Here is a 54861-nt window from a genome sequence, read left to right as displayed (position 1 = left end):
GGCGTCCCGGACATGAGGAGGGGCCCGCAGCCGTCACGGCTGCGGGCCCCTCCTCATGTCCGGGACGCCGGGCTACTCCTCGACCAGCAGCTTCTCGCGGAGCTGGGCCAGCGTCCGGGCCAGCAGCCGGGAGACGTGCATCTGCGAGATGCCGACCTCCTGGGCGATCTGCGACTGGGTCATGTTGCCGAAGAAGCGCAGCAGCAGGATGCGCTTCTCCCGCGGGGGCAGGTCCTCCAGCAGCGGCTTGAGGGATTCGCGGTACTCCACGCCCTCCAGCGCCTCGTCCTCCGCACCGAGGGTGTCGGCCACGGCGGGCGACTCGTCGTCCGTGTCCGGCACGTCGAGGGAGAGGGTGGAGTACGCGTTGGCGGACTCCAGCCCCTCCAGCACCTCCTCCTCGGAGATCGCCAGCTTCTGGGCCAGCTCGTGCACGGTGGGGGAGCGCCCGTGCTGCTGGGACAGCTCGGCCGTCGCCGTGGTCAGCGCCAGCCGCAGCTCCTGGAGCCGCCGGGGCACCCGGACCGCCCAGCCCTTGTCGCGGAAGTGCCGCTTGATCTCGCCCACGACGGTCGGCGTCGCGTAGGTGGAGAACTCGACGCCGCGCTCCGGGTCGAACCGGTCCACCGACTTGATCAACCCGATGGTCGCGACCTGCGTCAGATCGTCCAGCGGCTCCCCGCGGTTGCGGAACCGTCGTGCGAGGTGCTCCACCAGCGGCAGGTGCATCCGGACGAGCTGGTTGCGCAGTTCCGCGTACTCCGGGCTGCCGTCGGGCAGCTTGCGCAGCGTGACGAACATCGCCCGCGCCGCGCTCCGGTCCTGGGGGTCGTGCCGGACGTGTGGGACGTGCTGAACGTGTGGGACGTGCTGGCCCTCCCCGGCGCCAGGTCCGCTCACGTCCCGCTCACCGGTCCGCTCGTGCTCGCTCATGTATCCCGCCCTCCCCCAGCTCCCGCTGGGAGGTGCCCCCGGTCCGCTGCCCCGGCCGGACGGCGACTCGCGCTCGTCCGTGCCCCCGGGGGCGCCCGGCTGTGCCTGCTCCAACGCGTCGACCGTGTCCGGCGCCGCCGGCCCGGCCGGTTCCCGGAGCCCGTCGTCCGGGTGCGGCCTGGCCTGCTGCTCGGGGATGCCGCCCGGCGTGTGCGGGGCGGGCCGGCCGCCCGTCCCGTCGGCGGGCGGCCCCGGTGTGTCGTGTCCCTCGTCCCGCACCGGTCCGTCCCCGTTCCTCACGCCGGACCGGGTCCCGCGCCGCGTTGTTTGTAGAGACTGATCGACACGGTCTTGTCATCGGCCACGGACGAGTCGACCTTGCCCGCGAGGGCGGACAACACCGTCCAGGCGAAGGTGTCGCGCTCCGGCGCACGGCCGTCCGTGGTCGGGGCCGAGACGGTGACTTCCAGGGAGTCGTCCACGAGCCGGAACACACAGCTGAGGACGGAGCCGGGCACGGCCTGCTGGAGCAGGATCGCGCACGCTTCGTCGACGGCGATACGGAGGTCCTCGATCTCGTCGAGGGTGAAGTCCAAACGCGCCGCGAGACCGGCCGTCGCCGTCCGCAGCACCGACAGGTAGGCACCCGCAGCCGGCAGCCGGACTTCCACGAAGTCCTGGGTCCCGGGCTCTCCTGCGATCTGGGACACCCTCACCTCCAAGGTGGTACAAGCTCTTCGGGGCTCCGGGGGAGCGCCCCCCGGGTAACGCGCAACATGGTGCAGCGGTGACGCTATCGCGCTCACGGCGCGGGTGTCCCGGGGACCCCGCCCCTTGACCTCACTCATCGTAAGCACATGGGCACGCACGGTGGGTAGGGGGTGGTGGATACCGATGCGATGACGGTCCCGGCCTCCCTCGCCCTCTCGGCGCGCCGGGGTGACGTACCCACACGCCCGGCGGTCGAACCGTCACCGCGCCCCGTGCGCTCGTCCGGGGCACGGCGGCGACCCGTCACCCGTCCGTGGGGTCCGTGCACACCGTGCGGTCAGACGAGTACGCAGTCGACGAAACACCAGCGCCACTCCTCCCCGGGCTCGAACGTCCGCATGATCGGATGCCCGGTCTCCTCGTGGTGCCCGGTGGCGTGGCGCAGGGGCGACGAATCGCAGCAGCCGACATGGCCGCAGTCGAGGCACATGCGCAACTGCACCGGGTTCGTCCCGGCGGCCAGACAGCCCAGACACGTCTCGCTCAGGGGCTTCGGCTCCGGCTCGGGCAGCGCCGAAACGTGCGTGCACTCCTTCATGATGGCCAGGTTACTGATCCGTGCCGGGCCGCGGGGGCCCTGCGGTTCCGCCCGACCGCCCGGCAGTACGGCGGACGGGCCCGGACGGACGGGTCCGGGGCGTCGCCGCGGGTGCCCGGGACGACGAGAGGGAGTCGCGATGGACGCGCTGTCGGTGGTCGGACTGGTCGCGGCGAGCGCCGCCGTCGCGGGGCTGGCCCGCCGGACCCCGGTGCCCGCCCCCCTGCTGCTGGTGACGGTCGGTCTGATCGCCGCCTACGTGCCCGGCGTCCCGGCGTTCACCCTCGATCCGCACATCGTGCTGCCGCTGTTGCTGCCGCCGCTGTTGCAACTGGCCGCCCTGGAGAGTTCGTACCTCGACCTGCGGGCCAACCTGCGTCCGGTGGCGCTGTTGTCCGTCGGGTACGTGCTCTTCGCGACGCTCGCCGTGGGCTGGCTCGCCCATCTGCTCATCCCCGGGCTGCCGCTGACGGCGGCCCTGGTGCTGGGAGCGGTCATCGCGCCGCCGGACGCCGTGGCCGCGACCGCCGTCGCCCGTCGGGTGGGGCTGCCGCCCCGGATCACCACCATCCTCCAGGGCGAGTCCCTGGTGAACGACGCCACCGCCATCACCGCCTTCAAGGTCGCGCTGGCCGCCGCGGTGGGCGAGGGGATGAGCTGGGCCGGCGGCATCCGGGAGTTCCTGGTGGCGGCCGTCGGCGGGGTCGGCGTCGGGCTGATCCTGATGATCCCGCTGCACTGGCTGCGCACCCATCTGAAGGAGGCGCTGCTCCAGAACACCCTGTCGCTGCTCATCCCGTTCCTCGCCTACGCGGCGGCCGAACAGGTCGGGGCGTCCGGCGTGCTGGCCGTGGTCGTCGTCGCCCTCTACCTCGGTCACCGGGCCTGGCAGGTCGACTTCGAGACCCGGCTCCAGGAGGCCGCGGTGTGGCGGATGGTGTCGTTCATCCTGGAATCCGTCGTCTTCGCGCTGATCGGGCTGCAACTGCCCGTGGTGCTGCGGGGGCTGGGTTCGGTGGGCGGCCTCGACGCCGCCTGGTACGCGCTGGCGCTGTTCTTCCTGGTCGTCGTGGTGAGGTTCGTGTGGTGCTACCCGGCGACCTACCTCCCGCTGTGGCTGTCGCCCCGGATCAGGGAACGCGAGTCCGACACGGACTGGCGACGTCCGCTGGTCGTGAGCTGGGCCGGGATGCGCGGCGTGGTGTCGCTGGCCATCGCCTTCTCCATCCCCCTGGTCACCCACGCGGGCGAACCCTTCCCCGCCCGCAACCTGATCCTCTTCCTGACCTTCACCACCGTGATCGGCACGCTCGTCGTCCAGGGGCTGACCCTGCCCGGACTGATCCGGCTCCTCGGGCTCCCCGGGCCCGACACCCAGGCCCGCACCCTCGCCGAGGCGCAGGCCCAGAACGCCGCCTCCCGCGCTGCCGACCAACGGTTGGAAGAACTCCTCAACAACCCGCGCAACGCCCTGCCCGAGCCCCTCGTGGACCGTCTGCGCCTGGTCCTGGAGCGCCGCCGCAACGCCGTCTGGGAACGGCTCGGCGCCCCCAATCCGGTGACCGGCGAGTCCGTCGACGACACCTACCGCCGACTGACCCGCGAGATGATCGCCGCGGAGCGGGACGTGTTCGTCCGGCTGCGCGACGCCCGGGTGATCGACGACGAGTTGATGCGGACGCTGCTGCGCCGGCTGGACCTGGAGGAGGCGGCCGTCTACCGGGAGGAGGACGTGGACTGAGCCCGCCCGGTCACCCCTGCCCGTCCGTTTCGGGACCGGGGCGTCCGGTGACCACGGCGACGAGTCGGGTCCCCGCCGGGAAGGCGCCCTCCTCGGTGAGCTTCAGCAGCGCCCACAGCAGCTTCGCGACGTAGAGGCGCTCCACCGCGAGCCCGTGCCGCCGGGCGAAGTCATCGGCGAACTCCCGCAGGGGCGCGGGCACCCGGGCGTACCCGCCCCAGTGGAAGCGGTCGTCCAGCGACCAGGTGCCGCGCCGCTCCCCGAAGGCCGCCCGCTGGAGTCCGGCCGTCGCCTCGGCGAGGAACCCGCCGCCCACGACGGGCACCCCGAGCGCCCGCTGCTCGGGGTCGAGCCCCGCAGCCAGCCCGGCGAGCGTCCCGCCGGTGCCGCAGGCCACCGCCACGACGTCCGCCCGCCCCCGGAGCTCACGACCGAGCGGTACGCAGCCCTGCACGGCGAGTGGATTGCTGCCGCCCTCCGGGACGACGTACGCGTCCTCGGGGGCGAGGGGCAGGGCGGCCAGCAGCGCGGCCAGCACCTCCGGCTCGGCGGCACGCCGGTAGGTCGCCCGGTCGACGAACCGCAGCCGCATGCCGTCGGCCGCGCAGCGGGCGAGCGAGGGGTTCAGCGGGCGGTCGGCCAGTTCGTCGCCGCGCACCACCCCGAGGGTGCGCAGCCCGAGGAGCCGCCCCGCGGCGGCGGTGGCCCGCAGGTGGTTGGAGTAGGCGCCCCCGAAGGTGACGACCGTGCGCTGACCCGCCGCGGCCAGGTTCGGCGTGAGCTTGCGCCACTTGTTGCCGACCACGTCCGGGTGGATCAGGTCGTCCCGCTTCAGCGCGAGCCGCACGCCGTGGGCGTCGAAGCGGTCGTCCCGCACGTCGAGCAGGGGGGACGGCAGCCGCGCCCCCACCCCTGCGGGTGCTGCGACCGCTCCGCCTTCCCCGACCCGTCCCGTCACCCGTCCATTCTCGCCGGACGGCCGGGAACCCCGACGCGGGGGCGGGCCCTGGCCGGGACCGGAGCCGGTCGAGGCGCGGCGGCGGGGGCCGGGGCGGTCCGCGATCGGCCTCGGCCCCGCACTGCGCCGGTGGGGCGGGGGTCAGTGGCGCAGTACGCCGTCCCCGTGCACCGCGATGTGGCTCTCCAGCTCCTGGACGGCGCGCTGGGTCGCCTCCGGCGAGCCGTTGCCCTGGCGCTCCGCGTAGTACGCCGCGCCGAGCCGCTTCAGCAGGTCGGCCCCGGCCCGCTGCGCCTGCACCTCGTCCAGCTTCTGCTTGCCCTGGGTGAGACCCTGCTGGACCTGCTCCTTGGCACGGTCGAGGAATCCCGCCATCGTGAACCACTTCCGTTCGTCGCGCCGCCTTCCGGCGGCTCGGTGTCGTGTTCGGTACGCGCATCCGGTGAACGCGCGGCGGGATCTTGGAGTTCCCCCCACCGCTTCCACGTCATCCGAACGGCGGTGCGGCGCACCGGAACGCCCCGGTGTGTAGAAACGGTTCGCCACAAATCGACGTCTGACCCGAACGGCGGCTTCCAATCCCGCTCTTTTGTGTGATGGCACCGGCACGCTCCGTACTGTCAGGCTCCTCCCCGCAGGTCAGTGCACGTACCGGGAGGGCAAGTACAGATGTCGGTAGGCGAAGAGGTCCGCGACGAACAGCCGCAGCGCAGTCTCGGCACCGCAGCAGCGCGGAACCTGGCCACCACGACCAAGTCGGCACCGCAGATGCAGGAGATCAGCGCGCGCTGGCTGCTGCGGAAGCTGCCGTGGGTCCCCGTGCAGGGGGGCGCGTACCGGGTCAACCGGCGGCTGACCTACGCGGTCGGAGACGGCCGGGTGACGTTCGTGAAGACCGGGGACAGCGTCCGCGTCATCCCCGCGGAACTCGGCGAGCTGCCCCTCCTGCGGGACTACGGGGACGAGGGCATCCTCGGCGAACTGGCCGACGGCTGCGAGCAGCGGCACTACGCACCGGGCGAGGTGCTCGCCGGGTCCGGGAACCCGTCCGACGGGGTCTTCCTGCTCGCGCACGGCCGGATCGAGAAGCTCGGCACCGGACCGTACGGCGACGAGGCGGTCCTCGAAGTCCTCGCGGACGGCGCGCACTTCGGTGAGCAGGCGCTCGTCGACCCGGACGCCGTCTGGGAGTTCACCGCCCGGGCCGCCACCGCCTGCACGGTCCTGGTGCTGCCCCGCACGGCGTTCGAACGGGTGGCCGACCGCAGCGACTCCCTGCGGGCGCACCTCGAAGCCCGCCGGGCGATCCCCGGGCAGCGCGCCAACACCTACGGCGAGCGGGAGATCGACCTGTCCGCCGGGCACGTCGGCGAGGCCCGGCTGCCGGGCGCCTTCGTCGACTACGAGGCGTCCCCGCGCGAGTACGAGCTGAGCGTGGCGCAGACCGTCCTGCGCGTCCACACCCGGGTCGCCGACCTCTACAACCAGCCCATGGACCAGACCGAACAGCAGCTCAGGCTCACGATCGAGGCGCTCAAGGAACGCCAGGAGCACGAGTTGATCAACAACCGGGACTTCGGTCTGCTCCACAACTGCGAGTACGAGCAGCGCATCCAACCGCACGACGGGGCACCGGGCCCCGACGACCTGGACGAACTCCTCAGTCGCCGGCGCGGATCGCAGCTCTTCCTCGCCCATCCGCAGGCCATCGCCGCGTTCGGGCGCGCGTGCAACCGGCGCGGACTGGTCCCCGGGTCCATCGACGTCGAGGGCACCCGCATCCAGACCTGGCGCGGGGTGCCCCTCTACCCCTGCACCAAGATCCCGATCACCGACGCCCGGACGACCTCCATCATCTGCATGCGCACCGGCGAGGCCGAACAAGGCGTCGTCGGCCTGCGCCAGTCGGGCATCCCGGACGAGGTCGAGCCGAGCCTGTCCGTGCGCTTCATGGGCATCAGCGAGCAGGCGATCACCTCGTACCTGGTGACGACGTACTACTCGGCCGCGGTGCTCGTCCCGGACGCCCTCGGCATCCTGGAGAACGTCGAGATCGGCCGCTGGCCGTGACGCCCACCGGCCCGGACCCCACGGCGGGCGCGGACGTCCTGGTCACGCCCCCCGCGCCGCCCCCCGTCGCCACGGCGGCCCCGGAGCGGGCGGCCCCGGAGCGGGCGGGCCCGGAGCGGGCGGGCCCGGACCCCGAGGCGGCGGCCCTGCTCGACGGGGCGCGCACCCGTGTCGACCCGGAGCTGCGCCGCTGCGTCGGCACGCTCCCCGGTCAGCTGCGCCGGATCGCCCGCTACCACTTCGGTTGGGAGGACGCGGAGGGTACCCCGACCGACGGCAACGCGGGCAAGGCCGTCCGGCCCGCCCTGGTGCTGGCGGCGGCGCGGGCGCTCGGCGGCCGGCCCGAGGACGCCGTGCGGGCGGCGGCGGCCGTCGAACTGGCGCACAACTTCACCCTGCTGCACGACGACGTGATGGACCGCGACGCCACCCGGCGCCACCGGCCCACCGTCTGGGCCGAGTTCGGCGACGCCGACGCGATCCTCACGGGGGACGCCCTCGCGGCGCTCGCCCAACGGGAGCTCGTCGAGGACGCCCACCCGGCGGCCCCCCGGGCGGCGGCCCGGCTCGCCGCGTGCGTCATCGAACTGTGCGCGGGCCAGCAGTCCGACACCGCCATGGAACGGCGGGCGCCCGACGAGGTGACCCTGGACGAGTGCCTGGCCACGGCGGAGGCCAAGACCGGGGCGCTCCTCGGCTGTGCGTGCGCCCTCGGCGCGCTGTACGCCGGCGCGGGGGAGGAGCAGGTGGCCGCGCTCGACGCCTTCGGGCGGCAGGCGGGGCTCGCCTTCCAACTGATCGACGACGTGATCGGCATCTGGGGCGACCCCCGGCACACCGGGAAGCCCGCCGGCGCGGACCTCCTCGCCCGCAAGAAGTCCCTGCCGGTGGTCGCCGCGCTCGGTTCGGGCACCGCGGCGGGTGCCGAACTGGCGGCGCTCTACCGGGTCCCCGCCCGGTCCGCCGACCCCGGCGACCTCGAACGCACGGTGCTCGCCGTGGAGGCCGCCGGGGGGCGGGACTGGGCGCAGCACCAGGCGGCGGACCGGATGGGCCGGGCGGTGCAGCTGCTGGCGCGGGCCTTGCCGGGGCCGGAGGCGGCCGGGGAGCTGTTGTCGCTGGCCGAGTTCGTCACCCGCCGTTCCGCGTAGCCGCGGGGGCGGACCGCGGGGGCCGTTCGGCGCCCGCGGTCCGCCCCCGGCCGCCCGGTCGGGTCGCTCACCGCCCCGTTACCCCGCCTGAGGTTCAATTGTGGCTTCCGATGCGGATGTTGACGGGAAGGCGGAAGTGATGAGTGTGGGGATTCGGACGGCGGGGGCCACGGACCGGGAGACCGTGGTCGGCCTGCTCGACCGGGGCTTTCGGGGGGACCCGGTCAGCCGGTGGGTGTTCCCGGCCGAGGAGGACTTCCACCACAAGCACCAGCGGATGATGGGGGGCATCCTGGACATCGTGCTGGAGGCGGGCCGCGTGGACCTCACCGAGGACGGGTCCGCCGTCGCCCTGTGGCTCAGCATGCCCGAGGGCGGCCACGAGGACCCGGACGGGGTGGACGGGCCCGCGCTGATGCGGGAGGCGGTCGACCCCGACAACGAGCGGATCGAGCAGGTCGGCCGGCTGACCGGGCGCCTCCATCCCACCCACGCCGCCCACGAGTACCTGTGGATGATCGCGGTGGACCCGGACCGCCGGAGCCAGGGGCTGGGCACCACCTTGATCCGGCCGGTCCTGGAACGCTGCGACCGGGCGGGCACAGCCGCGTACCTGGAGGCCAGCAACCCCCGCAGCCGGGACCTGTACCGGCGCCTGGGCTTCGAGGTCCGCGAACCGGTGCTGGAACTGCCGGACGGTCCGACGATGTGGCCGATGTGGCGGGAACCCGCCGCGTCCTGACGGAGGAGCCCCGACATGGCCAGCAAGTTCACCGACCTGGAGATCGACTGCGCCGACCCCCGGGCCCTGGCCCGGTTCTGGTGCGCGGTCCTCGACTACGAGGTGCGGGACGACCGCGACGACGTCGTCACCATCGGATCGCCCCTGGTGCCCGAGGGCAGGGACCGCCCGGGCCCGGTGCCACCGACGTTGACCTTCGCACGGGTGCCCGAGGGCAAGACCGTCAAGAACCGGCTCCACATCGACGTCAACCCCACCGACCGGGAGCAGGACGAGGAGGTCCGTCGACTGCTCGACCTGGGCGCTCGACACGCCGACGTCGGGCAGGGCGAGGTGAGTTGGGTGGTCCTTCTGGACCCGGAAGGCCACGAGTTCTGCGTCCTCGCGGGCCGCCACCCCTGAGCGGAGGGCCCGACCCGGTCGGTCGGGCCGGCGGCGCACCGGAACGCACAGAAGGGCCCGCCCGGCGAGATCCTGCCCGGGCGGGCCCTTCTCGGTGTCGCGCCGACCGCACGGCGGCCTGCGCACCGTCGACCGGTGATCAAGCCTTCTTGGTCTCCCAGAAGATCTTGTCGATCTGGGCGATGTAGTCGAGCGCCTTCTGCCCGGTGGCCGGGTCGGTGGACGCCTTCGCGGCCGAGAGGGCCTTGAGGGTGTCGTTGACCAGCTGGTGCAGCTCGGGGTACTTCTCGAAGTGCGGCGGCTTGAAGTAGTCGCTCCACAGGACCGAGACGTGGTGCTTGGCCAGCTCGGCGCGCTGCTCCTTGATGACCGTCGCGCGAGCCTGGTAGTGCGGGTCGTCGTTGCCGGCCATCTTGTCCTGCACGGCCTTGACCGACTCGGCCTCGATGCGGGCCTGGGCCGGGTCGTAGACCCCGCAGGGCAGGTCGCAGTGTGCGCTGACCTTCACCCGGGGGGCGAATAGGCGGGAGAGCATGGAGCCGTCCTTCCTCGTGATCGTCTTCTCAGGTGGGACATTACTCCGTGGGGAAGGGGTTTTTGCGAGCGCCCCCGGGGGCCTAGGACGAAAGTCCGGGCGGGATTCGGACTGGTGGCGGAACGGACCGGGAGGTATGCGATGCCGGAAGCAGCACAGGAGCGGGAGGCCCGTGCGCTGTTCGGGTTGGCCGAGGTGGAAGGGCCCTCGATGGTGCCGACGCTGTACGGCGGGGACCGGCTGCTGGTGCGCTACGGGGTCCGGGTGCGCCCCGGACAGGTCGTCGTGCTGCGCCATCCGCTCCAGCAGAACCTGCTCGTCGTGAAGCGGGCCGTGGAGCGGCGCGACGGCGGGTGGTGGGTCCTCGCGGACAATCCGACGGCGGGCGGGGACAGCACGGTGTACGGGACGGTGCCCGAGGAGTTCGTCCTGGGGCGGGTGCTCGGGCGGTACCGGCCGAGGCGCCGGACCCCCGGTCAGCGGTCCTGGAGCGGGGCGCTCGGCTGGGCGCTGACCGCCGTGCGGCCGGTGTCGACGCGCTCGGCCTCCAGGCGCTTGCGGGCCCGGTAGGCGGCCACGTTCGCCCGGGTCGCGCAGCGGTCGGAGCAGTAGCGCCGGGAGCGGTTGGTCGAGGTGTCGAGGTAGGCGTTGCGGCAGGGCGCGGCCTCGCACAGGCCCAGGCGGTCGACGCCGTACTCGGTGAGGTGGATGGCGAGGCCCATCGCCGCGATGGCCGCGTACCCGGCGGTCGCGTTCGACGGGTGGTCCGCGAGGTGCATGTGCCACAGGGGGCGGCCGTCGTCGTCGCGGTAGTCGTGGCCGGAGATCTGCGGGCTCACCGGGAACTCCAGCAGCAGGGAGTTCAGCAGGTCCACCGCCAGGGTCTCGTCACCGCCGTCCGCCGCCTCGAAGACCGAGCGCAGCCGGGCCCGTACCGAGCGCAGCCGCGTCACGTCGGTGTCCGTGGCCCGTCGCGCGGCGGACTTGCTGGCGCCGAACAGGTCCCGCACGGCCTCGACCGAGGTCAGCGCGTCCTGGCCCCGTTCGGGTTCCTCGCTGTTGACCAGGCGTACGGCATAGTCCGAGTAATAGGCGAGTTCCACTTGTAGTCCTTACGGGCGCCGTCTATGGTCGTGAAGGCAATGGGTAATGGTTGCTCACTGCCCAAGGGTATTACGTTCATCGGGTGGTTCCTCGGTGCTGTGCCCGGAGCGGCCCGCCGGGCGGGCCCTCCGGGTCGTAACGGAACCGGGTGCGCCTCCCGAACGGCCGCGCAGGAGAGGTACGGGACGAATGACCGGGACCACGACCGGAACCGACTGGCGAGCCTGGCAGCGGAGCTGGGACCGACAGCAGGAGTGGTACATGCCGGACCGCGAGGAGCGGTTCCGGGTCATGCTGGACATGGTCGAGGCGATCGCCGGCCCCGAACCCCGGGTGCTCGACCTCGCATGCGGTACGGGGAGTATTACGGATCGGCTGCTCCGGAGGTTCCCGAACGCGACAAGTACCGGGGTGGATCTCGATCCGGCGCTCCTCATGATCGCCGAAGGCACCTTCGCGGGTGATGACCGTGTCTCCTTCGTGACCGCCGACCTGACGACGCCGGACTGGTGGGAGCAGTTGCCGCACGACTCCTACGACGCGGTGCTCACGTCGACCGCGCTGCACTGGCTGCACCGGGAACCGCTCGCCGCGTTGTACGGACAGCTCGCCGGGGTCGTCCGGGACGGCGGAGCGTTCATGAACGCCGACCACATGATCGACGAGCTGACGCCCCGGATCAACGAGGCGGACGCCGCGTTGCGCCGTGCGCGGCGCGAGCGGGAGCGGGCGGCCGGGGCGCTCGACTGGGCCGCCTGGTGGGAGGTGGTCGGACGGGACCCGGTGCTCGCCGAGGCCACCGCACGGCGGTTCGCGATCTTCGGTGAGCACGCGGAGGGGGACACGCCCTCGCTCGACTGGCACGTGCGGGCGCTGCGGGAGGGCGGGTTCGCCGAGGCGCGGGGGGTGTGGGCCTCGCCGTCCGACGCGATGGTCCTCGCCCTGCGGTAGGGCGCCTTGCGGGAGGACGACGACCGCGAGGTGCGCCCCCGGGCGGGGGCGCACCTCGCGGTTCCTGACGGGTGGTGCGGGCGGGGGGTTACAGGACCTTCGAGAGGAAGGACCGGGTGCGCTCGTGCCGGGGGTTCGTCAGGACCTCGCGCGGATCACCCGATTCGACGACGACGCCGCCGTCCATGAAGACCAGCGAGTCGCCGACCTCACGGGCGAAACCCATCTCGTGGGTGACGACGACCATCGTCATGCCCGACTCCGCGAGGTCCCGCATCACGTCCAGCACGTCGCCGACCAGCTCCGGGTCGAGCGCGGAGGTCGGCTCGTCGAACAGCATCAGCTTCGGGTCCATCGCCAGGGCGCGGGCGATGGCCACCCGCTGCTGCTGACCGCCGGAGAGCTGTGAGGGGTAGTTGCCCGCCTTGTCGGCGAGGCCCACCCGGGCCAGCAACTCCCGGGCGCGCTCCCGGGCCTGGGCCTTCGACTGCCGCTTGACCTGGACCGGCGCCTCCATGACGTTCTCCAGCGCCGTCATGTGCGGGAACAGGTTGAAGCGCTGGAAGACCATGCCGATGTCACGGCGCTTGAGGGCGACCTCGCTGTCCTTGAGCTCGTACAGCTTGTCGCCCTTCTGGCGGTAGCCGACGAGCTGCCCGTCCACGTACAGCCGCCCGGCGTTGACCTTCTCCAGGTGGTTGATGCAGCGCAGGAACGTCGACTTGCCGGAGCCGGACGGGCCGATGAGGCAGAACACCTCGCCCGTCGCGACCTCCAGGTCGATGCCCTTGAGGACCTCGACGTTGCCGTAGGACTTGTGGACGCCTTCGGCCTTCACCATCGCGGTCATGCCGTGGCCCCCTTTCGGCTGGACAGGGAGAACACGTGCTTCCTGACCTTCTGCCAGGGCGTGGGCGGCAGCTGACGGCTGGAGCCGCGGGCGTAGTACCGCTCGATGTAGTACTGGCCGACGCTCAGCACCGAGGTCATGATCAGGTACCAGGCGGCGGCGAGGAACAGCATCTCCACCGGGGAGCCCGAGGTCTGCCCGATGTCCTGCGCGTACTTGAGTAGTTCGTAGTACTGCACCGCTGACACCAGTGAGGTCGTCTTCAGCATGTTGATGACCTCGTTGCCCGTCGGGGGCACGATCACGCGCATGGCCTGCGGGATGACGATGCGGCGCAGGGTCTTGGAGTGGCTCATGCCCAGGGCGTGCGACGCCTCGGTCTGCCCTTCGTCCACCGACAGCAGGCCGGCCCGGCAGATCTCCGCCATGTACGCGGCCTCGTTGAGGCCGAGGCCGAGCAGCGCCGTCAGGAACGGCGTCATGAAGCTCGACCAGTAGTCCTTGTAGACGAAGCCGAGGTTGATGTACTCGAAGACCAGGCCCAGGTTGAACCAGACGAACAGCTGCACCAGGACCGGGGTGCCCCGGAAGAACCAGATGTAGAACCACGCGATGGACGAGGTCACCGGGTTCTTGGACAGCCGCATCACCGCGAGGAGGATGCCGCCGCCGATGCCGATCATCATGGACAGGGCGGTGAGCAGCAGGGTGCTGCCCACGCCCTTGATGATGCGGTCGTCGAAGAAGTAGTCGGGGACGGCGCCCCAGTTGATCTTGCCCTGGGCGAACGCGTAGACGATCGACGCGAGCAGGGCGACGGCGATCAGGGCGGCGACGTACCGCCCGTAGTGCCGGACCGGAACGGCCTTGATGGCTTCCGGCCGGGAGGACGGCGGGCTCGGGGGAGCACCGTCCGTCTTGCCGATGTCAACGGACACGGATCTTGCCTTTCGGTGGCCTGGCGGCTTCAGCGCGGGCGCGGGGTCACTTGCCGCCGTTGACCACGGCCGCCTTCACGGCGCCGCCGTCGACGCCCCACTTGGCGACGATCTTGGCGTACTCGCCGTTCTTGATGATGGCGTCGAGCGCGGCCTTGATGGCGTCCCGCAGCTCGGTGTTGCCCTTCGCCACCGCGATGCCGTACGGGGCGGCCTCGACCTGCTCGCCGACCAGCTCGAAGTCGTTGCCGCCGCCGGAGGTCTCCACCGCGTACGCGGCGACCGGGAAGTCCGCGGAGCCGGCGTCCGCGCCACCGGAGCGCAGTCGGGTCTGGGCCTGCTGGTCGGTGTCGTACGCCTCGACGCTCAGCTTCTTGCCGGACGGGCACTTCTTCGCCTGGGCCTTGGCGAGGTCGTGGGAGACCGTGCCGCGCTGGACGACGATCTTCTTGCCGCAGAGGTCGTCCCAGGTCGCGATGGACTGGGTCTTGCCCTTGAGGGTGTAGATGGAGACGCCCGCGTTGAAGTAGTCGACGAAGTCGACGCCCTCGCCGACCTTCTTGCCCGTGTCGCCGTCGACGCCATTCTGACGGTCCTTGGTGTCCGTCATGGCGGACATGGCGACGTCGTAGCGCTTGGACCGCAGACCGGTGATGAGGGTGTCGAACGTACCGTTCTCGAAGGTGAACTTCACGCCGAGCTGCTTGCCGATCGCGGCGGCGATGTCCGGGTCGATGCCGACCGTCTTGCCGGACTTGTCCTTGAACTCGACCGGCGCGTAGGCGATGTCCGAACCGACCTTGACCTCACCCTTGTCCCGGATGGCCTGGGGGAGCTTGTCGGCGAGCGGAGCGGCGGCCTTGACGTCGCCGCCCGACTCCCCCTTGTCCTTCTCCTTGGTCTGGTCGCCGCAGCCGGTCAGCAGCAGTGAGCCGGCGACCGCGATCGCGCCGATCGCGGCGAGCCGTGACTGCCCGGACTTCGCGGCGAACGAGCGACGGGTGGAGCGTGCGGTCATGGTGAATCCTCCGGCGAGTGGGTGAGGTGCCGGTGGTCGGCGGGCACACACCTTCGGGTGTCGCGACCACGTGTGATTACGGCATCTTGCCATTCGTGCCTGGTCAAAGAGTCGGCCTGCTATGTCAAAATCGGATAACGGGTCACCCCCGAATCCCGACAGGCCGGTACATCCCGACCGGACCTTCTGCGGGACTGATCATCCCGGGCCGAAAAATCTTCGGCGAGACCGCGGGTGCGCGACGAGACCATTCGGGACGATCGTGGATGGATGGCGACCCCTCGCGGTCTTGTCCATATGTTCACGAAATTCGCGTATGAGTCACATCACCGTGCCGCCCCGGACTCGTCCGTCAAGCGGTCCGTCCGGTATGAAGGTTCTTTACACCCCTCATCAGGGGCTCAGGGCGCGCGTGCGGCGCGCCCGTCGTGCCAGGTCCGCATGCGTCACAGGCAGTTGCGTGTTCGAAGCGCTCCGGGCTTCCGCTCCGGGCTTCGAGGACACCGGATCCGGCACGGTGCCCGCCCACCCCTTTACCAGGAGTGGTCACCCTCAGTCTTAAGAATTAAGGGGCAAGACAAGTGGCAGCGGAGATCGTCAATCCTCGCAGCGACAGCGACAACAGCGCACCCGGCGTCGACGGGGGCACGCGCGGCAAGGGCAGTGCGGGATTCGAGGGCGACGGTGAGCCCCTCGATTCCTTCGACCCCGCGTTCGCCCTCCACCGGGGCGGCAAGATGGCCGTCCAGGCGACCGTGCCCGTCCGCGACAAGGACGAGCTGTCCCTCGCGTACACCCCCGGCGTCGCCCGGGTGTGCAGCGCCATCGCCGAGCAGCCCGAACTCGTCCACGACTACACCTGGAAGTCGCAGGTCGTCGCCGTGGTGACGGACGGTACCGCCGTGCTCGGGCTCGGCGACATCGGTCCGGAGGCGTCCCTGCCCGTCATGGAGGGCAAGGCGATCCTCTTCAAGCAGTTCGCCGGGGTCGACGCGGTGCCGATCGCCCTGGCGACCACCGACGCGGACGAGATCGTCGAGACCGTCGTCCGGCTGGCCCCGTCCTTCGGCGGCGTCAACCTGGAGGACATCTCGGCGCCGCGCTGCTTCGAGATCGAGCGCAAGCTCCAGGAACGGCTGGACATCCCCGTCTTCCACGACGACCAGCACGGCACCGCCGTCGTCACCCTCGCCGCACTGCGCAACGCCGCGAAGCTGACCGGGCGCACCCTCGGTGACCTGCGCGCGGTCATCTCCGGGGCCGGTGCCGCCGGGGTCGCCATCGCCAAGTTCCTGCTCGAAGCGGGCATCGGGGACGTTGCGGTCGCCGACCGCAAGGGCATCGTCAGCCGCGACCGGGACGACCTCAACCCCGCCAAGCGGGAGCTCGCCGAGATCACCAACCGGGCCGGTCTCAGCGGTGGCCTCGATGCCGCGCTGGCCGGGGCGGACGTGTTCATCGGGGTGTCCGGGGGAACGGTGCCCGAGGCCGCGGTGGCCTCGATGGCGCCCCGGTCCTTCGTGTTCGCGATGGCGAACCCGGACCCCGAGGTGCACCCGACGGTCGCCCACAAGTACGCGGCCGTGGTGGCCACCGGGCGCTCCGACTTCCCGAACCAGATCAACAACGTGCTGGCCTTCCCCGGCATCTTCGCCGGCGCGCTCCAGGTGCGGGCCTCCCGGATCACCGAGGGGATGAAGATCGCGGCTGCCGACGCGTTGGCGGCGGTCGTCGGCGACGAACTCGCCGCGGACTACGTGATCCCCTCGCCGTTCGACGAGCGGGTGGCCCCCGCGGTCACCGCGGCGGTCGCCGCGGCGGCCCGCGCCGAGGGCGTCGCCCGCCGCTAGCCCGTTCCGGTGGTTGCGTGCAAGGGCCCTGTCCCGGGAGGAGTCCCGGGGCGGGGCCCTGCGCATGGGCCCGGTCGGGCGGGCGTGGCGGAGGGTGCTGTGCGTCACCCGGGGCGGACGTTCCGGCGGGGCGGCGGTCGGGCCTATCGTCGCGGGCATGTTCGCTGCCTACGCCGCTCGCATTGACCGTGATCAACCACTGAACGGGCTGGAGCTGGGGGAACGCCCCGCCCCCGGGGCCCGGGACGGCTGGACCACCGTGAACGTCCGGGCCGCCTCGCTGAACCACCACGACCTCTGGTCCCTGCGCGGGGTGGGGCTCGGCGAGGACGCGTTGCCGATGATCCTCGGCTGCGATGCCGCGGGGGTCGACGCGGACGGCAACGAGGTCGTCCTGCACTCCGTCATCGGGCAGACCGGGCACGGGGTGGGGCCCCACGAGGGACGCTCCCTGCTGACGGAGAAGTACCAGGGCACCTTCGCCGAACAGGTGTCCGTGCCGGTGTGGAACGTGTTGCCCAAGCCCGCCGGCCTCTCCTTCGTGGAAGCCGCCTGTCTGCCCACGGCCTGGCTCACCGCGTACCGGATGCTCTTCACCAACGCGGGGGTGCGCCCCGGGGATTCGGTGCTCGTCCAGGGTGCCGGGGGCGGGGTCGCGACCGCCGCGATCGTGCTGGCCAAGGCCGCCGGGCTCCAGGTCTTCGCCACCAGCCGCGACGAGGCCAAGCGCACGCGCGCCCTTGAACTGGGGGCGGTGGAGGCACTGCCCACGGGGGCGCGGCTGCCGCGCCGGGTGGACGCCGTGATCGAGACCGTGGGGGCCGCCACCTGGTCGCACTCCATCAAGTCGCTGCGGCCCGGCGGCACCCTGGTGATCTCCGGTGCCACCAGCGGTGACGCACCCTCACATGCCGAACTGACCCGGGTGTTCTTCCTGGAGCTGCGGATCGTGGGCTCCACGATGGGCGCCAAGGACGAGTTGGAGGACCTGCTCGCGTTCTGCGCCGCGACGGGGGTGCGTCCGGTGATCGACGAGGTGCTGCCCCTGGACCGGGCCCGGGAAGGGTTCCAACGGATGCTCACCGGTGACCTGTTCGGGAAGGTCGTGCTGACCGTGTAGTTCCTTCGGCACCCCCACCGGGGCCACCCGCGCACCCGGACGGGACGCGGTGTGACGCGGGTCACGGGAAGTCGGTCGGTGGTGCCGGACAGCTCATCGTTGTGAGCACTCATATGCGTACCCGGGTGCGGGCCGGGGAATCGACCGCGTTCGCGGAGCTGTTCGACAGCTATGCCCGCGCGGTGTACAACCACGCCTTCCGGCTGACCGCCGACTGGTCCACGGCCGAGGACGTGATGGCCGCGACCTTCCTGGAGGCATGGCGGCTGCGTGACCGGATCGAACCGGAAGGCGGCTCCCTGCGGCCCTGGCTGCTGGGCATCGCCACCAACACCGCGCGCAACCAGTACCGGAGCAATCGACGCTACCGGGCCGCGGCCGGCGCGGCCGCGGCCGCGGAACTCGCGGTGCCCGACCACGCCGACGAGGTGGCCGCACGGGTCGACGACCGACGACTGCTGGCGAAGGCGCTCCGGGCCCTGGCCAAGCTCCGTAGACCGGAGCGCGAGGTGGTGGCCCTCTGCCTGGGCGAGGGGCTGGACTACGAGAGCGCTGCGGAGGCCCTCGGGATCCCGGTGGGGACCCTCGCCTCCCGACTCTCCCGGGCCCGCAGGAAACTCCGGGCGTTCGCCGAGGAGGACCCGATCCGCCCGGTGCCGGGGAGGTCCTTCGAGGAAGTCCCCGGAAAACGGGAAGGCGGGCGCCCCGCCCGACAGACAAGAGGTGATCACACGCACGTGATCCGGCCCGCGCAGGGAGGAAACCGATGAACGCGCACACGCCCCGACAGGCCCCGCTCGAAGGGGAACAGGACGCACAGCTCCTGTCCCGGACGGCGCGTGACCTGCCGGCGGGCCGCCACCAACTCCACAAGGAGCGTCTGATGGCCCGCATCCAGCAGGAACAGCGTGAGACGACGACGGTCCCGGACGGGGGGCGCCGCTTCCGGCTGCCCCGTCCGGCGGTCACCCTGCCCTTGATGGCCGCCGCACTGGCCGGGGTGGTCGTGGTCGGCGTCCTGAAGGACGACGGCGAGGGGGTGCGGGACGGCGGTGCCGCCACCGCCGCGCTCCCGACCGTGGAGATCGGCACCGCGACCACCAAGGGGATGCCGCAGTTGCTCGACCGGATCTCCCTGGCCGCGGCCAAGGCGCCCCACCCGAGCGTGCGGCCGGGACAGTACGTCTACATCGAGTCCAAGGCGGCCGACACCTATCTGAAGCGGGTGGAGGACGAGGTCACCCTGGGCAACCACGCGCTCCACCGCCGCCAGGTCTGGAAGTCCTCCGACGGCACCAAGGGGTGGCTGATCGACCCGTCCGTCAATGACGCCCCCGAGGGGGAGACGCTGAGCGGCACCGATGAGAAGGGCAACGTCCCGGTGGCCGGTCTGAACAATCCGTCGTACGACTACCTGGCCGATCTGACCACCGACCCCGATCAACTGCTCGCCCTCATCTACAAGGAGACGAAGGGGCAGGGCAACTCCCCCGACCAGCAGGCGTTCACCACGATCGGGGACCTGCTCGGCGAGAGCTATCCGCCCGCGAAGCTCTACCCGGCGTTGTTCAAGGCCGCCGAGAAGATCCCCGATGTCGTCGTGGTGCCGAAGGCGGTGGACGCGGTGGGTCGCGAGGGGGTGGCGGTGGCCCGGCTGGACGAGGTCAGCGGGGAGCGCGAGGAATGGATCTTCGACAAGAAGACCCATGTGTTCCTGGGCTCCCGTACGGTCCAGGTCGGGGAGCGCCCGGAGGACGAGGGGCTGATCAAGCCCGGCCAGGTGACCCACACCCATGCCGTGCTGAAGCGGGCCGTGGTGGACGGGGTGAAGCAGATCCCGTCGACCGACTGACCCACCGGCCCGAAACCGACCCGGCTCCCGCGGCTCCGACGCCCCGATGTGTCAACTTTGATTGACGTGATGTGCTTGTCAATGTACGTTGACGGCATGACCGAAGCAACGGATCTCGCCGCGCGAGCCGGTGATCGTGACCCCCGGGTCGGCCTGCGGGCCGTCGCCGCGCTGCGACGGCTGCTGGAGCGCCTGGAAGCCGTGCAGGTGCGCAGTGCCCGCCAACAGGGGTGGTCGTGGCAGGAGATCGCCGCGGAGCTGGGGGTCAGTCGGCAAGCGGCGCACAAGAAGCACGGGAGGCAGTGATGTTCGAACGGTTCACCGGGGACGCACGGGCCGTGGTGGTCGGGGCGGCCGAACAGGCGGCGCGCCGGGGGAGGCGGCGGGTGGAGGCGGAGCACCTGTTGCTCGCGCTGCTGGACCGTCCGGGTGGCCGGGCGTCGTCCGTCCTGGCCGCCCTCGACGTCGACCCGCGGCGGGACTCCATGGTCCGGGCGCTGGCCGATGCGCGACGGCGGGCGGGGCTGACCCGTGCCGACTCCGAGGCCCTGGCCGGCCTCGGGATCGACGTCGAGCAGATCGTCGACCGGGTGGAGGAGGGGCACGGTGCCGGTGCGCTCGAACCCGATGCGGGCCGGGGTGCGCCTCCGGCACCGCGCCGCGGCTGGTTCTCGGGGCCCGCGTTCTCCTCGGAGGCCAAGGCCGTGGTGAAGGGGGCCCTGCGGATGGCGTTGGAGCGCGGGGAGCGGGAGATCGGCGACCAGCACCTGTTGCTGGCGTTGACGGCCCAGCCCGGAGTGGTCTCCGAAGTCCTCGCCGACCACGGGGTGGGGCCAACGGAGGTGTGGAGGGCGCTGTCCGCGGGCTCGTTCGGACGTGGAGACGGGGGCGCTGGACGAGCTGCCTGAGGGGAGGGGCGGCCCCGTGGACGGCAGACGCTGTCCACGGGGCCGCCCCTCCTCCGTGCAGGACGGGGACGGGGCGGCCCTGCCGCTAGGAACTCCGGTCCTCCGGGGTTCTGGTCGTCAGCGTTGCGGCGATGTGGGCCGCGGCGGTGGAGAGATGACGGCGCGCCGTACGGAACTGGGCCTCCGTGACGCCGTGATCGCGGGCGGCGTCGCGGATGTCGTCACGGAAGCGGTCCAGTAGGCGGTCGAGGTCGCGGGCCGGGTTGTCCGAGGGGTTTTGCTCGGACCACTCCGGGGCGTAGCCCGCCGGGAAGGCGGACGGAACCTCGCTGTACTCGGGCGGAGCCGTCCCTGCGTCGGCTTCCGCCGTGAGGTCTCGCTTCGTGGAGAAGTCCGGCTTCGCTGTGAGGTCCGGCTCCGCAGCGGGGTCGGCCTCCTGGGCGGGGTCCCGCTCCGGGGCGGGGTCGGTCTCTCGGGCGGGGTCGGTCGCGCGTGTGGTGCGGGTCTGTCCGAACTCGCCGAACTCCTTGACCAGCTCCGACAGGCCCTCGCGGACCCCCGTGGGCCAATCGCCGCGCTGGAAGTGGGACTGCACCTGTTCCTGGACCCGCTTGGCGATCCGCTGGACCTCCTGCTGGGCCTGGGTCTGGGCCTCCTGTGCCTGGCGGCGGGCCCGCTGGGCCTCGTCACGGGCCCGGCGGCTCTCGTCCTTCGCCCGGCGGGCCTGTTCCTTCCACTCCTGCTTGGCGCGCTTCAGGTCCTCCTTGGCGCTCTGCCACGCCTGTGAGTCGCCCCAGGAGCCGTCGAGGAGGCCGGAGGGGTCGGGGAAGCCCGGCCCGCCCGCCGTGCCCCCGGAGGTCCGGGCCTGCTGGGCCGCCGCGCGCATGTCGCGGCGCAGGTCGCCCGCCGAGGTGCGCACGTCGTCGCGGATCTCCGCGGCGAGTTCCGCGACGGATTCGCGGATCTCCAGCTCCAGGTCGACGAGCTCGCCCTGACGGCTGGCCAACTCGGCGCGGCCCGCCTCCGTGATGGAGTAGACCTTCCGCCCGCCCTCGCTGGTGTGGGTGACCAGCCCCTCCGTCTCCAACTTGGCGAGGCGGGGGTACACCGTCCCGGCGGACGGTGCGTACAGCCCCTGGAAGCGTTCCTCCAGGAGGCGGATCACCTCGTACCCGTGGCGGGGGGCCTGGTCCAGGAGCTTGAGGAGGTAGAGGCGCAGTCGGCCGTGGGCGAAGACGGGGGGCATGTCACATCACCTTCCGGTCGGCGTCGACCCCGTCGGGGGCGGCGGAGGGCGGGGCGCCTGGGTGCTCGGCGCCGGGTCTGCGGAGTAGGGCGATCGAACCGGACATCGTACTGGCCTTGAGCTTGCCCGTGCCCGCGCCGAGGCGGCCGGTGATGCGCTTGGCGCCCCACTGGTCGCTGACCCGTAGGCCCTCGAAGTGGTTCGACACGGCTCCGCTCGCGGTGTTCGCCTCGACCTCGGCGTCGGCGGGGTCCGGTAGCCGGATGGCGATCTCACCGGAGACGCTGTTCAGCTCGACGTCTGCGGGGCGGCCGGTGGGGTCGAGGTCCACGATCATGGAGCCGCTGACCGAGTCCGCCCGGACCCTGGTGCCGGATCCTTCGACGACGGTCAGATCGCCCGAGACGGAGTTGAACCGGAGGGTGCCCGTCAGGGCCTGGGCCTCGATGTTCCCCGAGACCGTGTCGGTGCGGACCGGGCCGTCCATGCCGACGAGCGTGGTGTCGCCGGTGACGCCCCGGACGTCCGTACGCCCCGCGATGCCGGAGATCACGGCTCCGGCGCCGACGACGCCGACCTCCACCCGGGTGCCGGTCGGGACCGTCAGGGACACGACCGCGCTGCGGCGCCAGCCCTTGTTGTCGAGCCAGCGCAGGAAGCCCTTCCAGGGGAGGTCGTCGTACGCCACGGTCAGGACGCCGTCCTCATGGGTGATGGCCAGGGGCGGGCCCTCGATCTCGGACACCTGGAGCCGGGCGGAACTCTCCTCGGTACCCACCACGTTCACCGTTCCGTTGACGATGCGTACGTGGAGCGCCGTGACCGGGGCGTCGAGGCTGAGCTGTTGTGGCTCGGCGACGGACCACTCGGACATGGAACCTCCCTCGGTCGGGACTGGACGCGCCATATCGCGTCTTCTGCAATACACGATATATCGCGGATGGTCGGGGTCAAGTACCCGAAGGGGTGACCTTCAGGTTCCGCCGGTGGGCTGAGGTGTGTCGAGGTGCACCGAAATACACCAGTATGCGCTGTGTGCGGCGGTTCGCCCCGAGGTGATTTAGCGTGGGGACATGGCGTTCGACCCCAGCTCCGCGACCGGGGCGCTGCTGCTCTGCCGGGCGGCCCCCGAGACCGTCACCGCCGCGGCCCGGCTGCTGCGCGAACCCTTCCGGTGCGTCGCCGCGGGGGAGGGGTGGACGGTGCTGGTCCCCGGGACGACGCCCTGGGCGGACGGCGGTGACCCCGTGGAGCGGGTGGTCACCGGTTGGGCGGGGGCGCTGGCCGTCGGCGGGCAGTGGGCCGTGCTGGCGCTGTGGTGGGACCCCGGGCACAGCGGCTTCGTGCTCGCGTCCGGGTTCCGGCGGCCCGTGGCCTTCGAGTGGCTGGCGGGCGGCACGCCGGTCGGCGAGGCGGAGGCCCTGCACACGTTCGCGCTGCGGCTCGGGCTGGACCCCGTGCTGGACGTGCAGGCGTTGGAGGAGCTGGCGCGGCCGGACTCCGACGCGGATGCGCGGGCGCGACTCATCGGACTGGTGGCGGTGCTCGCACGGACGGGGCTGGCGCTGCCGCGCGGGTTGGCGCCGGGGGTTGCGCCGGGGGTGCTGTGGGCCGTCGCGGCGCGGTACGAGGTGGTCGGCTCGGTGTGGTGGGCGGTGCCGGTGCGGGGGGCCGCGGTGGTTCTGGTGGTGGGGGGTGTGCCGCTGCTGCTCGTGGGTCTTCGGCGGCGTCGGGGTTCCTGGGTGTTGGGTGGTGGGGTTCTCGTTGCCTCCGGGGTGTGGGGGTTGCGTCGTACGCGGTGAGTGTGCGGTTCTCCGCGGAGTTCCGGTGCGGGTGCGTCGTGGTTGCTCGCGCCGTTCCCCGCGCCCCTTCCAGGTGCGTCCACCTGGGGGTGCGCTGTCCCGCGCGGTGCGCTGGGTGTTTCGCGCAGTTCCCCGCGCCCCTTGGATCGGGGACTTCTCGTCGCCGTCGTCCGCCCCGCCGCCACAGCACCCGCACGAGCCAGCACCCGCACGAGCCAGCGCACGCTCAGGCGGGCGTACCTCAGGGGCGCGGGGAACGGCGCGAGCAACCCCCACGCACCCGCACGGGCCAGCGCACCCGAGCCGGAGCGGCCCCGACAGGGGGCGCGGGGAACTGCGCAAACCACCCAGCGCACCCGGAGTGGACAGCGCACCCGCAGGTGGATGTACCTCAGGGGCGCGGGGAACGGCGCGAGCAACCCCCACGCACCCGCACGGGCCAGCGCACCCGAGCCGGAGCGGCCCCGACAAGGGGCGCGGGGAACTGCGCAACAGCGCCGCGCACCCGCACGGGTCAGCGCAGCCGAAGGGCTACTCTTCGTCGTCCAGGCGGGCAAGCCACGTCGCGAGGCGTTCCACCGGAACCTCGAAATCGGGGTTCAGGTCCACGAACGCGCGCAACTGCTCGGCGAGCCACTCGAAGGTGACTTCCTCCTCGCCGCGCCGCTTCTCCAGTTCCTCGATGCCCCGGTCGGTGAAGTACAAGGTTCCGCTCCTGCTCAGGACCACGTGTTGGTCCCCTCAGGGTACGGCCCCGGGAACGCCGGGAGGCCCGGGCACCCGCCATCGCGGGCACCCGGGCCTCCTCGGGGACGTGCCGGGGGCGTTACGCCTCGAACACCTCGTTCACCAGCTGCTCCTGCTCGGCCTGGTGCCGCTTCGCCGAACCGACCGCGGGCGACGAACCGTGCGGGCGGGAGATCCGCCGCAGCCGCTCGCCGTGCGGGACGTCCGCGCCGACCGCGAGGTCGAGGTGGTCGATCAGGTTCAGCGCGATGAACGGCCACGCACCCTGGTTCGCGGGCTCCTCCTGGACCCAGAGGTACTTCTCCGCGTTCGGGTACTTGGAGATCTCCGCCTGGAGCTCCGCGCCCGGCAGCGGGTACAGCCGCTCGATCCGGATGAAGGCGGTGTCCTGGGTGCCGCGCTTGATCCGCGCGGCCTCCAGGTCGTAGTAGACCTTGCCCGCGCAGAAGACGACCTTGCGCACGGCCGCCGGGTCCACGGTGGTGTCACCGATGACCGGGCGGAAGCCACCCGTGGTGAACTCCTCCGTCTTCGACGCCGCGGCCTTGAGCCGGAGCATCGACTTCGGGGTGAAGACGACCAGCGGCTTGTGGTGCGGGTTGTGGACCTGCCAGCGCAGCAGGTGGAAGTAGTTCGACGGCAGGGTCGGCATCGCGACCGTCATGTTGTTCTGCGCGCACAGCTGGAGGAAGCGCTCCGGGCGGGCGGACGAGTGGTCCGGGCCCTGGCCCTCGTAGCCGTGCGGCAGCAGCAGGGTGACGCCCGAGGTCTGGGCCCACTTCTGCTCGGCGGAGGAGATGAACTCGTCCACCACGGTCTGCGCGCCGTTCACGAAGTCGCCGAACTGCGCCTCCCACATGACGAGGGCGTCCGGGCGGGCCAGCGAGTAGCCGTACTCGAAGCCCATCGCCGCGTACTCGGACAGCAGCGAGTCGTAGACGTTGTACCGGGCCTGGTCGTCCGACAGGTAGAGCAGCGGGGTGTAGTCCTCGCCGGTCGCCCGGTCGATCAGGACCGCGTGCCGCTGGCCGAAGGTGCCCCGGCGGGAGTCCTGGCCGGACAGCCGGACCGGGGTGCCCTCCATCAGCAGCGAGCCGATGGCGAGGGTCTCGCCCATGCCCCAGTCGATCGTGCCGTCCTCCACCATCGCCATCCGGCGCTGGAGCTGCGGCAGCAGCCTCGGGTGGACGGTGACCCGCTCGGGGATGTTCACCTGGGACTCGGCGATCCGCTTGACGACCTCCTGCGAGACCGCCGTGGTGACGGCCACCGGGAACTCGGGCTGCGGGTCGGGGCTGTGCACCTCACCGGGCTGCGAGGTGGCCTCGCGGACCTCGGTGAAGACCTTCTCCAGCTGGCCCTGGAAGTCCTGGAGCGCCTGCTCGGCCTCCTCCAGCGTGATGTCGCCGCGACCGATCAGGGACTCGGTGTACAGCTTGCGCACCGAGCGCTTCTTGTCGATCAGGTCGTACATCAGCGGCTGGGTGAACGCCGGGTTGTCGGTCTCGTTGTGCCCGCGGCGGCGGTAGCAGATGAGGTCGATCACGACGTCCTTGTTGAACGCCTGACGGAACTCGAACGCCAGCCGCGCCACCCGCACCACGGCCTCGGGGTCGTCCCCGTTGACGTGGAAGATCGGGGCCTCGATCATCCGTGCCACGTCCGTCGCGTACATCGACGAGCGGGAGGACTCCGGGGCGGCGGTGAAGCCGACCTGGTTGTTGATGACGATGTGGACCGTGCCGCCGGTGCGGTAGCCCCGCAGCTGCGACATGTTCAGCGTCTCGGCCACGACGCCCTGGCCGGCGAAGGCCGCGTCACCGTGCAGGGCGACCGGCAGGACCGTGAAGTCCGTGCCGCCCTTGTTGATGATGTCCTGCTTGGCCCGCGCGACGCCTTCGAGGACCGGGTCGACGGCCTCCAGGTGCGAGGGGTTGGCCGTCAGCGAGACCTTGATCTGCTCGCCGTCGAGACCGGTGAAGGTGCCCTCGGCGCCCAGGTGGTACTTGACGTCGCCGGAGCCGTGCATCGACTTCGGGTCGAGGTTGCCCTCGAACTCGCGGAAGATCTGCGCGTACGACTTGCCCACGATGTTCGCGAGCACGTTGAGACGGCCGCGGTGGGCCATCCCGATGACGACCTCGTCCAGCCGGGACTCGGCCGCCGAGTCGATCACCGCGTCCAGCAGCGGGATGACGGACTCGCCGCCCTCCAGCGAGAAGCGCTTCTGACCGACGTACTTGGTCTGGAGGAACGTCTCGAACGCCTCGGCGGCGTTCAGACGGCGCAGGATGCGCAGCTGCTCCTCGCGCTCCGGCTTGGAGTGCGGGCGCTCGACGCGGTCCTGGATCCACTTGCGCTGCTTGGGGTCCTGGATGTGCATGAACTCGATGCCGGTGGTGCGGCAGTACGAGTCGCGCAGCACGCCGAGGATCTCGCGCAGCTTCATCATCGACTTGCTGGCGAAGCCGCCGACCGCGAACTCCCGCTCCAGGTCCCACAGGGTGAGGCCGTGCTCGGTGATGTCCAGGTCGGGGTGCTTGCGCTGGCGGTACTCCAGCGGGTCGGTGTCGGCCATGACGTGGCCGCGGACCCGGTAGGAGTGGATCAGCTCGAAGACGCGGGCGGCCTTGGTGACGTCGTCGTCGTGCGAGGCGTCGATGTCCTTGAGCCAGCGGACCGGCTCGTAGGGGATGCGCAGCGCCTCGAAGATCTCGTCGTAGAAGCCGCTCTCGCCGAGCAGCAGGTTGGCGACGACCCGCAGGAACTCGCCGGAGGCGGCGCCCTGGATGACCCGGTGGTCGTAGGTCGACGTGAGCGTCATGACCTTGGAGATGCCGAGCTTGGTCAGGGTGTCCTGGGAGGTGCCCTGGAACTCCGCCGGGTAGTCCATCGCGCCGACGCCCATGATCACGGACTGGCCGGGCATCAGACGCGGCACGGAGTGCACGGTGCCGATGCCGCCGGGGTTGGTCAGGGAGACCGTGACCCCGGTGAAGTCGTCCATGGTCAGCTTGTTGTCCCGGGCGCGGCGGACGATGTCCTCGTACGCCTGCCAGAACTCGAAGAAGTTGAGCGTGTCGGCCTTCTTGATGGCCGCGACGACGAGCTGGCGGTCGCCGTTGGGCTTCACCAGGTCGATCGCGAGCCCGAGGTTGACGTGCTCGGGCTTGACCAGGGTCGGCTTGCCGTCCTTCACCGCGAAGGAGTTGTTCATGGCCGGCATGGCCTTGATGGCCTGCACCATGGCGTACCCGATGAGGTGCGTGAAGGAGATCTTCCCGCCCCGGGCGCGCTTGAGGTGGTTGTTGATGACGATGCGGTTGTCGAACAGCAGCTTCACCGGGACGGCGCGCACGGACGTGGCCGTGGGCAGTTCCAGGGAGGCGTTCATGTTCTTGGCGACGGCGGCCGACGGGCCGCGCAGCGTCACGAACTCGGGGCCGGTGGTGGCCTCCGCCGCGGGCTTCGCGGCGGCCGGAGCCTTCGCGGGCGCCGCGGCCTGGGCCGGCGCGGGGGCACCCTGTGCGGTGGCGCCCTGGGCCGGTGCGGCGGGAGCCTGCCTCGGAGGCGTGGCCGGGACAGCGGCGGCGGCCTGCGGGGCCGGAGCGCTCGGGACGGCCGCGGCCGGGGTGGCGGGCTTCTCGGCCTGCGCGCCCGGGGCTGCGGTATCCGCCGGAGCCGGCGTGGCAGCAGCCCCCGGCTTGTAATCGGCGAAGAAGTCCCACCAGGCGCGGTCTACCGAGTTCGGGTCCTGGAGGTACTGCTGATAGATCTCGTCGACGAGCCACTCATTGGCGCCGAAAGCCGCGGCGGGGTCGTGACCCTGCCCGGCTTGTTCGGTCGTGGGGGCGCCTCCCGGCCGGAGGCTGGGGGAGCTCGAGTTACTGGGGGACTGTGGCGACACGGCGGCAACCGCCCTCTTCCGCTTCACAAGATGATGGACAGCGGGAATTAAGGCTACGCCTTGCGAGGCCAGGAGTGCAGGCGGGGCGGGTGATCCGTCGCGTAAGTCACACCGGAACCCGTGTTTCGAGGCTCGAAATGGCGGGAAACAACCGAGGTTCTTTGTCAGCCGGACGGTAAACGTGCACGTCACGGCAGGGCGGGGCGCGGCGCCGGGCGTACGGGACACCGTCGGCGGCGGCTCTCGGCCGTACTGGATCGTGTCAGTCCGGGTGCTTTCCCACCCGGGATCACGACCCGACCGGTTCGGTTCGGGGCGTGATCGGAACTGACGGAAGCGCATGAGAGCGCACCGGCGCTCTGACGATCTTGGCCTGCCGCCCCGAACCCTAACGTCAACCGGGGCCGCGGAACAGCCCCGGAAGGAGGACCTGGATCCGGCAACCCCGGGAGGACTCGGCCACCCCGATCCGGCCCCGGTGCAGTTCCACCGCCCACCGGGCGATCGCGAGCCCCAGCCCGGTGCCGCCGTCGCTGCCCTGGCCGCCCGGCGGCTTCCCTGCGGGTGCGGCCTGGGCGGTGGACGCGGGGCCCGCCGCGGGGTCGGTGTAGGGGCCCCGGTTGAACCGTTCGAAGACCCGGTGCCACTCCGACTCGGGGATGCCGGGGCCCTCGTCGGTGACCTCCAGGGTCAGCGATTCGGGGCCGGTGCCCCGCCGGGCGCGGACCGTGACCCGGCCGTGCGGGGGGCTGTGCTTGACGGCGTTGTCGATGAGGTTGGCGACGACCTGGTGGATGCGCTCCGGATCGGCGTGCGCGGTCAGCTCCGGCGGCCACACGTCCAGGTGCAGGTGCACGTCGGTGCGGGTGTGGCTGCCCGATCCCGAGGCGATGCCCCCGCGGGCCGAGGACACCATGTTGGCCTCCTTCAGCACCCCCGACAGATAGGGCCACACCTCGAAGCGGCGGGCCTTCAGCGGGACGACGCCGTTGTCCAGCCGGGACAGGTCCAGCAGGGTCTCCACCAGCCGCCCGAGGCGTTCCGTCTGCTTCAGGGCGGTGCGCATGGTCTCCGGGTCGGCCGCCGACACCCCGTCCACCACGTTCTCCAGCACCGCCCGCAGCCCCGCGATCGGGGTGCGCAGTTCGTGCGAGACGTTGGCGACGAGTTCCTTGCGCTGCCGGTCCTGGGCCTCCAGGTCGTCGGCCATGCGGTTGATGGTGGTCGCCAGGTCGCCCAGTTCGTCCCCGCGGTCGTGGCCCCGTACCCGCCGGGTGTAGTCGCCGTGCGATATTGACCGGGCCACGGTGTTCATCTCGTCCAGCGGCGAGGTCAGCGAGTGCGCCACGAACTGGGTGATCAGCAGGGTCGCGATCACCGAGAAGACCGTGATGAACCGCAGCTCGGTCGCGGTGCGCACCGCGATCATCAGCAGCCCCGTGGTGATGAACACCGAGACCACGACCAGGGTGCCGAGCTTGGTCTTGATGGAGAACGGGCGCAGCTTGCGGGAGCCGGGGCCGATGCCCGCGGCCTCCGCCGCCGCGCTGCCGGAACGGTCGGGGCCGAGGGGGCCGGGGTGCCCGGCGGGGGCGCTCACGGCGCCGGCGTCTCCAGCGCGTAGCCGACTCCGTGCACCGTGCGGATGCGCTCGGCGCCGATCTTGCGGCGCAGCGCCTTGATGTGGCTGTCGACGGTCCGGGTACCGGAGGCGTCCGCCCAGTCCCAGACCTCGGCGAGCAGCTGTTCGCGGGAGAGCACCGCGCGCGGGGTGTTCGCCAGGCACACCAACAGCTCGAACTCGGTCGGCGTCAGGTGCACGTCCTCGCTGCGGATCCGGACCCGGCGCTGGGCGTGGTCGATCTCCAGTTCGCCGAGGCGCAGCGTGCCGCCCCGGGGGGTGGTCGCCGCGAGGGTGGCCCGCTCCACACGGCGCAGCAGGACGTGCACCCGGGCGGCCAGCTCCCGCATCGAGAACGGCTTCGTCATGTAGTCGTCGGCGCCGACGCCCAGGCCCACCAGCATGTCCGTCTCGTCGTCGCGGGCCGTGAGCATCAACACCGGTACGGGGCGCTGGGCCTGGACCCGGCGGCACACCTCCAGCCCGTCGAAGCCCGGCAGCATCACGTCCAGGATCAACAGGTCGGGCTGCCACGCCTGGGTGGTCTCCACGGCGGTCGGGCCGTCGCCCGCGGTCTGCACGACGAACCCCTCGGCCCGGAGCCGGGCGGCGATCGCCTCCACGATCGTCGCGTCGTCCTCCACCACGAGCACGCGCCGCTGGGCGCCGGGCGCCGCCGGGGCGCTGCCGTGTTGGGTGGTGTGTGTCTGCTCCATCGCCCGCCCCTGACTGCTGTTCGGAATCCGTGGGGTGATCCCATGGCTGTGCCCGGCACCGGAGTGATCCACGCGCCGGTTGCAGACTAAAGGCACGGAACGTGATCAGGCTATCCAGCTCGGACCGCGAGGTGGACGACGTCCGGAACGCCCCGGGCGACCGGGATTTCATGGGTACGGACCCCTTGGAACCCTGAATTCCGCAATGCCCCTTCGAAATCGGCGGAGGGCTGCGCCGACCACACGGCGAGCACCCCGCCGGGGGCCAGCCGCTCGCGGCACCGGGCGATGCCCTCGGGGGTGTAGAGCCCGCCGTTGTCGTCGGTGACCGTCCAGTCGGGCCCGTTGTCGATGTCGAGGCAGAGTGCGTCGTAGGTGCTGCCGCCGGTGCTCAGGTGCGCCAGCAGATCGGTGTGCAGGACCTCGGTGCGGGGGTCGGCGAGGGCGTCGCGGGACAGCGCGGACAGGGGGGCGCCGGGGCGGTGCCAGTCGATGATCGCGGCCTCGCGCTCCACCACGGTGATCCGGCCCCAGTGCGGCTGGGCGGCGGCCCGCACCAGGCTGAAGCCGACGCCCAGGCCCCCGATCAGGAGACGGGGGCGCGCCGCGGGGTCACGGTCGGTGAGCGCGGCGGCGGCCAGGTCCACCAGGAGGCGTTCCGAGCGGCCGTCGGAGGTGTCCATCAGGAAGCAGCCGTTGGCGATGATCTGGAGCAGGCGGCCGTGGCGGCGCAGCACCACCTCGCCGTGCGGTCCGGTCCTTCGGTCGAGCACTTCCGGTGCGGTGTCGGGGGCGGGAGCGACTGCGGGGACGGTGCTCTGCTGGGGCGGCATGGGGGTCATTGTGGCGCGGTGGGGTCCGCCCGCGCCGGGGAATTCCCGGGGGCGGCGGACCGCGGACACGGCCCGGAGGCGCGGGTGGCGGGTGCCGCCCGACCGCTCCGCTCTGGGCGAACGAACGACCGGGAACAATCGAGCGGCCCCGTGCATTGAGTCGACATAGCTCAACTTGAATGCCGAAGGGGAGATCATGGCTGCTGAGTCCGTTGGTTCCAAGAGCACCGTGCTGTCGCTGCCCGTGCTGCCCCTCGACGACGAGGTCGTGCTGCCCGGCATGGTGGTTCCGCTGGACCTGAACGACCCCGACGTACGCGCCGCGGTGGAGGCCGCCCAGGCCGCCGCCCGCTCCGCACCGGGCAAACCACGGGTCCTGCTGGTCCCCAGGATCGACGGCACCTACGCCGGCACCGGAGTGCTGGGCACCGTGGAGCAGGTCGGCCGGCTCGCCGACGGCGACCCCGGGGCGCTGATCCGCGGCCGCGAACGGGTCCGCATCGGCGCCGGAACCACCGGACCGGGCGCCGCCCTGTGGGTGGAGGGCACCCTCGTCGAGGAGCACGTGCCCGACCCGCTGCCCGGCGCCGTCGCCGAACTCGTCACGGAGTACAAGGCCCTCGCCACCAGTTGGCTGCGCAAGCGCGGCGCCTGGCAGGTCGTGGACCGCGTCCAGCAGATCGAGGAGGTGTCCCCGCTCGCGGACAACTCCGGCTACTCACCGTTCCTCACCCTCCAGCAGAAGGTCGCCCTGCTGGAGACCGCCGACCCGGTGGCCCGCCTCAAGCTCGCCACCGAACAGCTCCGTGAACACCTCGCCGAACAGGACGTCGCCGAGTCCATCGCCAAGGACGTCCAGGAGGGCGTCGACAAGCAGCAGCGCGAGTTCCTGCTCCGCCGCCAGCTCGACGCGGTCCGCAAGGAACTGCGCGAACTGAACGGCGACGGGGACGGCGAGGACGAGTCCGACGACTACCGGGCCCGCGTCGAAGCCGCCGACCTGCCCCAGAAGGTCCGTGAGGCCGCGCTCAAGGAGGTCGACAAGCTGGAGCGGTCCAGTGAACAGTCCCCTGAGGGCGGCTGGATCCGCACCTGGCTGGACACCGTCCTGGAACTGCCGTGGCACGAGCGCACCGAGGACCAGTACGACATCGAGGGCGCCCGGGCCGTGCTGGACGCCGAACACGCCGGCCTCGCCGACGTGAAGGAACGGATCACCGAGTACCTGGCGGTGCGCAAGCGGCGCGCCGACCGCGGCCTCGGGGTCGTCGGCGGACGGCGCGGCGGCGCGGTGCTGGCCCTGGTGGGTCCCCCCGGCGTCGGCAAGACCTCGCTCGGCGAGTCCGTCGCGCACGCCATGGGCCGCTCCTTCGTCCGGGTCGCCCTCGGCGGCGTCCGCGACGAGGCGGAGATCCGCGGCCACCGGCGCACCTACGTCGGGGCCCTGCCCGGACGCATCGTGCGCGCCATCAAGGAGGCCGGGTCGATGAACCCGGTGGTGCTGCTCGACGAGATCGACAAGGTCGGCTCCGACTTCCGGGGCGACCCGGCGGCGGCCCTGCTGGAGGTCCTGGACCCGGCGCAGAACCACACCTTCCGGGACCACTACCTGGAGGTGGAGCTCGACCTCAGCGACGTGGTCTTCCTGGCCACCGCGAACGTCCTGGAGGCCATCCCCGAGGCGCTGCTCGACCGGATGGAACTGGTCAGGCTCGACGGCTACACCGAGGACGAGAAGGTCGTCATCGCCCGGGACCACCTGCTGCCGCGCCAACTGGAGCGGGCGGGCCTGGACCCCGAGGAGGTCACCCTGGACGAGGGCGCGCTGCGCAAGCTCGCGGGCGAGTACACCCGGGAAGCGGGCGTACGGACCCTGGAGCGGGCCATCGCCCGACTGCTGCGCAAGGTCGCCGCACAGCACGAGCTGGGCGAGCGCGCGCTGCCGTTCACCGTCACCGACGGGGAACTGCGCGGGCTCATCGGACGCCCGCACCACGTGCCCGAGTCCGCCCAGGACCCGGCCGAGCGCCGGACCTCCGTCCCCGGGGTGGCGACCGGGCTCGCGGTGACCGGGGCCGGTGGTGACGTCCTCTACGTGGAGGCGTCGCTCGCCGACCCGGAGACGGGCGCGGCGGGGCTGACCCTGACCGGTCAGCTCGGTGACGTGATGAAGGAGTCGGCGCAGATCGCGCTGAGCTTCCTGCGCTCGCGGGGCGCCGAACTGGAACTGCCGGTCGGCGACCTGAAGGACCGGGGCGTGCACATCCACTTCCCGGCGGGCGCGGTCCCCAAGGACGGTCCGAGCGCGGGCGTCACCATGACGACCGCCCTGGCCTCGCTGCTCAGCGGGCGCCCGGTGCGCACGGACGTGGCGATGACCGGTGAGGTCTCGCTGACCGGCCGGGTGCTGCCCATCGGCGGGGTGAAGCAGAAGCTGCTCGCCGCGCACCGGGCCGGGGTCACCACGGTGGTGATCCCGAAGCGGAACGAGGCCGACCTGGACGACGTCCCGGCCGAGGTCCTGGAGAAGCTGGACGTCCACCCGGTGTCGGACGTCCGCCAGGTCCTGGAGCTGGCGCTCAGCCCGGCGACCCGGAGCGCGACCCCGGAGGTGTCGATCGCCGCGTGACGCCTCCGCACGGGGACGCCCCCGTACGAGGACGGCCCTCCCCACCCGGGGAGGGCCGTCCTCGTGCGTACGGACGTACGGACCGGGGGTCGGTCAGCCGGTGGCGAGGGCCTGGACCCGGTCGAGCGCGCCGTTGAACTTGTTGTGGTCGCCGACCGTGGGGCCGGTCGAGGTGTACTGCCACATGGTCTGCACCGCCCAGCCCGCCGGGAGGGTCCCGGGGGTCGACGCGTAGCGGGCGATCCACAGCGGGTTCACGCCGCCGAAGGCGGAGGAGTTGCCGGTGCACTGGGTCCACCAGCTGGTCGCCGTGTAGACGACGGCGTCCCGGCCGGTGCGGAGGCGGTAGCGGTCCAGGAAGTCCTTGATCCAGGCGACCATCTGGGTGGACGTCTTGCCGTAGCAGGCGTCCCCGTACGGGTTCCACTCGATGTCCAGGGCGCCGGGCAGGGTGCGGCCGTCGCGCGACCAGCCGCCGCCGTTGTCGACGAAGTAGTCCGCCTGGGTTGCTCCGTTCGTGGTGTCCGGCGTCGCGAAGTGGTACGCGCCCCTGATCATGCCCACGTCGTACGAGCCGTTGTACTGCTGCGGGTGGTACGGGTTCTCGTAGTACGTGCCCTCCGTCGCCTTCACGTAGGCCCAGCGCACCCCGCTGTTCCACAGCGTCGACCAGGCCACGTTGCCCTGGTGGCTGCTGACGTCGACGCCTTCGGTCTGGGTGACGCGCCGCTGGGGCGGGACGCCGTCCTGCCCGTCGTGGGCGAGGACGCCCATCCCCATGTACGCGGAGCCGCGTTCCGGCACCGCGGGCGGGGTGACGGCGGCCGGGTCACCGTCGCCGACGGCCGGATCACCGACGGCCGGATCACTGACGGCCGGATCACTGACGGCCGGGTCACCGGGGGGCGGGCCCTCGGTGGCGGAGGCCGTCCCGGTCGCGAGCGCGGTGCAGAGGGCGCTTATCGAGAGGAGCAGCGCCGCGGCGGGCCGCCACGGTGACCGACCCGAACGGGTGCGGGCACGGTTGCTGACGCCGGGTCGGGGTCGGGACGTGGTGCGGGGGTGGTGCACGGGTGCCTCCGTCGGCCTGGGGGAGTGCGGGCTCAGATTCCAGGAGTACGGCGCCCGGCGGCCGTCCGCGCGTCGACGCCGGCGGGTGCGGCGGGCCGATCGAGCGGTCCGGCGGCCCGGGTCGGCGGCGCACCGCGGGGACGGAACTGCGAAATACTGGTGCAGCCGGGGCGAGGTCGCCGCCCCGTCACGACGGCAGGGACCACGGGGAACGGGAAGACGGGGCAATGGGCGCGGATGTGGGCGAGGGCCGGGGCGGGGCACGGAGCGGGCGCGGCGGGGACACCGGGCCCGCCGGGAGCACGGCGAGCGCCGTGGAACGGGTACGGGTGGAGTTCCTGGCGCTGGAACGGGAACTGACGGTCTTTCTGCGACGCGCCCGCTCGGCCTCCGGGGAGATCGCCCGGTCCGTGCACCCGGAACTCGAACCCGGTGCGTACGGACTGCTCGTCATGCTCGACGAGAACGAGGTGCTGCGGGCGACCGACCTCGCCGGGTACGTGGGCGTCGGCAAGGCCACCATGAGCCGCCAGCTGAAGGCGCTGGAGTCGCTGGGGCTCGTGGTCCGGGAACCGGACCCCGCGGACGGGCGGGCGTCATTGATCCGTTTGACTGACGCGGGACGGGTGCGGGTGCAACGGGTCCGTGAAGCGCGGCGGGCGCGGTACGTCAGCCAACTGGCCGACTGGGCCCCCTCCGAGGTCGCCGAGCTGGCCCGCCTGCTCCACCGCCTCAACGAGTCGACGTCCCCCTGACCCTGCGTACTGGCCGAACGGGTGAGACCGAGGTACGCGGACGTGATGAAGGGGAAGGAGCCCTCGGCTACCTCGGGGTCACGGAGGGCGGCGGCGCTGCCGGCCCGTCCCACGTGGAACTCCTCCAGGAGGCGGACTTCTCGGTCGACGCCCACCTCGCGGGCGGAGCGGAGGACCTCTTCGTCAACCAGCAGGGCGGCAAGGACGGCTCCGGGAAGGCGGTCGACCGTTCCGAGGGCGATGACCTGCCGGCGACCGGGAAGCGGTACCTGTTCGCCACGACGTACCACCCGGGACACCGGTTCCACACGGTGATCCCCGTGCCCGGGGTCGCGGACGCCGACGGCGACGGGCGGACGACGATGTCCGACCGGTGGGAGATCGCCGTGAAGAACCAGACGGACCTGTCGGCCGTGCCTTCGGAGCCCGAGCCGACCGAGGAGCCCGCCGACGATCCGCCGGTGGAACCGTCGCCGGGCGCTCCCTGACCCGGGGGCTACGGGATCACGTACGCGGCCGTCGCGTCGTCGTGCTGCTTGCCCGACGCGGGGCGGCCCTGTGCGTGCTCCGCGGTGCGGACCTGGTCGATCAGCGCCTGGGGGCCCTGCTTGGCGAGCACGTCCAGGCACTCGGCCCAGGTGCCCGACCGGAACCGCTCGACCCAGCGGGACGCCCCGTCGGTCAGCGCGGCGAGCGAGCGCACCGAGGCCCGGGGCAGCACTCCGGTGACCGCCCGGGCGGACACCTCGGGGTCGGCGGCGGCGGTGAAGAAGCCGCCCTCCTTGTTGCGCAGGGTGGCGTCCGTGGCGTCGGCGGACCGCAGGACCTCGCGCGGGGCGCGGTCGAGCCGGTCGTCCAGCACCGCCTCGACGCCCCCGTCCACGTGCTCCACGAGCAGTACGGAGTCGGAGAGCACCAGGTACTCGATCCGGGCCTCGTCCCACCGCGCCAGGACCACCGTTGCTTGCGGCGTTCGCACGTGAGAAAGGTCACAGAGTTGACCGTGTGCGTCCGCGGTCCTACGGATTGCGTGCGAAAGCACCTCCCGCAGCGTCAGATCCGTTCGCGAAACGGACAGTTCGCCGAGGGCTCCGCCGAGCCGGGCGGTGAACCAGGGAACGGTGTGCCGGCAGCCGTAGTCACCCGAGGGCGGGGTGACCCCGTCGAGTACGACCAGCGTCCCGCCCTGACCGGAGGCGGGAGCCGCGGTCGAGACGAAGTCTTCGTTGGGGCGGTCGGGGTCTCCGGGGGTCGTGGCGATTTCCATGCGCATCGGATCAGTCTGCATGAGCCCGCACCGATGCCCACGAATCGGTGGCGGGGGTGACGCTGAGGTGAACAGGGGTCAACGTTCCGCCGGTCGTCCACCGCGGCGAGCTGCCTGATTTGCGGGATAATGATCTATTCCGTCAACACGTGGTGGGGCATCTTTCCAAACCCAGTCGATCACGTCCAACCGGCACACCGCACACCCCCGCTGACGCGTGCCACCGGAACTTGCCGCCCAACTCCCGGTCGATGTTCACTCCTTCGGGTGGCGGGTCCGGTGATGCGCGACCGCTCTTCACCGGCGCTGGAATGGTCAGGTCCGAATCCGGCGGACCTGGTGGCCTGACGGTCCGTCATCCGGACCCATGAGTGCCGGAACCATGGGTAGTCGAGTCAGAATGCGAGCACCGGTGCAGAAAATGCGGCCTCGGCGCAAGGGTGGGCGGGCGGCCTCGAAGCAGGGTGCGGTCCCGCCCGGGCCCGGCACGCCCCAGGGTTCCCCCGGCGTGCCCGGAGCCCTCGCCACCCCGCCGCCGCCCGGCGGGCCCACGGTGCCCGGCGCCCCCGCCGCCCGGGGGGAGGGCCCCGGTGACCCGCCGCCCGCCGCCACCCCCGAGAAGCCGGCCAAACCGCGCGCCCGGGTCCGCAACCGACTGCTGATCTCCGTCGCCGTCGTCGCCGCCGCCATCGCCGGCGCCGGTGCACCCGCGCTCCTGTCGACCACCGGCGACCTCCGGGACGCCCAGAGCCTCGTCACCGCCGCCGAGCGGGCCCGCGAGGGCAGCTCGCTCGCGCACGCCCTCGCCGACGAACGCGACGAGGTCATCGCCTTCATCGCCGCCGGGCGCCCCGAGGGCAAGGGCCTGTCCGAGCAGCGCAGCGCCCGGGTCGACCGCCGCGTCCAGGAACTGCGCGCCGACGCCCCCGCCGCCCTGCGCGCGGACCTGGACGCCGTCGCCGCCGCCCGCCGCGCCGCCCTCACCGGCAAGAGCAGCGCCCTCCAGGCCCACGACGCGTACGCGAAGGTCATCACCGAACTCCACCGGCTCGCCGAGGACGTCGCCGAGCGCACCCCGCCCGCCGCCGCACCCGGCGCCCGTTCGCTGGCCGATCTGGACCGTGCGGTGGAACAGGCGTCCGGGGCCCGCGGACTGCTCCTCGCCGCGTTCGCCGTGCCCCGCTCCACCGCCACCGAGATCAACCAGGTCACCGGGCTCCCCGAGACCGTCCCCGACGAGTCCGCGGCCCAGGCGGCGCAGCGCCTCGAACTCAGCACCGCGGCCCAGCTCGCCCACCACCGCTCCACCGCCGCCCTCGCCGACTTCCGGGACGTGGCCCCCGCCGCGGACCTCGCCTCCTTCGACTCCACCGTCAACGGGGCCGAGGTCACCACCGCCGAACGCCAACTGAAGCGGCTCACCGACGAGGCGAAGCTCAGCGGGGCCGACCTCGCGCTCGACCCCAAGGAGGTCGCCGCCGCGCTCGCCTCCCGCGTCGACCTCATGCGGGGCGCGGAGGCGTCACTCGCCGAGGCCCGCATCGACCGCCTCGAACGGCTGCGCGACGACGCCGTCACCGATCTGGAGATCCGGGTCGCCGTCCTCGGGGTGCTGCTGCTGGTCGCGGTGGGCGTCTCCATGGGCATGGCCCGTTCGCTGACCCGCCCGCTGGCCGTGCTCCGCATCGGCTCCGCCCGCCTCGCCGCCGACCCGGCCGTCGAGGAACCCGTCACGTTCACCGGCCGCAACGACGAGTTCGCCCAGGTCGTCCGTTCGGTCAACGCCCTCCATGCGCACGCCGTCGCCCTCCAGGAGCGGCTGGTCACCCTGGAGGGCGACCGCAAGCACCTCATCGGCGAACGCCAGACCATGGCCGACCGCACCGCCGAACTGCGTGCGGAACTCGCCGACGCCTCCGCCCACCTCGAACGGGTCCGGCACAGCATCCAGGGCACCTTCGTGAACCTCGCGCTGCGCACCCTCGGCCTGGTCGAACGGCAACTCGCCGTCATCGAGGGACTGGAGGCCCGCGAGCAGGACCCGGAGCGGCTGGCCACCCTCTTCAAGCTCGACCACTTCGCCACCGTGATGCGCCGGCACAGCGAGAACCTGCTGGTGCTCGCCGGAGCCGACCACGGCCACCAGCACCCCGGCCCGGTGCCCCTGGTGGACGTCGCCCGCGCCGCAGTCAGCGAGATCGAGCGGTACGAGCGGGTGCGGATCACCGCCCTGCCGCCGCACGCCCACATCGCCGGCTTCGCCGCCGACGACCTCAGCCACCTGCTCGCCGAACTCCTGGAGAACGCGACCTCGTTCTCCCCGCCGGACGCCTCCGTCGAGGTCTCCGGCTGGCTCCTGGAGAACGGCGAGGTGATGCTCTCGGTGCAAGACGAGGGCATCGGGATGACCGCCGAACGGCTGCGCGAGCTGAACGTGCGGCTGTCCGAGTTCGACCCCGCGGACCAGGTCGCCGGCCCCGAGTCGGAGGACGGCCTCGGCCTCGGCCTCTACGTGGTGGCCCGGCTCGCCCACCGCCACGGGGTACGGGTCCAGTTGCGCGAGCAGAAGCAGGGCGGCGTGACCGCCGTCGCCGTGCTGCCGAAGGCGATGCTCGCCGCCGAACCCGCGACGGCCCTGGCCGTCCCGCCGCCGGCCGGGTCCACCGGGCCCGCCCTGCGGCTGCCCGGCTCCGAGGCCGAGGCCAACGCCAATGTGCTGGGGGGACGGGGAACTCCGGGGGACCCCCTCATCGCCGCGGCCGAGGACGCCGTCCGCCAGTTGGGGACGTCGTCCGAGGTGGTGTCTGAGGAGTCGTCCGAGACGCTGTCCGAGACGACGATGGAGTTGGTGCTGCCGCCGGAACCGCCGGCCGCCGCAGTGACCCCCGCGACGGACCCGGGCACCGGACAGGACTCGGGCACCGCACCGGGACCCACGGCCCTGCCGTCGCGGAACCCGGCGCACGCACCCGCGGCCGGACCGGCGCGCACACCGGCGCACCGGCTGGCCGGAGACGACGGCGGACACCATGCGCGCGCCCGTGACGAGGCACCGTCCGCGTCACCGGCACCGCCCGGTGCACCGTCCGTCGACCCGTCACCGACGAACACCGCGTCCGCCGTTCAGGGGGACGCGCCCGCGCGGACCCGTCTGACCGACAAGGGCCTGCCCAAGCGGACGCCTAGGATCAGTGAGCCCGCAGCCGTGGCCCAGCCGAGAGGAGGGGGCGTCGACGCCGACGCCCTCCGGCGCAAGCTCGGGGGCTTTCACCAGGGGGCCGCAGCCGGCCGCCGGGACGTGGCCGTCGAGATCGACGGCGCACCGGCGACACCCTCCGGACGCGGCGGAGGAACACAGGGGGACACAGTCGAGGAGGGAAGCAGTTGACTGCGCCCAGCACATCACCCGGTATCGGTACGCCGTCCCAGACCGCCCGTGAGGGCGCCGGGACGGAAGGCGCCGCAGGAGCGTTCGGACTGAGCCGCGAGGCCCGGAACCTGCACTGGCTGTTGGCGAACCTGGTGGAGGAGGTACCCGGTCTGCTGTCGGTGGCGGTCGTCTCGTCGGACGGCCTGCTGTTGCTCTCCTCCGACCCGGGCAGAGCCGAGGAGGCCGCGACGGCCGACCGGCCCCAGGGCCCCCGCGGCTCGTCCGCGGACCTCGCCACCATCGTCTCCGGACTCGGGAGCCTGACCCTCGGCGCCGCCAAGCTGATGGACGGCGGCGGGGTGAAGCAGACCATGGTCGCCATGAGCGAGGGCAGCCTGTTCGTCATGTCCATCAGCGACGGTTCGCTGCTGGGGGTGCACGCCACCCCGGACTGCGACATGAGCGTCGTCGCCTACCACATGGCCCTGTTCGTGGGCCGCGCCGGACACGTCCTCACCCCGGAACTCCGCAGCGAACTGCGCCAGTCGGTCGAGGCGCTGTCCCCGGACCCGGAGGCGGGGTCGGGGTCGGGGTCGGTCGAGGAGACGCCGGAGGTGCCCCGGCCACGGGGCCCCCAGGAGTCGGGGTCCCGGACCGTGGGGAGCGCGCAGTGACCGCATCCGGTCCTTCGGCCGCCGCCGACGGCACGCCCTCCGGCAAGCTGCCGGTGCGCGGCGGCGACAAGCGGCCGGCACGGGTGCGCCCGTACTCGCTCACCGGCGGGCGGACCCGCTTCGGGCACGTCCTGCTGGTCGAGACGTTCGTCGCGGCCCTGGAAGCACCCGAGGAGCGGCGCGAACTGCCGGGCGGCTCGCTCGCGACGCGGGTGATGCCCGAGATGCGGGCCATCGTGGAACTGTGCCGCCGGATGCGGACGGTGGCCGAGATCGCCGCGCTGCTGAAAATGCCGCTCGGCGTGGTCCGCGTCCTGCTCAGCGACCTGGCGGATCAGGGCAAGATCCGTGTGTATGGAACCGGTCACGGCCCGGGACAGCCGGACCGCGCGCTGCTGGAAAGGGTGCTCAGTGGACTCCGTCGTCTCTGAACCGCTGCCGTCCACCGTCCCCGACATCGACATGGACACCGACGGGGAGACCCTCCGGGCGTGGCAGAAGGACCGCACCCGGGCCCCGATCGCCACGAAGATCGTCATAGCCGGTGGGTTCGGCGTCGGCAAGACCACCCTCGTCAAGGCCGTCTCGGAGATCGAACCCCTCCAGACGGAGGCGCTGATGACCGAGGCCAGCGTCGAGACCGACGACCTGTCGGCGACCCCGGACAAGAAGACCACCACGGTCGCCATGGACTACGGCCGCATCACCCTCGCCGACGACCTCGTGCTCTACCTGTTCGGCACGCCCGGGCAGCAGCGGTTCTGGTTCATGTGGGACGACCTGGTGCGCGGGGCGATCGGCGCGGTCGTCCTCGCTGACACGCGTCGCCTCGCCGACTGCTTCCCCGCGCTCGACTACTTCGAGAGCTGCGGGCTCCCGTACGTCGTGGCCGTCAACCACTTCGACGGCAGCGAGCGGTTCGAGGAGGAGGACGTGCGCGACGCGCTCACCGTCCCCGCACACGTACCGATCCTGATCATGGACGCGCGCCGACGGATGTCCGCCGTCGAGACGTTGTTGGCTGTGGTCCGCCAGGCCCTGGAGTTCAGCCCCGCCTAGCCGCCGGCGGCGGGCGCGGGCGACCCCCGCGCCGGCCCCGGACGTTCAGTGGTCCAGAGGTTCAACAGGAGAACACCCGCATGCGGAGAATACTGATAGTCGGAGCCGGTCAGTCCGGTCTCCAACTCGCCCTCGGCCTCCAGTCGCAGGGGTACGAGGTCACCCTGATGTCCAACCGCACGGCCGACGAGATCCGTACCGGACGCGTCATGTCGACGCAGTGCATGTTCCACACCGCGCTCCAGCACGAGCGCGACCTCCAGATCAACTTCTGGGAGTCCCAGGCCCCGCAGATCAAGGGCCTCGGCGTCTCCGTCGCCGGACCGCCGCCCGAGACCGACGCCGACGGCCCGCGGCCCCGCGTCATCGACTGGGTCGGCACCCTCGACGGGTACGCCCAGTCCGTCGACCAGCGGGTCAAGATGGCCGGCTGGATGGACACCTTCGCCCAGCGCGGCGGACAGGTCGTCATCCACGGCGCCGCCGTCTCCGACCTCGACTACTTCGCCCGCACCTACGACCTCGTACTCGTGTCAGCGGGCAAGGGCGAACTCGTCTCGATGTTCGAGCGGGACCCCGCGCGTTCCCCCTACGGCGAGCCCCAGCGGGCGCTGTCCGTCGCCTACGTGCACGGCCTCGGGCCGCGCCCCGAGCACCCCGACTACGACGCGGTGCGCTGCAACCTGGTGCCCGGGGTCGGCGAACTGTTCGTGATGCCGACGCTCACCACCTCGGGCCGGGCGGACATCCTCTTCTGGGAGGGCGTGCCGGGCGGCCCGCTCGACGTGTTCCGGGGCGTGCGGGACCCCGCGGAGCACCTGGCGCTCACCCTGGAGCTGATGGAACGCTTCACCCCCTGGGAGTACGCGCGCGCCACCGGGGTGGAACTGACGGACGCCGGCGCCACCCTGGCCGGCCGGTACGCCCCGACGGTGCGCCGCCCCGTCGGACGGCTGCCCGGCGGGGGCGCCGTGCTCGGCGTCGCGGACGTGGTCGTCGCCAACGACCCGATCACCGGACAGGGTTCCAACTCGGCGTCCAAGTGCGCCGCGGCCTACCTCGACGCGATCGTGTCGCACGGGGACGCCGCGTTCGACGAGACGTGGATGCAGGCCACCTTCGACCGGTACTGGGAGAGCGCGCAGCACGTCACCCGCTGGACCAACACGATGCTGGCGCCGCCGCCGGAGCACGTGTTGAACCTGATCGGCGCGGCGGGCGGGCTCCAGCCGGTGGCCGACCGGTTCGCCAACGGGTTCAACGACCCGGCCGACTTCGAGGGCTTCTTCTACGACCCGGACAAGGCGAACGCCTACCTCGCGGAGGTCGGTGCCTGACCCTCCGGGTCCGGACGCCTCAGGGCCCGGGCGGGGTGCTCGCCCCGTACCCGGTGTCCGAGCCGTCGCGCGCGCCCTCGGGCAGCTCCGGGGGCGCGTAGGAGGCCAGCGGCTCGGCGGCCGGGTCCGGACGGACCGCGCCGAGCACCGGGTTCGCCGCCACGGGGGAGACCTTCACCCGGGCACCGGGCCGGGGCGCGTGCACCACCTGGCCGTCACCGAGGTAGAGCGCGACATGGGTGGCGCCGGGGAAGTACACGACCAGGTCGCCCGGGCGCAGTGCGTCCAGCGGGACGCGCCGCAGCTGACGCCACTGCTCCTGGCTGGTCCGCGGCACCGTGGCGCCCGCCGCCTCCCAGGCGCGCGAGGTGAGCCCCGAACAGTCGAAGGACGCGGGCCCCTCGGCACCCCACGCGTACGGCTTGCCGAGTTGCGCCACCGCGAACCGCACGGCGGCGGCCCCGCCCGCGGTGGGCGTCCGCGCGGCCGGGGAGCCGCCCAGCGCTCCCGAGGCGAGGAAGTCGCTCTGGGCCTCGGCGGTCGTCGCCGCCTCCAGCCGCTCCAGTGCGGCGAGTTGTGCGGCCGTGAGGGAGGCGAGCAGTTCCTCGACCTCGTCGAGCCGTCCCTCGACCGCGTCCCGGGCGTCCTCCCGGCGGTCGGCGAGGGTCTGCTGTTCGTCCAGGGCGGCCCGGGCCCGACCGGCGAGGACCGCGGCCGTGCGCTCGTCGGCGGTGAGCTCGTCGACCGCCGCCACCCAGTGCCGGGCGGCCCGGCCCAGGACGCGCTTCTCGGCGAGCAGCCGGTCCGGGTCACGGGCCGTCAGCAGCCGCAGGTACGGGGAGAGCGAGCCGCTGGCCCGGTACTGGCTGCGGGCCAGCCGCCCGGCGGTGCCGCGGCTCGCGTGGAGTTCGCCGCGGGCCCGCGCCAGCCGGGCCTGGACGGTGCCGACCTCGTGGCGGCGCCGCTCCAGCTCCTCCTCGGTGGCGTTGAAGCGGTCGGTGGCCTCGCCCGCCTCGCGGTACAGCCGCTGAAGGTCCGTCAGCAGTGCGGAGACCGGGCGGTCCGGCGGGGCGGGCGCCGCCTCCGCGGTCACCGGGGCGGACAGGGCCGCCACCACGAGCGCGGCCACCGCCGCCCGGGTCGCCCGGTATGCCCGGTGTGTCGAAACGTCTGACATGGCGTCACCTCCGCCCGCGGGGCGCCCCGTGCGGCCCGCAGGGGGAGCCTGGGGGCCGGGCCGCCGGACCGCGCGCCGGGGTGGGCGGAACGGAGCAGTGCCGTCACCCGGAGTCGGTACCCGGCCCCCGTCGCGGCTTGCTCCACGGCCAGCGCGGGCCCACCGGTCCGCCCTCGGGGTCGTACTCGTACTTCCAGCCGCGGTGGAGCACCAGCCGGCGGCCGGCCTGGACGGACACCCGGCGGTAGACGAGGACGGTCGGGGGTTCGCCGTCCGGGCCCGGGACGGGCACCTGGTAGACCTTCGGGGGATGACCGGTCGGCCCCACCAGCACCGGGATGACCCGGCCGTCCAGGGGGCCGCCGACGAACAGGGTGTCTTCGCTGCGCACGTCAGGCAGTGTCGCACCCGGCGGGTCCGGGCCGGTGGACCGGGACCGCGACCCGGCCGCCCCGCGGGCTCCGGCAGCGGCGCCCGGGCCTCACCACCCGTGACCGCCCGACCACCGGGGACGCTCATGACGCCCAGGGAAAGGGAATCCGACGGCCAGGTGTCGGCAAGGCTTACGGAAAGCCGGGCAAAGGAGCGGGTCAGCACGGTGATCAGCTGGCACCATGACGCCATGAACGAAGCCCTGGCCCCCGCGGACCGCCGCGCCGCCGCACACGACAGCATCGACGCGCTCGCCCTGGGCGACGCGTTCGGCGAGCGTTGGTTCCCGCTGTTCCGGGAGCGGGAGCAGGCCGTGTCGGAGATCCGTAGCCGCCGCATGCCGCGCGAGAAGGAGTGGCGCTGGACCGATGACACCGCGATGGCCCTCGCGGTGCTGCGCTGCCTCGAACAGCACGGCGAGATCGACCCGGTGGCGCTCGCCGACGCCTTCGGCCGGGGCTACGCGGCGGACCCCGGCCGCGGGTACGGGGCCGGGATGCACGAACTGCTGCCCCGGCACGCCGAGCGGCCCGAGGCGTGGCACGAGTCGGCCGGCGCGCTCTTCGACGGTCAGGGCAGCCTCGGCAACGGCGCGGCGATGCGGGTCGCGCCGCTCGGCGCCTGGTTCTCGGACGACCTCGAACGCGTCGCCGCGCAGGCCGAACTGTCGGCGCGGGTCACCCACGCCCACCCCGAGGCCGTCGCGGGTGCCGTGGCGGTCGCGGTCGCCGCGGCGCTCGCGGCCCGGGCCCGGCTCAGCGTCGCCGCGGTCGCCGAGGCCACTCCGCCGGGCGCGGTGCGGGACGGACTCCTCGCGGCCGACCGGTTGTCCTTCGCCACCGAGCCGTGGCGGGCGGCCGACGAGCTGGGCAGCGGGCAGCGGGTCCGTGCCGACGACACCGTCCCGTTCGCCGTGTGGACCGCCGCCCGGCACCCCGACGACCTGGTCGCCGCGCTCTGGGCCACGGCGGAGGGCCTGGGGGACGTCGACACCACGTGCGCGATCACCGCGGGCATCGTCGGCGCCCGCACCGGCACGGCCAGCGTGTCGGAAGCCTGGCTGAAACGCCGGGAGGCCCTGCCGGGCTGGCTCACGGACGTCACGACGCCCTGACCGGGGCGGGTGCCGGGGCCGGTGCGGGGCCGGGGGATTCACCCGATTGGCTGATCGCCCCCGGTATCCGCTGGGTACGCTTGCCCCATCAGCCAGACTCCGACCCATGGGAGCGATCATGAGCGCTGAACGCGACTACGGGGTGGACGAGCAGTACCAGTGGCCACGCCCGCCGGCCGGTGGTTGGACGGCGGACGACCTCGACGAGCTTCCGAATCTTCCTCCGCACACGGAGCTGATCGACGGGAGCCTCGTCTTCGTGAGTCCGCAGACCCGATTCCACGTCCGCATGGTGCGGTTGTTGGAGAATGAGTTGATCGCCCAGGCACCGCCCCACTTGGAGGCGATCCGGGAGATGACCATGGTGCTGGACGCGACGAACCGGCCTGAGCCGGACGTCATCGTGGTACCCGTGGACGCGGACACGGGACCGGCACAGACCTGGTTCAAGCCGGAGGACATCCTCCTCGCCGTGGAGGTGGTCTCCCGGGACTCCGTGGAGCGTGACCGGGAGGTCAAGCCCCGTAAGTACGCGCGGGCGGGCATCGCGCACTACTGGCGGGTGGAGGAGAACGACGGGCTGCCCGTCGTCTACGTCTACGAGCTGGACCCGGCGACCAGCACGTACGCCCTCACCGGCATCCACCACGACAAGCTGGACCTCACGGTCCCGTTCCCGGTCGACATCGACCTCACCACCCTCCACCCGCGCCGCCCGGACGGCTCCGGCTAGTCGAGCTCCGCGGCCCGGGCGGACAGCACCGACCGCATCACGTCCCGGGCGATCGGCGCCGCGTCGCCGCCGCCGCTGATCTCGCCGCGCACCGCCGAGGCGTCCTCCACGACCACCGCGACCGCGACCGCCGGCTGCGCAGCGCCGTCCGCCTGGGCCCAGGAGATGAACCAGGCGTACGGGACGCCCGTGTTGCCGACGCCGTGCTGCGCGGTGCCGGTCTTGCCGCCGACCGTCGCCCCGGGGATCGCCGCCCGTCCCCCCGTGCCCTCCTCGACGACCCCCGTCATCAGCTCCCGCAGCTGCGCGGCGGTACGCGGGGCCATCGCCTGCCGGGAATCGCGGGGCGGGGCCGTGCGCACCGGGGTGCCGTCGTCGGTGGTGGTCCGCTCGACCAGGTACGGGGACCGCACGGTGCCGCCGCCTGCGACCGCCGCCGCGACCATCGCCATCTGGAGCGGAGTCGCGCGGGTGTCGAACTGGCCGACCGACGACAGCGCGAGCTGCGCCCGGTCCATGTGGCGGTCGAAGGTGCTGGGCGCCACCGCGAACGGGATGCGCAGCCCCGGTTCGTTGAAGCCGAAGTCCCGGGCCGCGCCCGTCATCCCGGTCAACCCCACCCGGGTGCCGAGCTTCGCGAAGACCGTGTTGCAGGACCAGGTGAACGCGTAGCGCAAGGTGGCGTCCGCACAGCCGTCGACCTCGTTGCTCAGCGTCGTCGTGGTGCCCGGCAGCCGGTACGGGTCGGGGGAGTCCGTCGGCTCGTCCAGGTCGCCCACCGTGCCGGACTCCAGGGCCGCCGCCGCGGTGACCACCTTGAAGGTGGAGCCCGGCGGGTAGGTCTGGCGGACCGCGCGGTTGAGCATGGGTTGCTCCGGGGAGGCGTTGAGCCGGCGCCACGCCTGCTCGACCGCCCGGCCCGTGCCGGAGAGCACGCCCGGGTCGTACGAGGGCGAGGACACCAGGGCCAGCACGCGGCCCGTCGACGGGTCCAGGGCGGCGACCGCGCCCTTGCGCCCCGCCAGCCCCGCGTACGCGGCCCGTTGCGCGGAGCCGTCGAGGGTCGTGACGACCCGGCCGCCCCGGCTGCGCGAACGGGTCAGCTCGTGCCAGAGCGGAAGCGGGGCCAGCATCGGATCGGTGCCCGACAGGAGCGGGTCCTCCGCGGCCTCCAGGAGGCTCGTCCCGTACACCTGGGAGGAGAAGCCCGTCACGGGCGCCCACAGGGGGCCGTCCCGGTAGACGCGTTCGTAGCGCAGGTGTTCGTGGGTGTCCTCGGAGCCGGTGACGGACCGTCCGTCCACCACGATCTCGCCGCGGGGCTCGGCGTAGCGGTCGATGGCGCCGCGGCGGTTGGCCGGGTCCTCGTTCAGCGCGCCCGCCCGGAAGAGTTGGACGCGGGCCGCGTTCGCCAGCAGGGCGGCGAGCAGCAACAGACAGACGAGGGCCGCGTGGCGGGTGCAGCGGTCCATGCTGCGCGGGGTGCGCGGAGTGCGCGGGGTGCGCGGTGCTCGTTGGGGGGCGGCCGTCACCGGGGTGGCTCCTGCGGGTCGGGGCGGCGGGCCGAGTCGCTGAGGCGGATCAGCAGGGCGACGATGATCCAGTTGGTCACCACGGAGGAACCGCCCTGCGCGAGGAACGGCATCACCATGCCGGTGAGCGGGATCAGCCCGGTCACCCCGCCTGCGATCACGAAGGACTGGAGCGCCACGATCGAGGCGAGGCCCACCGCGAGCAGCTGACCGAACGGGTCCCGCAGGGCGAGTCCGGTCCTGAACCCCCGCTCCACCAGCAGCGCGTACAGCAGGAACAGGGCCGAGAGCCCGGCGAGCCCCAGCTCCTCGCCGGCGGTGGCGAGGATGAAGTCCGACTTCGCGGCGAAGCCGATCAGGATCGAGTCGCCGAGCCCGAGCCCGGTGCCCAGGAGCCCGCCGGCGGCGAAGGCGAACAGCGACTGGGCGAGTTGGTTGGGGCCCTGGCCCGCTTCGATCGAGGCGAAGGGGTGCAGCCAGTCCTGGACGCGGGTGTGCACGTGCGGTTCCAGCCAGCCGACCGCCGTCGCGCCCGCCGCGGCGAGCAGCAGCCCGACCGCGATCCAGCCGGTCCGGCCGGTGGCCACGTACAGCAGGATCACGAACAGGAAGAAGAACAGCAGGGAGGTGCCGAGGTCGCGTTCGAGGACCAGCACCAGGACGCTCAGCGCCCAGACGGCGACGATCGGTCCCAGCACCCGGCCGGTCGGCAGGGTGAGCCGCCACAGCCGCCGTCCGGTGTACGCGAGGGCGTGCCGGTTGGCGGCGAGGTAGCTGGCGAAGAACAGCGCCAGCAGGACCTTCGCGAACTCGCCGGGCTGGATGGAGAAGCCGCCGGCCCTGATCCAGATGCGGGCGCCGTTCACGGCCGGGAAGAAGATCGGGACGACCATCAGGACCAGGGCGGCGGCCATCGAGAGGTAGGCGTAGCGCTGGAGGACGCGGTGGTCGCGCAGGGCCAGGACGACCAGGGTGAACAGTCCGATGCCGAGGGCCGACCACACCAGCTGGGCGGGGGCCGCGCGGTCGCCGGGGGTCTCCAGGTCCAGCCGGTAGATGAGGACCAGGCCGATGCCGTTGAGGAGCACCGCGATCGGCAGCAGCAGCGGGTCGGCGTGCCGGGCGCGCAGCCGGACCGCGCCGTGGGCGAGCAGGGCGAGCGCCCCCAGTCCGGCGCCGTAGCCGGCGACGCCGGGCGGTACGGCACCGGTCCTGCCGAGCCCCGCGGCGCAGTAGCCGAGGAGGACCAGCAGGACCGCGGGGACCAGCAGGGCGAGTTCGGTGCCGCGCCCCCCCGGGCGGCGGACGGCGGGCGCCCGGCCGGTGGGCGGGGCCTGCGCTGCCGTTCCGGTCATGCCGGGAACGTAGCAAGTCGTATGGAAGATGTCCCGTTATGCGGGGTATTCAGCAGTAGTGCGGCACTTTCCCGATGTTGTCGATGTAGTGGGCCGCGCCCCAGGCCCAGGTGCCGTCCGTGAGGAGGTACCAGAGGGGGTTGCCCTCCACGTGGTCGCCGCGGGTCTTGCAGTAGATGCTGACGATCGCGCCGTAGTGCTCCTTGCGCAGGACGCGGCTGCCCCGGGTGGGGGAGTCGCGCAGCAGCAGTCCGCCGTGGGCGACGACCCGGCCCTTGTAGTGCTGGTGGTGGTCCTGGTCGTTCCCGGCGGGGGTGACCGGTGCGGCGGTGGCGGGGGTGACTGCGGCGGCGAGGGCGAGGGCGGTCGCGGCGGTGGCTATCGCCGCGGTGCGCAGGCGTGGGCTCATGAGGGCTCCTGGGCTGGGAGGGTGGGGGGTCCGTGCCGGTTTCACCCTAGGAGCGGGGGTGCGGGCCCGCGCGCTGCGTACCGCCATCGGGTGGGCCCCGCGGGGGCGTCAGCCGCCCGGCAGGGTCAGGGTCGCCACCGCGCCGCCCTCGGGCGGCGGGGCGTTGGTGAAGGTGAGCCGGGCCCCCAGCGCCGTCGCCTGGCCGAGGGCGATGGTGAGCCCCAGCCCGTGGCCCTTGGAACCGCCGTCGGTGCGGAACCGCTGCGGCCCGTGCTGGACCAGGTAGTCGGGGAAGCCGTCGCCGCGGTCCCGGACGGTGATCTCCGGTCCGTCGACCGTGACCGTCACGGGGCCCCGGCCGTGGGTCACCGCGTTCGCCACCAGGTTGCCGAGCACCCGTTCCAGCCGGCGGCGGTCCGTCTCCACGCACAGGTCACGGACGATCACCGGCTGCGCGCCGGCGGCCCGGGCGACCCGCTCGGCCAGCGGGCCGATCCGGTGCTCGTCGAGGTCCGGCCGCTCACCGCCCGACTCCAGCCGGGAGATCTCCAACAGGTCCTCGGTCAGGGTCCGCAGCGCCGCCACCCGGTCCCGCACCAACTCGGTGGGGCGGCCCGGCGGGAGCAGTTCGGCCGCCGCGTGCAGTCCGGTGAGCGGGGTCCGCAGCTCGTGCGCCACGTCCGCCGTGAACCGTCGTTCGCTCTCCAGCTTGCCCTGGAGCGAGGACGCCATGGAGTCCAGCGCGGAAGCCACGGCCGCCACCTCGTCCGGCGCCCGCCGCGGGTCCTTCGTTCGGGGGTCGTTGACCCGTGCGTCGAGGTCCCCGGCGCTGATCCGTCGCGCCACCCGGGCGGTCGCGTGCAGCCGTCGGGTCACCCGGGTCACCGCGAACGCCCCGACCAGCAGGGTCGCCCCGATGGCCAGGGCGGACGAACCGAGGATCGCCCGGTCGAGACCGGCGATCGTCCGCACGCCCTGCGAGTAGTCGACGGCCACCGCGATGACCCGGTCGTCGTCGGCGGGGCCCGCCGCCCACATGGTGGGCCGCGGCGAACGGTCGCCGACCATGGTGCCGCGCTCCCCGTCCAGCGCCAGCCGCCGCAGCGAACGCGGCAGGTCCGGCGGGTCCACCGCGGCGCCGGGGCCGAGCAGGTCACCGTCCTCGAACGCCCGGGTCGCGTCGGTGAGCCGGGTCAGTGCGCGCTCCCGGGCCTGGCCGACCGTCTGGTGGGTCACCGAGGTGTGCACCAGTACGCCCAACAGCGCGGCGAGGGCGCAGCACATCACCGCGATGAACGCCCCCGCCTTCCAGGGCAGGGACGCCGTCCACGAGCGCAGCCGCCGCAGCGGCCCGCGCCCGGTCCGGGGCCCGGTTCGGCGCCCGGTCCGGGGCGGCGACGCGGTCACGGGGTGCTCCCGGACGGTGGTGCGGTGGCCCGGGGGCGGGCCGCGGGGGACTTCGCCGTCCCGTCCACCCGCAGGAACTCGTCCTTGGTCGGCAGCATCGCCCGCTGGTGCCGGTCCCAGGACCAGACGGTCCGGTACTCGTAACCCGGGATGCCGGACACCGCGCGGAGCACCAGGTCCCGGCCCGCGATCTCCACCCCGGTCATCGCGTCGGAGGTGGACATGACTTGGATCAGCTTCCCCTCGTCCTGGGTGAGGACCCGGATCGCCAACTGGCCGTTCGGGAGCCGGATGCCGATGATCGCCTCCTCGCGGCCGTCGCCCGTCAGGTCCCGGTACTGCGCCTTCAGCACCGGGCAGCCCGCGGTCCCGGCCGCGCCGCGCCCGCACCGCGCGATCCGCTCGGCGGTCTCCTCGTCCAGGCCGAGCGGACCGGTGAAGGTGCCCGGGTGTTCGGTGGCCTGCGCCTTGAGGAAGGCGACCGGGTCGAGCCGTCGGAGGTCGCCGCCCGGCACCGACACGTCCTCCACCGTCTCGGTCGCGGCCTCCCCGTAGTCGTACGCGGGGGCCGAGGCAGGGGGGAGATCCGGCCACAGCTCGGCCGGGGCCACGGCGGTCGGCGTGGGGCCCGCGCTCCTCAGATCACCGGGGTTGCCGCATCCGGCCAGCAGCAGTCCGGCCAGTCCCAGGGCACCCGCCAGCCGGGCCGCGCGGGGCCGGGGGGCTGGGCGGTGGAACACGGTGCGCACTCCTGCGGGCGTACGGGGACTCACTCCTTCAGCCGGCAACGGTACGGGACCCGCTCCCGAACCCCCTAAGCGAGGACATTCCTCCCACCCCGACCGCCCGCTGCCACCCTCCCCCCCCCACGCACCCGCCCGCCCGCCCGCACCATGGCTCCCCCGTGCGCACCCGGGTCCCCCGTCCGGGGTCGCACTCCCCCCGGTGCGCGGCGGGCGGACCGTTGCACGCCCCCGACCTGGCCGGTTCCCGTGGCCCCGGACGGTCGTTCCTTGCGGGCCCCGACGCCCACCTGCTCCCATGGGGCACGGGGGTGGTCCCATGACCGGACTGTGCGTGGTGCCCGCCCGGCGACACGGCCGGGAACTGCTCCGCGTCACCGCGCCGAGCGGCCGGACCCTCGCCTGGTACGACCGCGAGGACGCCCGGGTGACCGTACTGAGCACCCCCGACACGGATGCGGTGCTCGCCGCGCTGGACCCGCACCTCTACGGACGGGTCACGATCGGTCCGCCGCCCGTGCCCACCGCCGGCGACCTGGCGCGGCTCGCCCTGCACCCGGACGACGACCTCGCCCCGAACCGGCCCGGCGAGGCCCTGCGCATCGCCCTGGAACGCGACCCGGACCCGCCCCGCCGACTGCGCGCGGACCCGCGCCGCGCGGCCCTCGCCGCCGAGGAGTCCACGGGCGCCGCCCTGGAGGCGCTGGAGCCCGGCGGCTGGCACGTCCTGCACTCGGTGCCGCTGCCCGGCGGGGACCGCATCCCGCATCTGGCGATCGGCCCCGCGGGACCCTTCGTGGTGTGCGCGGTGCCGGCCCGGGGGCGCCGGGTGCGCATCGCCGACCCCGAGGTGACGGTGGGCAGGTCGACGCCCCGCCCGCTGCTGGGCACCGTCCGCTCGCTCGCCGAGCGCGCCGCGCAGGCACTGACCACGCACGTCACCCCCGTCCTGGCGCCCTGCGGGGCCTCGGCCGTCACCGGGGCGCCGGCCGACCGGGGCGTACGGGTGCTGCGGGACGGGGAACTGGCCGTGCTGGCCCGGGAGGGCGGCGTCCTGAAGCCGACGGAGGTGGCGGCCCTGTACGCGGCCGCCCGCGACCGGACCCTCTGGCGTCACCTCTGACCCGGGTTCTCACTCCGGGGGAGTTCGCCGGCCCGTGCCGGGTCGTACAGCGGCTCCAGCAGGTCCCCGTACCGCTCCAGCCGTCCGGCGATGTCGTCGGCCCGGACGAGCAGGTGTTCCGGAGCGCGGCACGCCTCGGTCTCCGCCCAGGTCAGCGGTGCCGACACGGTCGGCTCCGACTGGGCGCGCACCGTGTACGGGGCGGCCGTCGTCTTGGCGGCGGCGTTCTGGCTGAAGTCCACGAACACCTTGCCGGGCCGCAGACTCCGGGTCATCCGATGGGTGACCAGGGCGGGCAGCGCGCGCTCGGCGTCCAGTGCGAGTCGCTTCGCGTACGCGCTGACCTCGGCGGACGGCGTCGGACGCAGGGCCACGAGCAGGTGCAGCCCCTTCGCCCCGGAGGTCTTCACGAAGGCGTCGAGCCCGTCGGCGGCCAGCCGTTCCCGCAGCCACCGGGCGACCGTGCAGCACTCCACCACGGTCGCCGGCGGCCCCGGATCGAGATCGAGGACCAGCCGGTCCGCGCGGGCGTACGCGCCGTCCCGCCACTGCGGGGTGTGGAACTCGGTCACCAGGTTCGCCGCCCACATCAGCGAGGCGAGGTCCTGGACGACCACCTGCCGCTGGGCGCCGTCCGCATGGGGGACCTCGGCGGTCCGCACCCACGCGGGGGTGCCCGGCGGCACGTTCTTGCTGACGAACCGCTGGCCGCCCGGTCCGTCCGGGTACCGCAGGAACGACACCGGACGGTCCCTGAGCTGGGCGAGCACCGGCCCCGCGGTGGTGGCGTAGTAGTGCAGGAGCTGCCCCTTGGTGAAGCCGGTGTCCGGGTACAGCACCTTGTCGAGGTTGCTCAGCGACAGCCGCCGCCCCTCCACCTCCGTGATCGGCGTCATACGATGAGACTGCCATGAATCGCCAGATACCGGACACGGTGGATGGCCCTCGGCCCTGCGGAAGGCGGCGGACGTGCGCTCGATCTGGAACGGCTCCCTCGCCTTCGGACTGGTCAGCATCCCCGTCAAGCTGATGAGCGCCACCGAGAACCGCGCGGTGTCCTTCCGGCAGATCCACACCGCGGACGGCGGCCGCGTCCGCTACCGCAAGGTGTGCGAACTGGAGGACGAGGAGGTCGCCGCCGCCGACACCGTCCGCGGCTACGAGATGCCGGACGGCACCGTCGTCACCGTCACCGACGAGGACCTCGCGTCCCTGCCGCTGCGCACCACCAAGACCATCGAGGTCGTGGCGGTGCTGCCGGCCGACCGGATCGACCCCCTCCAGATGGACGCCGCGTACTACCTGGCGGTGAACGGAGCGGACGCGGCCAAGCCGTACGTGCTGCTGCGCGAGGCCCTCCAGCGGACCGG

54 protein-coding genes (2 of these 54 running past the window's edge) are annotated in these 54861 nt (G+C 72.7%); 27 read left to right on the top strand and 27 right to left on the bottom strand.

Translation table 11 applies throughout. The features are described from left to right. Position 1 carries a 1-nt sliver of a hypothetical protein gene (locus ACFYOU_RS00440; RefSeq protein WP_389765288.1) on the top strand. 446 nt of this gene lie to the left of the window's left edge, so only 1 of the gene's 447 nt is visible here; its start codon lies off the left edge, out of view; the stop codon is cut by the window's left edge — 1 of its three bases falls inside, at position 1. A 71-nt stretch (positions 2-72) separates the two neighbouring features. Here the strand turns inward: ACFYOU_RS00440 and ACFYOU_RS00435 are convergent, their stop codons facing one another. The 3 genes from ACFYOU_RS00435 to ACFYOU_RS00425 all read right to left on the bottom strand — a co-directional run bounded on the left by ACFYOU_RS00435 (position 73) and on the right by ACFYOU_RS00425 (position 2242). Then, positions 73-1212: a SigB/SigF/SigG family RNA polymerase sigma factor gene (locus tag ACFYOU_RS00435; protein WP_391302353.1), complete on the bottom strand. Its 1140-nt coding sequence runs from the start codon at positions 1210-1212 to the stop codon at positions 73-75. A gap of 17 nt (positions 1213-1229) precedes the next feature. Then, complete coding sequence (locus ACFYOU_RS00430) at positions 1230-1643, bottom strand: anti-sigma regulatory factor (RefSeq protein WP_073784816.1); 414 nt, start codon at positions 1641-1643, stop codon at positions 1230-1232. Between the two features lie 338 nt (positions 1644-1981). Continuing rightward, positions 1982-2242 carry a UBP-type zinc finger domain-containing protein gene (locus tag ACFYOU_RS00425; protein WP_387009266.1) on the bottom strand — a complete coding sequence of 87 codons (261 nt, stop codon included), beginning with the start codon at positions 2240-2242 and terminating at the stop codon, positions 1982-1984. A gap of 139 nt (positions 2243-2381) precedes the next feature. Between ACFYOU_RS00425 and ACFYOU_RS00420 the strand changes: the two genes are divergently transcribed. After that, positions 2382-3983: a Na+/H+ antiporter gene (locus tag ACFYOU_RS00420; RefSeq protein ID WP_389772373.1), complete on the top strand. Its 1602-nt coding sequence runs from the start codon at positions 2382-2384 to the stop codon at positions 3981-3983. Positions 3984-3993: 10 nt separating this feature from the next. Here the strand turns inward: ACFYOU_RS00420 and ACFYOU_RS00415 are convergent, their stop codons facing one another. After that, positions 3994-4941: a pyridoxal-phosphate dependent enzyme gene (locus ACFYOU_RS00415; RefSeq protein ID WP_391302349.1), complete on the bottom strand. Its 948-nt coding sequence runs from the start codon at positions 4939-4941 to the stop codon at positions 3994-3996. A gap of 141 nt (positions 4942-5082) precedes the next feature. Next, entirely contained in the window at positions 5083-5316 is a 234-nt protein-coding gene (locus ACFYOU_RS00410; protein WP_385491867.1) for a hypothetical protein, read from the bottom strand. Positions 5317-5610: 294 nt separating this feature from the next. Between ACFYOU_RS00410 and ACFYOU_RS00405 the strand changes: the two genes are divergently transcribed. The 4 genes from ACFYOU_RS00405 (at position 5611) to ACFYOU_RS00390 (ending at position 9306) form a co-directional block, all read left to right on the top strand. Next, positions 5611-7011, top strand: coding sequence for a family 2B encapsulin nanocompartment shell protein (locus ACFYOU_RS00405; protein WP_391302347.1), 1401 nt, complete (start codon positions 5611-5613; stop codon positions 7009-7011). Further along, positions 7008-8162, top strand: coding sequence for a family 2 encapsulin nanocompartment cargo protein polyprenyl transferase (locus tag ACFYOU_RS00400; RefSeq protein WP_391302345.1), 1155 nt, complete (start codon positions 7008-7010; stop codon positions 8160-8162). The genes ACFYOU_RS00405 and ACFYOU_RS00400 overlap by 4 nt, the downstream gene beginning before the upstream one ends. A 139-nt stretch (positions 8163-8301) precedes the next feature. Continuing rightward, the gene (locus ACFYOU_RS00395; RefSeq protein WP_391302343.1) at positions 8302-8904 is read left to right on the top strand and encodes a GNAT family N-acetyltransferase; all 603 of its coding nucleotides are present in this window, start codon (positions 8302-8304) and stop codon (positions 8902-8904) included. Between the two features lie 15 nt (positions 8905-8919). After that, positions 8920-9306, top strand: coding sequence for a VOC family protein (locus tag ACFYOU_RS00390; RefSeq protein ID WP_389772387.1), 387 nt, complete (start codon positions 8920-8922; stop codon positions 9304-9306). Positions 9307-9445: 139 nt separating this feature from the next. Here ACFYOU_RS00390 and sodN read toward each other — a convergent pair whose 3' ends face one another. Further along, positions 9446-9841, bottom strand: coding sequence for a superoxide dismutase, Ni (gene sodN / locus ACFYOU_RS00385; protein ID WP_385491878.1), 396 nt, complete (start codon positions 9839-9841; stop codon positions 9446-9448). 141 nt (positions 9842-9982) lie between these two features. On the opposite strand from sodN, the gene sodX reads away from it, so the two are divergent. After that, a complete protein-coding gene (gene sodX, locus ACFYOU_RS00380) occupies positions 9983-10411 on the top strand; it encodes a nickel-type superoxide dismutase maturation protease (RefSeq protein WP_389772390.1) in 429 nt (142 codons plus the stop codon). On the opposite strand, the gene ACFYOU_RS00375 is transcribed toward sodX, so the two are convergent. Beyond that, positions 10318-10944 (bottom strand): CGNR zinc finger domain-containing protein, encoded by a 627-nt coding sequence (locus ACFYOU_RS00375; protein ID WP_389772393.1) that lies wholly within the window; start codon positions 10942-10944, stop codon positions 10318-10320. The genes sodX and ACFYOU_RS00375 overlap by 94 nt on opposite strands. A gap of 190 nt (positions 10945-11134) precedes the next feature. Between ACFYOU_RS00375 and ACFYOU_RS00370 the strand changes: the two genes are divergently transcribed. Further along, positions 11135-11896, top strand: a complete 762-nt coding sequence (locus ACFYOU_RS00370; protein ID WP_389772395.1) for a class I SAM-dependent methyltransferase — start codon at positions 11135-11137, stop codon at positions 11894-11896. An 88-nt stretch (positions 11897-11984) separates the two neighbouring features. Here ACFYOU_RS00370 and ACFYOU_RS00365 read toward each other — a convergent pair whose 3' ends face one another. The 3 genes from ACFYOU_RS00365 to ACFYOU_RS00355 are packed head-to-tail and all read right to left on the bottom strand — an operon-like array spanning position 11985 to position 14702. Next, positions 11985-12746: an amino acid ABC transporter ATP-binding protein gene (locus ACFYOU_RS00365; protein ID WP_389772397.1), complete on the bottom strand. Its 762-nt coding sequence runs from the start codon at positions 12744-12746 to the stop codon at positions 11985-11987. Next, positions 12743-13684, bottom strand: coding sequence for an amino acid ABC transporter permease (locus ACFYOU_RS00360; RefSeq protein ID WP_389772400.1), 942 nt, complete (start codon positions 13682-13684; stop codon positions 12743-12745). Before ACFYOU_RS00360 ends, ACFYOU_RS00365 begins: the two co-directional genes overlap by 4 nt. A 46-nt stretch (positions 13685-13730) precedes the next feature. Beyond that, on the bottom strand, positions 13731-14702 hold the full coding sequence (locus ACFYOU_RS00355) for an ABC transporter substrate-binding protein (protein ID WP_389772403.1): 972 nt from the start codon (positions 14700-14702) through the stop codon (positions 13731-13733). 581 nt (positions 14703-15283) lie between these two features. Between ACFYOU_RS00355 and ACFYOU_RS00350 the strand changes: the two genes are divergently transcribed. The 6 genes from ACFYOU_RS00350 (at position 15284) to ACFYOU_RS00325 (ending at position 20432) form a co-directional block, all read left to right on the top strand. Further along, a complete protein-coding gene (locus ACFYOU_RS00350; RefSeq protein ID WP_389772407.1) occupies positions 15284-16552 on the top strand; it encodes an NADP-dependent malic enzyme in 1269 nt (422 codons plus the stop codon). A 157-nt stretch (positions 16553-16709) separates the two neighbouring features. Next, positions 16710-17672, top strand: a complete 963-nt coding sequence (locus ACFYOU_RS00345) for a zinc-binding dehydrogenase (protein WP_391302338.1) — start codon at positions 16710-16712, stop codon at positions 17670-17672. Positions 17673-17785: 113 nt separating this feature from the next. After that, positions 17786-18442 carry a sigma-70 family RNA polymerase sigma factor gene (locus ACFYOU_RS00340; RefSeq protein ID WP_391303751.1) on the top strand — a complete coding sequence of 219 codons (657 nt, stop codon included), beginning with the start codon at positions 17786-17788 and terminating at the stop codon, positions 18440-18442. Then, a complete protein-coding gene (locus ACFYOU_RS00335) occupies positions 18439-19524 on the top strand; it encodes a CU044_5270 family protein (RefSeq protein ID WP_391302336.1) in 1086 nt (361 codons plus the stop codon). Before ACFYOU_RS00340 ends, ACFYOU_RS00335 begins: the two co-directional genes overlap by 4 nt. A 96-nt stretch (positions 19525-19620) precedes the next feature. Beyond that, positions 19621-19830 carry a helix-turn-helix domain-containing protein gene (locus tag ACFYOU_RS00330; RefSeq protein ID WP_389772417.1) on the top strand — a complete coding sequence of 70 codons (210 nt, stop codon included), beginning with the start codon at positions 19621-19623 and terminating at the stop codon, positions 19828-19830. Next, positions 19830-20432: a Clp protease N-terminal domain-containing protein gene (locus ACFYOU_RS00325; RefSeq protein ID WP_391302333.1), complete on the top strand. Its 603-nt coding sequence runs from the start codon at positions 19830-19832 to the stop codon at positions 20430-20432. The genes ACFYOU_RS00330 and ACFYOU_RS00325 overlap by 1 nt, the downstream gene beginning before the upstream one ends. Before the next feature lie 85 nt (positions 20433-20517). On the opposite strand, the gene ACFYOU_RS00320 is transcribed toward ACFYOU_RS00325, so the two are convergent. Together ACFYOU_RS00320 and ACFYOU_RS00315 are read right to left on the bottom strand one after the other, a co-directional pair. Continuing rightward, entirely contained in the window at positions 20518-21678 is a 1161-nt protein-coding gene (locus tag ACFYOU_RS00320) for a helix-turn-helix transcriptional regulator (RefSeq protein ID WP_391302331.1), read from the bottom strand. A 1-nt stretch (position 21679) separates the two neighbouring features. Next, complete coding sequence (locus ACFYOU_RS00315; RefSeq protein WP_389772425.1) at positions 21680-22552, bottom strand: DUF4097 domain-containing protein; 873 nt, start codon at positions 22550-22552, stop codon at positions 21680-21682. A 199-nt stretch (positions 22553-22751) separates the two neighbouring features. Here ACFYOU_RS00315 and ACFYOU_RS00310 point away from each other — a divergent pair, with 199 nt between their 5' ends. Further along, positions 22752-23480 (top strand): hypothetical protein, encoded by a 729-nt coding sequence (locus ACFYOU_RS00310; protein ID WP_391302329.1) that lies wholly within the window; start codon positions 22752-22754, stop codon positions 23478-23480. 531 nt (positions 23481-24011) lie between these two features. On the opposite strand, the gene ACFYOU_RS00305 is transcribed toward ACFYOU_RS00310, so the two are convergent. The 5 genes from ACFYOU_RS00305 to ACFYOU_RS00285 form a co-directional block, all read right to left on the bottom strand. Continuing rightward, positions 24012-24185 (bottom strand): DUF6104 family protein, encoded by a 174-nt coding sequence (locus tag ACFYOU_RS00305; RefSeq protein ID WP_387009284.1) that lies wholly within the window; start codon positions 24183-24185, stop codon positions 24012-24014. A 121-nt stretch (positions 24186-24306) separates the two neighbouring features. Next, on the bottom strand, positions 24307-28134 hold the full coding sequence (locus tag ACFYOU_RS00300; RefSeq protein WP_391302326.1) for a multifunctional oxoglutarate decarboxylase/oxoglutarate dehydrogenase thiamine pyrophosphate-binding subunit/dihydrolipoyllysine-residue succinyltransferase subunit: 3828 nt from the start codon (positions 28132-28134) through the stop codon (positions 24307-24309). 394 nt (positions 28135-28528) lie between these two features. Then, positions 28529-29638: an ATP-binding protein gene (locus ACFYOU_RS00295; protein ID WP_391303750.1), complete on the bottom strand. Its 1110-nt coding sequence runs from the start codon at positions 29636-29638 to the stop codon at positions 28529-28531. A 92-nt stretch (positions 29639-29730) separates the two neighbouring features. Continuing rightward, entirely contained in the window at positions 29731-30471 is a 741-nt protein-coding gene (locus ACFYOU_RS00290) for a response regulator transcription factor (RefSeq protein ID WP_387009220.1), read from the bottom strand. A gap of 110 nt (positions 30472-30581) precedes the next feature. After that, entirely contained in the window at positions 30582-31304 is a 723-nt protein-coding gene (locus ACFYOU_RS00285) for a spermidine synthase (protein ID WP_391302324.1), read from the bottom strand. A gap of 196 nt (positions 31305-31500) precedes the next feature. On the opposite strand from ACFYOU_RS00285, the gene lon reads away from it, so the two are divergent. Then, positions 31501-33933, top strand: coding sequence for an endopeptidase La (lon, locus tag ACFYOU_RS00280; protein WP_391302322.1), 2433 nt, complete (start codon positions 31501-31503; stop codon positions 33931-33933). A 93-nt stretch (positions 33934-34026) separates the two neighbouring features. Here the strand turns inward: lon and ACFYOU_RS00275 are convergent, their stop codons facing one another. Further along, positions 34027-35004: a GH25 family lysozyme gene (locus ACFYOU_RS00275; RefSeq protein WP_391302320.1), complete on the bottom strand. Its 978-nt coding sequence runs from the start codon at positions 35002-35004 to the stop codon at positions 34027-34029. Between the two features lie 227 nt (positions 35005-35231). Between ACFYOU_RS00275 and ACFYOU_RS00270 the strand changes: the two genes are divergently transcribed. Both ACFYOU_RS00270 and ACFYOU_RS00265 read left to right on the top strand, forming a co-directional pair. Then, the gene (locus tag ACFYOU_RS00270; RefSeq protein WP_391302318.1) at positions 35232-35759 is read left to right on the top strand and encodes a MarR family transcriptional regulator; all 528 of its coding nucleotides are present in this window, start codon (positions 35232-35234) and stop codon (positions 35757-35759) included. 113 nt (positions 35760-35872) lie between these two features. After that, positions 35873-36247 (top strand): hypothetical protein, encoded by a 375-nt coding sequence (locus ACFYOU_RS00265; protein ID WP_391302316.1) that lies wholly within the window; start codon positions 35873-35875, stop codon positions 36245-36247. 8 nt (positions 36248-36255) lie between these two features. Here ACFYOU_RS00265 and ACFYOU_RS00260 read toward each other — a convergent pair whose 3' ends face one another. Beyond that, on the bottom strand, positions 36256-37032 hold the full coding sequence (locus tag ACFYOU_RS00260) for a protein phosphatase 2C domain-containing protein (protein WP_391302314.1): 777 nt from the start codon (positions 37030-37032) through the stop codon (positions 36256-36258). Positions 37033-37426: 394 nt separating this feature from the next. Here ACFYOU_RS00260 and ACFYOU_RS00255 point away from each other — a divergent pair, with 394 nt between their 5' ends. The 5 genes from ACFYOU_RS00255 (at position 37427) to ACFYOU_RS00235 (ending at position 43466) form a co-directional block, all read left to right on the top strand. After that, positions 37427-40414 carry a nitrate- and nitrite sensing domain-containing protein gene (locus ACFYOU_RS00255; RefSeq protein WP_391302312.1) on the top strand — a complete coding sequence of 996 codons (2988 nt, stop codon included), beginning with the start codon at positions 37427-37429 and terminating at the stop codon, positions 40412-40414. A gap of 89 nt (positions 40415-40503) precedes the next feature. Further along, complete coding sequence (locus tag ACFYOU_RS00250) at positions 40504-41070, top strand: roadblock/LC7 domain-containing protein (RefSeq protein ID WP_391303749.1); 567 nt, start codon at positions 40504-40506, stop codon at positions 41068-41070. Next, entirely contained in the window at positions 41067-41501 is a 435-nt protein-coding gene (locus tag ACFYOU_RS00245) for a DUF742 domain-containing protein (protein ID WP_389772454.1), read from the top strand. Before ACFYOU_RS00250 ends, ACFYOU_RS00245 begins: the two co-directional genes overlap by 4 nt. Next, entirely contained in the window at positions 41482-42129 is a 648-nt protein-coding gene (locus ACFYOU_RS00240; protein ID WP_391302310.1) for an ATP/GTP-binding protein, read from the top strand. The genes ACFYOU_RS00245 and ACFYOU_RS00240 overlap by 20 nt, the downstream gene beginning before the upstream one ends. A gap of 80 nt (positions 42130-42209) precedes the next feature. Continuing rightward, positions 42210-43466, top strand: coding sequence for a styrene monooxygenase/indole monooxygenase family protein (locus tag ACFYOU_RS00235; RefSeq protein WP_391302308.1), 1257 nt, complete (start codon positions 42210-42212; stop codon positions 43464-43466). A gap of 19 nt (positions 43467-43485) precedes the next feature. Here the strand turns inward: ACFYOU_RS00235 and ACFYOU_RS00230 are convergent, their stop codons facing one another. Beyond that, positions 43486-44643 (bottom strand): NlpC/P60 family protein, encoded by a 1158-nt coding sequence (locus tag ACFYOU_RS00230; RefSeq protein ID WP_391302306.1) that lies wholly within the window; start codon positions 44641-44643, stop codon positions 43486-43488. A gap of 103 nt (positions 44644-44746) precedes the next feature. Beyond that, the gene (locus tag ACFYOU_RS00225) at positions 44747-45034 is read right to left on the bottom strand and encodes a hypothetical protein (RefSeq protein ID WP_389772464.1); all 288 of its coding nucleotides are present in this window, start codon (positions 45032-45034) and stop codon (positions 44747-44749) included. Positions 45035-45265: 231 nt separating this feature from the next. Between ACFYOU_RS00225 and ACFYOU_RS00220 the strand changes: the two genes are divergently transcribed. Together ACFYOU_RS00220 and ACFYOU_RS00215 are read left to right on the top strand one after the other, a co-directional pair. Continuing rightward, positions 45266-46189: an ADP-ribosylglycohydrolase family protein gene (locus ACFYOU_RS00220; RefSeq protein WP_391302304.1), complete on the top strand. Its 924-nt coding sequence runs from the start codon at positions 45266-45268 to the stop codon at positions 46187-46189. A 118-nt stretch (positions 46190-46307) separates the two neighbouring features. Next, positions 46308-46922 carry a Uma2 family endonuclease gene (locus tag ACFYOU_RS00215; protein ID WP_391302302.1) on the top strand — a complete coding sequence of 205 codons (615 nt, stop codon included), beginning with the start codon at positions 46308-46310 and terminating at the stop codon, positions 46920-46922. On the opposite strand, the gene ACFYOU_RS00210 is transcribed toward ACFYOU_RS00215, so the two are convergent. The 5 genes from ACFYOU_RS00210 to ACFYOU_RS00190 all read right to left on the bottom strand — a co-directional run bounded on the left by ACFYOU_RS00210 (position 46919) and on the right by ACFYOU_RS00190 (position 52365). After that, positions 46919-48394 (bottom strand): penicillin-binding transpeptidase domain-containing protein, encoded by a 1476-nt coding sequence (locus ACFYOU_RS00210; protein ID WP_391303748.1) that lies wholly within the window; start codon positions 48392-48394, stop codon positions 46919-46921. The genes ACFYOU_RS00215 and ACFYOU_RS00210 overlap by 4 nt on opposite strands. Positions 48395-48450: 56 nt before the next feature. Continuing rightward, complete coding sequence (locus tag ACFYOU_RS00205) at positions 48451-49809, bottom strand: FtsW/RodA/SpoVE family cell cycle protein (protein ID WP_391302300.1); 1359 nt, start codon at positions 49807-49809, stop codon at positions 48451-48453. A 49-nt stretch (positions 49810-49858) separates the two neighbouring features. Further along, positions 49859-50218 carry an SH3 domain-containing protein gene (locus ACFYOU_RS00200; protein ID WP_391302298.1) on the bottom strand — a complete coding sequence of 120 codons (360 nt, stop codon included), beginning with the start codon at positions 50216-50218 and terminating at the stop codon, positions 49859-49861. A 108-nt stretch (positions 50219-50326) separates the two neighbouring features. Continuing rightward, positions 50327-51502 (bottom strand): ATP-binding protein, encoded by a 1176-nt coding sequence (locus ACFYOU_RS00195; RefSeq protein ID WP_389772531.1) that lies wholly within the window; start codon positions 51500-51502, stop codon positions 50327-50329. Between the two features lie 119 nt (positions 51503-51621). Then, positions 51622-52365 carry a hypothetical protein gene (locus ACFYOU_RS00190; protein WP_391302297.1) on the bottom strand — a complete coding sequence of 248 codons (744 nt, stop codon included), beginning with the start codon at positions 52363-52365 and terminating at the stop codon, positions 51622-51624. Between the two features lie 322 nt (positions 52366-52687). Here ACFYOU_RS00190 and ACFYOU_RS00185 point away from each other — a divergent pair, with 322 nt between their 5' ends. Then, entirely contained in the window at positions 52688-53491 is an 804-nt protein-coding gene (locus ACFYOU_RS00185) for an NERD domain-containing protein (protein WP_391302295.1), read from the top strand. Here the strand turns inward: ACFYOU_RS00185 and ligD are convergent. Further along, entirely contained in the window at positions 53482-54387 is a 906-nt protein-coding gene (gene ligD / locus ACFYOU_RS00180) for a non-homologous end-joining DNA ligase (RefSeq protein WP_391302293.1), read from the bottom strand. The two genes, ACFYOU_RS00185 and ligD, sit on opposite strands and share 10 nt — an antisense overlap. 73 nt (positions 54388-54460) lie before the next feature. On the opposite strand from ligD, the gene ACFYOU_RS00175 reads away from it, so the two are divergent. Beyond that, positions 54461-54861 carry the start of a Ku protein gene (locus ACFYOU_RS00175; RefSeq protein ID WP_391302291.1) on the top strand. It continues 622 nt past the right edge of the window, so the window shows 401 of its 1023 coding nt (coding positions 1-401); it begins with the start codon at positions 54461-54463; its stop codon lies beyond the right edge, outside the window.

Source organism: Streptomyces sp. NPDC005955 (assembly GCF_042871255.1).
Lineage (GTDB): Bacteria > Actinomycetota > Actinomycetes > Streptomycetales > Streptomycetaceae > Streptomyces.
Note: the sequence above shows the minus strand (reverse complement) of the source record. Positions and strands in the feature narration are given on the sequence as shown.

Excerpts from the sequence above, each read along its gene's own strand:
- ACFYOU_RS00425 (WP_387009266.1), bottom strand. The coding sequence starts at position 2,242 with ATGAAGGAGTGCACGCACGTTTCGGCGCTGCCCGAGCCGGAGCCGAAG.
- ACFYOU_RS00420 (WP_389772373.1), top strand. The coding sequence starts at position 2,382 with ATGGACGCGCTGTCGGTGGTCGGACTGGTCGCGGCGAGCGCCGCCGTC.
- ACFYOU_RS00410 (WP_385491867.1), bottom strand. The coding sequence starts at position 5,316 with ATGGCGGGATTCCTCGACCGTGCCAAGGAGCAGGTCCAGCAGGGTCTC.
- ACFYOU_RS00405 (WP_391302347.1), top strand. The coding sequence starts at position 5,611 with ATGTCGGTAGGCGAAGAGGTCCGCGACGAACAGCCGCAGCGCAGTCTC.
- ACFYOU_RS00395 (WP_391302343.1), top strand. The coding sequence starts at position 8,302 with ATGAGTGTGGGGATTCGGACGGCGGGGGCCACGGACCGGGAGACCGTG.
- ACFYOU_RS00390 (WP_389772387.1), top strand. The coding sequence starts at position 8,920 with ATGGCCAGCAAGTTCACCGACCTGGAGATCGACTGCGCCGACCCCCGG.
- sodN (WP_385491878.1), bottom strand. The coding sequence starts at position 9,841 with ATGCTCTCCCGCCTATTCGCCCCCCGGGTGAAGGTCAGCGCACACTGC.
- sodX (WP_389772390.1), top strand. The coding sequence starts at position 9,983 with ATGCCGGAAGCAGCACAGGAGCGGGAGGCCCGTGCGCTGTTCGGGTTG.
- ACFYOU_RS00370 (WP_389772395.1), top strand. The coding sequence starts at position 11,135 with ATGACCGGGACCACGACCGGAACCGACTGGCGAGCCTGGCAGCGGAGC.
- ACFYOU_RS00365 (WP_389772397.1), bottom strand. The coding sequence starts at position 12,746 with ATGACCGCGATGGTGAAGGCCGAAGGCGTCCACAAGTCCTACGGCAAC.
- ACFYOU_RS00355 (WP_389772403.1), bottom strand. The coding sequence starts at position 14,702 with ATGACCGCACGCTCCACCCGTCGCTCGTTCGCCGCGAAGTCCGGGCAG.
- ACFYOU_RS00345 (WP_391302338.1), top strand. The coding sequence starts at position 16,710 with ATGTTCGCTGCCTACGCCGCTCGCATTGACCGTGATCAACCACTGAAC.
- ACFYOU_RS00340 (WP_391303751.1), top strand. The coding sequence starts at position 17,786 with ATGCGTACCCGGGTGCGGGCCGGGGAATCGACCGCGTTCGCGGAGCTG.
- ACFYOU_RS00335 (WP_391302336.1), top strand. The coding sequence starts at position 18,439 with ATGAACGCGCACACGCCCCGACAGGCCCCGCTCGAAGGGGAACAGGAC.
- ACFYOU_RS00330 (WP_389772417.1), top strand. The coding sequence starts at position 19,621 with ATGACCGAAGCAACGGATCTCGCCGCGCGAGCCGGTGATCGTGACCCC.
- ACFYOU_RS00325 (WP_391302333.1), top strand. The coding sequence starts at position 19,830 with ATGTTCGAACGGTTCACCGGGGACGCACGGGCCGTGGTGGTCGGGGCG.
- ACFYOU_RS00320 (WP_391302331.1), bottom strand. The coding sequence starts at position 21,678 with ATGCCCCCCGTCTTCGCCCACGGCCGACTGCGCCTCTACCTCCTCAAG.
- ACFYOU_RS00315 (WP_389772425.1), bottom strand. The coding sequence starts at position 22,552 with ATGTCCGAGTGGTCCGTCGCCGAGCCACAACAGCTCAGCCTCGACGCC.
- ACFYOU_RS00310 (WP_391302329.1), top strand. The coding sequence starts at position 22,752 with ATGGCGTTCGACCCCAGCTCCGCGACCGGGGCGCTGCTGCTCTGCCGG.
- ACFYOU_RS00290 (WP_387009220.1), bottom strand. The coding sequence starts at position 30,471 with ATGGAGCAGACACACACCACCCAACACGGCAGCGCCCCGGCGGCGCCC.
- ACFYOU_RS00285 (WP_391302324.1), bottom strand. The coding sequence starts at position 31,304 with ATGCCGCCCCAGCAGAGCACCGTCCCCGCAGTCGCTCCCGCCCCCGAC.
- lon (WP_391302322.1), top strand. The coding sequence starts at position 31,501 with ATGGCTGCTGAGTCCGTTGGTTCCAAGAGCACCGTGCTGTCGCTGCCC.
- ACFYOU_RS00270 (WP_391302318.1), top strand. The coding sequence starts at position 35,232 with ATGGGCGCGGATGTGGGCGAGGGCCGGGGCGGGGCACGGAGCGGGCGC.
- ACFYOU_RS00260 (WP_391302314.1), bottom strand. The coding sequence starts at position 37,032 with ATGCGCATGGAAATCGCCACGACCCCCGGAGACCCCGACCGCCCCAAC.
- ACFYOU_RS00255 (WP_391302312.1), top strand. The coding sequence starts at position 37,427 with ATGCGAGCACCGGTGCAGAAAATGCGGCCTCGGCGCAAGGGTGGGCGG.
- ACFYOU_RS00235 (WP_391302308.1), top strand. The coding sequence starts at position 42,210 with ATGCGGAGAATACTGATAGTCGGAGCCGGTCAGTCCGGTCTCCAACTC.
- ACFYOU_RS00230 (WP_391302306.1), bottom strand. The coding sequence starts at position 44,643 with ATGTCAGACGTTTCGACACACCGGGCATACCGGGCGACCCGGGCGGCG.
- ACFYOU_RS00220 (WP_391302304.1), top strand. The coding sequence starts at position 45,266 with ATGAACGAAGCCCTGGCCCCCGCGGACCGCCGCGCCGCCGCACACGAC.
- ACFYOU_RS00215 (WP_391302302.1), top strand. The coding sequence starts at position 46,308 with ATGAGCGCTGAACGCGACTACGGGGTGGACGAGCAGTACCAGTGGCCA.
- ACFYOU_RS00210 (WP_391303748.1), bottom strand. The coding sequence starts at position 48,394 with ATGGACCGCTGCACCCGCCACGCGGCCCTCGTCTGTCTGTTGCTGCTC.
- ACFYOU_RS00205 (WP_391302300.1), bottom strand. The coding sequence starts at position 49,809 with ATGACCGGAACGGCAGCGCAGGCCCCGCCCACCGGCCGGGCGCCCGCC.
- ACFYOU_RS00200 (WP_391302298.1), bottom strand. The coding sequence starts at position 50,218 with ATGAGCCCACGCCTGCGCACCGCGGCGATAGCCACCGCCGCGACCGCC.
- ACFYOU_RS00195 (WP_389772531.1), bottom strand. The coding sequence starts at position 51,502 with ATGTGCTGCGCCCTCGCCGCGCTGTTGGGCGTACTGGTGCACACCTCG.
- ACFYOU_RS00185 (WP_391302295.1), top strand. The coding sequence starts at position 52,688 with ATGACCGGACTGTGCGTGGTGCCCGCCCGGCGACACGGCCGGGAACTG.
- ligD (WP_391302293.1), bottom strand. The coding sequence starts at position 54,387 with ATGACGCCGATCACGGAGGTGGAGGGGCGGCGGCTGTCGCTGAGCAAC.